Below are 54,406 nucleotides of genomic sequence, written 5' to 3'. Positions count from 1 at the left end.
GCCCGGTTACATTCCGAACCCGGAAGCTAAGCCTTTCAGCGCCGATGGTACTGCAGGGGGGACCCTGTGGGAGAGTAGGACGCCGCCGAACAATCATTGTGGGAAAGCCCCGCACCTTCTGGTGCGGGGCTTTTCTGCGTTCACGGGCCATTTGGGTTGTGGGTTGTCAAGCGCGCATTCCGAAGCGGGCCACGTAGTGCCAGACGCGTTTCAGGGCCTGCTCGTCGTAGCGGCCCGTGCGGGCGGCGTCGCCCAGGATGCGCGGGGTCAGGACGTCGTCGACGGCCAGGGCGGTGCCGAGGTCGACGAAGTCCTGGCCGCGGTAGTCGGGGTGCCGGCGGAGTTCGGCGACCGTCAGGCGGAAGCCCGGATGCCACTCGACGGGGCAGGGGAGCTTCGCGGCGGCGGCCTCCACCTCCGTGTCCCGGTGGCTGGGGTCCAGTACGAGGGCCTCGACGTCGTGGTCCAGCCGTACCGGGGTGTGGACCTGGGCCTCGATGTAGTCGTCCAGGGCGTCCTGGTCGTCGGCCAGGGCCAGGGCGATCAGCGGCATGCGGTCGGCGACCCCGAACGACTCGGGCTCCAGGTAGCTGTCCGGATAGCAGAACGTGGTGCGGGTCAGGGTCTCCGGGCGGAGGCGGAAATGGGCGGAGCCGAAGCGGGGGGCCGCGCCGGCCGGGTTGCGGCGGAAGTTCAGCGCGCCGTACACCGGGCGTTCCTCGGCGGGGGCGTCGTCGTAGGCGCCGCCGAAGATGCGGCTCTCCCACTGCCAGCGGGCGCCGCCGGGGTGGGCGGTGAGGCCGCCGTTGCTGGTGCCGGTGACGAACTGCGACCGGTACACCCCGTCGTCGGCGAGGGCGCTGAGGACGGGGCGTCCGTCGGTGACGCGGTCCGGGTGGAAGTTGAGCGTGATCGGGAGGGCGGGGTCCAGTGGGGGACCGGAGGAGAGGGCGCTGACGTGGGCGAGCGCGCGGGCGTGCGGATGCATGGGTGCAGTGTGCAACAAGTGGCTGGCTAGGATCCCCGTTTATGGATCAGTACGTGGTGCGCGTGGTACGGGCCGACGAGTGGCAGCGGCTCAAGGATTTGCGGCTGGACGCCCTGAGGGATCCGGCGGCGCCGGTCGCCTTCCTGGAGACGCTGGAGCAGGCCGAGGAGCGTCCGGACGAGTTCTGGCAGGACCGGGCCCTGGGTGCCTCGCAGGGGCGGGCCGCACGGCAGTTCGTCGCCGAGGGGCCCGACGGGGAGTGGTACGGCTCCGTGAGCGTGCTGTTCGAGGCGCAGGGGAGCAGTGACTTCTTCGGGCAGCCCGTGGAGCGGACGCAGGCGCACGTGGTCGGCGTGTTCGTCCGCGCCGAGCGGCGTGGCGCGGGGATGGCGGAGGCGTTGTTCACGGCCGCGGTGGGGTGGGCGTGGGGGCTGGAGGCGCCGACGCCGGAGCGCGTACGGCTCTTCGTGCACGAGGAGAACCTGCGGGCGGCCGCCTTCTACCGGCGGTTCGGGTTCGTGGCGAGCGGGCGCACCGTGAAGCTGGAGTCCGGGGCCGAGGAGCACGAGTACGTGCTGGACGGCCGCTAGCCGTCGAAGCGGGACCAGGGAAGGCCGTGCGCGAGCAGCGGCGTCAGGGTGGCGCGGTGGAGGGCGCCGAAGCTCGCCTGTGCTTCGTGCTCGTCAGCGCTGACCTGGGCGATGAGTCCGGGGGCCACGAAGAACGCCGCGGCTTGGTACGTCGGCAGGAACGGGCTCAGCGGCACCGGGCGCAGCACGTCCAGCAGGGGTGTGAGGCGCTCGGCCGGCATGACGTAGGTCGAGGCCTGGTAGGGGGCGGCGAGCAGGGCTGGACGGGGGCTACCTCTCCCTCGGCACCGCCCCCTGCCGTGGCGTCGGCGCCGGCCCCGATCAGGGCCGTGCCCATCGTGTGGCGGCGCAGGCCGGGTCCGGCGTGGGCCAGTGCGGCCGTCTCGGAGACGAGGGGGTGCGGGGTGGGGGTCATGCGGTCGGGTCGAAGCGGGCGTGCGGCCAGCGGGAGCGGGCCTGTTCGCGGCTGCGGCAGAGGGCCAGCAGGGGCAGGGTCTCGTCCTGGAGGAGGTCCGGGAGCTGGGGGACGGGGGCGACGGCCGCCACGTCCTCCAGGACCAGGGTCAGTGGTGGGTCGAGCCGGCCGTGGGATGACCGTGCGGCCATGCGGCGGCCGTGCTCGACCACGTCTGCGGCGAGTGCGGTCAGGAGGGGCATCGCACCCGGGTGGGTACGGGGGTCTTCCAGGGGTTCACCCAGCACGTAGAGGGTGCCCCCTTCGGCGGTGAACGATGCCAGGGTGAGGGAATCCGTACGGTTCGGGTTGCACGCCTCGCGGATGTGGATCGACGTCAGGCAGGACAGGGCCCGGGCCGTCAGCTGCTGGGCCTGGTCGCGGCGTTCGGGGTGGGCCGTGAGGGCGCTTTCGAGTTCGCCGGCGGCGCCGGGGGCGGCCTGGGGATGGGTGCGCAGGGTCCGGACCGGCTCCTGGGCGCCGTTGCCCTGGGCCCAGCGGGCCAGCTGCTTGAAGGGGAGGCCGTCGAGGGCGGCGGCCTGGAGCCAGCTGCGCAGGAGGGTCTCGGCGGTGTCGGCGACGGCGCTGTCGAGACGGGCCTGCGGGCGTACGGGGGCCAGCAGGGCGGTCGCCCGGGCGGCGGCGGTGTCGCGGGCGGCACAGCCGTCGGCGGGGTTCCAGTGCATGCGGGCCGGGGTGTCGCACAGGTGCGAGGGGTCGTAGAGGAGCACCGGCCCGAGTTTCGCCCGGGCGTCCTTGGTTTCCGACCACAGTGCGGGGGACGACGTGACCACCAGCGCGGCGCCCTCGGCCGCGGCGAGGGCCTGCGCGGCGAGGTGGTGGCGTTCGGCCGGGCTGCCGTAGGCCAGGCGGGGGGCCGGGGTGGCGGCGGCGGAACGCGCGGCGCTGGGGGCGTAGCCGAAGCCGTAGCGGTAGGCGTCCTTGGCCGGGGCGGGGGTGTCGCCGGCCAAGGTGTAGCGGGCTGGGCTGGGTCGGCGGGGAGGGGTGCCGGGGGCCGGAGCGGAGACCGGGGCGTGGGCGGCTGCCGGGGCCGCTGCCGCTGTCGGGGCGTGGGGTTCCGGCCGGGCCGGGCCGGGGAGCGTGGCCCGGCCGGCGGCGGGGTTGGCCGGGCGGGGTCGCGCGGAGCCCGGGGCGCTGCCCCACGCCGGCGCCGAGGCGGACTCCGGGTCCGCGGTGGATGCCGGTGCCGGGCCGGGGCCCCGGCCCGGGGTGCGGGCGCGGCCCGCGCGGCGGGTGTCGTCGGGTGCCGGTGCGGGTGCCGGGTCGGGGGTGTCCTGGTGGTTGCCCTGGCCCCGGTCGGTACGGGCCGCGTGGGCGGAGTGGCGGTCGTCCCGGTCCCGGTCGTCCCGGTGCCGGTCGTCCCCGTGGTCCCGGTGCCGGTCGGCGTGCCGGTGGTCCCGGTCGGCGTGGCGTTCGTTCCGGTTGGTGCGGGTCGGGTCGGGGGAGTGGTCGTCCCGGTGGTGGCCGGGTCGGGTGCGGCGGGCCTTGGTGCGGGCCACGACGCCCATGGTGAAGATCGTCAGGACCAGTGCGACCAGCAGCTGGCTGATGAACAGGCCCCAGAACAGGCCCCATCCCGAGAGCGCGCCCGGGTCGGTGTCCGGCCAGGCCGCCGCGATGTCGTGCGGTTGCGTTATCAGGGCGCGGACGGCCCCGGGGGTGCGGGTGAAGGTGACCGTGTCCGGCCAGGCGCCCTTCGTGAAGAGGGCGGCGAAGCCGGTGGCCGACCACACGAGGACGGCGAGGCCGAGGAGGAAGGCCAGGAGGCCGACGAGTACCCCGTCGGGTACGCCGCCGGCTCGCGCGGGGGGCTCCGTACGTCTCGCGTCGGGCATGGTCAGGCCACCGTTGTCGCTGATCCGGGGCCGGAGCCCCGCTGGCGTTCGATGTACAGGGCTCGTTCCTCCGCTTCGAGTTCGGCGGCGAGCAGGTCGTCGGGGAGGTGCTCCGGGCTGGAGGACTCCGTCATCGCGCGGTCGGTGTAGACGAGGGGGCGTTCGGCTTCGGTGATCAGGTGTTTGACGACCTGGACGTTGCCGTTGACGTCCCAGACGGCGATGCCGGGGGTGAGGGTCGGGATGATCTCGACGGCCCAGCGCGGGAGGCCGAGGACGCGGCCGGTGGCGCGGGCCTCGTCGGCCTTCTGGGCGTAGATGGTGCGGGTGGAGGCCATCTTGAGGATGGCGGCGGCCTCGCGCGCGGCGGCGCCGTCGACGACGTCGGAGAGGTGGTGGACGACGGCGACGAAGGACAGGCCGAGGCGGCGGCCGAACTTGAGGAGGCGCTGGAAGAGCTGGGCGACGAAGGGGCTGTTGATGATGTGCCAGGCCTCTTCGACGAGGAAGATGCGCTTCTTGCGGTCCGGCCGGATCCAGGTGTGTTCCAGCCACACGCCGACGATCGCCATGAGGATGGGCATGGCGATGGAGTTGCGGTCGATGTGGGAGAGGTCGAAGACGATCAGCGGGGCGTCGAGGTCGATGCCGACGGTCGTGGGGCCGTCGAACATGCCGCGCAGGTCGCCGTCGACGAGGCGGTCGAGGACGAGGGCGACGTCGAGTCCCCAGGCCCGGACGTCGTCTATGTCGACGTTCATGGCCTGTGCCGATTCGGCTTCGGGGTGGCGCAGTTGTTCCACGATGTCGGTGAGGACGGGCTGGCGGTCCCGGATGGTGTCGACGACGTAGGCGTGGGCGACCTTGAGGGCGAAGCCGGACCGTTCGTCGAGGCCGTGGCCCATGGCGACTTCGATGATGGTGCGGAGCAGCGCGAGCTGTCCGGTCGTGGTGATCGCCGGGTCGAGGGGGTTGAGGCGGATCCCGTCGTCGTTGGCGGCGATGGGGTCCAGGCGGATGGGGGTTATCCCCAGCTGCTGGGCGATGAGGTTCCACTCGCCGACGCCGTCCTCGCCCTGGGCGTCGAGGACGACGACCTGGCGGTCGCGGAAGCGGAGCTGGCGCAGGACGTACGTCTTCTCCAGCGCGGACTTGCCGTTGCCGGATTCGCCGAGGACGAGCCAGTGGGGGGCGGGGAGCTGCTGGCCGTAGAGCTGGAAGGGGTCGTAGATGTAGCCCTTGCCGCTGTAGACCTCGCGTCCGATGATCACGCCGGAGTCGCCGAGGCCGGGGGCGGCGGTGGGCAGGTAGACGGCCTGGGCCTGGCCGGTGGAGGTGCGTACGGGCAGGCGGGTGGTCTCGACCTTGCCGAAGAGGAAGCTGGTGAAGGCGTCCGTCAGCGCGGACATGGGATCTCGCATGGGCGGCACTTCCCTCCAGCTAGCGTCGGATGCCGGTGGCGAACGGCAAGGTGTTGACGAAGGCGCGGTGGTGCTCGCGGTCGCACCATTCGAGCTTCAGGTAGGACTTGCCGGCGGAGGCGCGGATGGTGCGCTTGTCGCGGGCGAGGGCTTCGGGTGAACGAGAGGACACCGTGATGTACCCGACGAGGTTGACTCCGGCAGCGCCGCTGGCGAGATCTTCACCCCTCTGGTCGAGGCGGCCGTGGGCGGCGATGTCGCGGGGGTCGACGGTGCGGTTCATCTTGGCGGCGCGGGAGGCGTCGGCCTCGTCGTTGGTCTTCTCGGTGAGCATGCGCTCGATGGCGATCTCGGTGGGTTCGAGGTCCATGGTGACGGCGACGGTGCGGATGACGTCCGGGGTGTGGACGAGGAGGGGGGCGAGGAAGTTCACGCCGACCGGGGTCATCGGCCATTCCTTCACCCAGGCGGTGGCGTGGCACCAGGGGGCTCGGGTGGAGGATTCGCGGGTCTTGGCCTGGAGGTAGGTGGGCTCCACGGCGTCGAGCTCTGCGGGCCAGGCGTTGCGCTTGGTCATGGCCTGGATGTGGTCGATGGGGTGGTCCGGATCGTACATGGAGTGCACGAGGGAGGACAGACGTCCCTGGCCGAGGGGCTGGCGGACGCGGATGTCGGCTTCGGCGAGGCGGGCGCAGATGTCGGTGAGCTCGCGGGCCATGACGATGGCGAGGCCGGAGTCGCGGTCGAGTTTGCGGCCCTTGTGGCCGCCGGCGCGGGCGATGGTGTTGGCCTCGGCGGCGAGCTCGCGGGTGTAGTGCATGCAGGCGACGAGGTAGGCGCGGTGCTGCTCCGAGGAGGTGGAGACCATCGACTGGAGCTGGTCGTAGGAGTCGCGCAGCCAGCCCGGGGCGGTGGTGTCTCCGCGCTGGGCGACGTCCTTGGCGTGGGCGTCGGGGTCGGCGGGGAGGGTGCGGGCGAGCATCTGGAGGCGGGTGACGAAGCCGTCGCCGTTGGCGACGTGCTTGAGGAGGGTGCCGAAGCGGTCGACGAGGGCTTCCTGGTCCTCGCTGTCGCGCAGGCCGACGCCGGGGCCTTCGATCTCGATGGCGGCCGTGACGGTTCTGCGGTCGGCGTGCAGGAGGACGGCGATCTCGTCGGGGCCGAAGGGGGCGGCGAGCCAGTTGATGCGGCCGATGCCGGGGGGCGGGCCGACTTCGACCTCGCGGCCGTCGGCGGCGCGGGTGCCGGCTTCCACGGCGCCGGAGCGGTACGTCGTGCCGCGCCGCAGGGTGCGCTTGTAGCTGCGGCTGATCTCGAACCACCGGTAGAAGGTGCGGCCCTTGTAGGGGACGTACACGGCGGCGAGGGCGAGCAGCGGGAAGCCGACGAGGCTCACGATGCGCAGGGTGAGGTGCGGGACGAGCAGTCCGCTCATCATGCCGAAGAAGGCGCCGGTGATGATCAGTGCGATTTCGCCGGTTTCGCGGTTCTTGCCGACGATCGCGTTCGGCCGGGCCCGGCCGATGAGATACGTGCGGCGGGGCGCGACCGGGTGGAGCTGGTGGGACTGGGTCGTCAACGCCCGTCACCTCCTGTGTTCCTCGTACTCGAGCCAGTGCGGGGCGGGGGTGCGGCGGAGGGGACATTTCCGCCGCCGGACCCGCTGCCGGAGCGGCGGCTGCTGTGGGCGGCCATGCCTCCGGAGATCTGGTTGGCGTCGCCGCCGCCGGAGCCGCCGCCGGCGCGGTGGGCGCCGCGGCTGCTGTGGGTCTTGATGCCCTGGGAGACGAGGGAGGCCGGGGAGCTGATGACGGCTGCGGCCTGGGCGCCGTCGGTGGCCTTGGAGCGGTTGGTGCGGGCGGCGGCGATCTCGTCGCCGAAGCCGGGGACGAAGCGGTAGATCATCGCGGAGGCGAAGATCGCCAGGAGGATGATGGCGAGGCCGGAGACGACGGCGGAGAAGGCGTCGGGGCCCTTGTCGCCGGAGAGGGCTCCGGCGAGGCCGAGGACGATGACGATGACCGGCTTCACGAGGATGACGGCGATCATGATGCCGGCCCAGCGGCGGACGTGGCCCCACATGTTGCGGTCGACGAGTCCGGCGTAGACGACGGTGCCGAGGAGTGCGCCGACGTAGAGGAGTGCGGCGCGGATGACGAGTTCGAGCCAGAGCACGCCGGCGGCGAGGACGGTGACGAGGGCGACGACGATCAGCATGATCGGGCCGCCGCCGATGTCCTCGCCCTTCTTGAGGGCCTCGGAGAAGGAGCCGAAGAAGACGTCGGTCTGGCTTCCGGTGGCGGAGGCGATGACGTCGGTGATGCCGTCGGTGGCGGAGACGACGGTGTAGAGGATGAGCGGGGTGAAGGCGGAGGCGAGGACGGTCAGCCAGAGGAAGCCGATGGCCTCGGAGAGGGCGGTGCTGAGGGGGACGCCGCGGATGGCGCGCTTGGCGACGGCCAGCAGCCACAGGACGAGGGTCAGGACGGTGGAGGCGGCGAAGACGACGGCGTACTGCTGGAGGAAGGCCGCGTTGGTGAAGTCGACGTTGGCGGTGCTCTTGACCGCTTCGCTGAGCTTTCCGACGATCCAGGCGGCGGCGTCGGCGCAGCCCTTGGCGAGGGAGGCGAGGGGGTTGATGGCGTCCGGGCTGCTCGGGGAGAGGCCGGTGCCGGGGGTGGTGCCGGGGGCGTTGCCGGCCTGGCGTTCGCAGTCCTCCTTGAGGGGGCCGATGACCCCTTCGCACTTGGAGGGTGACGGAGTGCCGGACGGGGTCCCGGACGGTGTGCCCGACGGGGTGCCCGAGGGGGTGGGCACCGGGGTGGGCGCGGCGTAGGCGCGGGCGGAGAGCAGGACGAGCGCCGTCTGTACGGCGGCCAGGGCGGCGGCGGTACGGGCGGCGGTACGGGCGCCGGCGGCGCGCAGGTGCCGGGTGGGGCGCGCCTGCCGGGTGGCGGTGCGGCGGCTACCGGGCATAGGTGAACCCTCCGAACTCCTGGACGGCCTTGCTGATGTCGTCGGACGTGGAGGCGGCGACGTCGCCGGGTACGGGGGCGGGGCCGTCCTGCTGGCTGTCGGAGGCGACCTTCCATGCGTCGCCGGTCCAGGACAGTTCGAAGGTCCAGGTCTTCCAGGTGGTGCGGACCGGGGTGGTGGACTTGGGGCCGGACATGCCGACGAGGCCGGTGTACCAGACCGCGACCTTCGCGGTGGTGGGGCCGTAGTTCTCGACGCGGGTGCCGATGGGGACGGCGCGGGTGACGAAGGTGCTGCCCTGGGGGGCGTTGCCGTTCGCGTCGAGGCCGAGGGTGGCGAGGAAGGCGGGGGAGTAGGCGGTGTCCTGGGTGCCCTTGCGGCGGGCGGCGGCCTCGGGGGTGTAGATGCCGTCCACGAGGGCGTGCCGGACGTCCTTCTTGAGCATGCCGTCGGAGCCGAGCGCGACGGTGAAGTTGGCGGCCGCGGACTGGGCGCCCTGCTCGTCGTGGGCGAAGCCCGTGGGGACGCCGGCGGCCTTGCCGGTGACCGGGGCGGTGCCGGTGGGGGCGGTGGAGTCGGCGGCCGGGGGCTTGTCGGAGGAGGTCTGGGGGGCGTCGGACGCGGAGTCCTTGCCCTGGTTCGCGAAGGCGATGGCGGCGATGAGCAGGACGACCACTCCGACGACGGTGATCAGGCCGCGGGAGGAGCGGGGGGCGCGGCGGGGTCCGCCGTAGGGGTCGGAGGGCAGGTCCGGGAGACGGGTGCGGGTCTGGCCGGTGCCGCCGACCTCGGCGGGGCCGCTGCCCCCGCCGTAGTGGTCGTCGTTGCTCATTGCGTGTCCGCCCCCTCCGCGTCGTACGACGGTAGCGCTCGTTTCCGCTCAGGCGCGGTGTGGTGATTCGTCATCAGGGTGGGGCCGGGCGTGGCGATCCGGCTAGACGGCCATCCCGTAGACGATCGTGAAGAGGGTGCCGAGGGAGCCGATGATGAAGACTCCGGTGAGGCCGGCCACGATCAGGCCCTTGCCCTGTTCCGCGCTGAAGGTGTCGCGCAGGGCGGTCGCGCCGATGCGCTGCTTGGCCGCGCCCCAGATGGCGATGCCGAGGCAGAGGAGGATCGCGACGGCCATGACCACCTCGATCATGACCTTCGCTTCGTTGCCGAGACTGCCGAACGGCCCCCAGTTCGGGGCGATTCCGCCGATGATGGTGGTGATGTCGCCCTTTTCGGCTGCCAGGATCATGTAACTCACCGCCCCTGTATGGGTAGTTCCGGTAGCCCGTGCCCGACGGCAGGGGTCACGCACTATCTTCGCTGATGAAACCGGCGGCGTCGCCGACTTGGCCGGTCTCTTTACCCGTTCTCTCGGCCCGCGCCCCGTATGCGCACCCTGAGCAGGTCACTCTGTGTATCACGGGGGGTGACCCCGGGCAATGATTGTCGGCCTGGCGTGCGCGGGGCCGTGTGAGGGGCGGCCGTTCGGGCTAGTCGGGGGAGGCCGAGGCGGTGGGGGAGCGTACGGAGGCGTCAGGGGCGCACGGGTGCGGTGCGGGCGCCGTTGCCCTGGCCGGGGCGCGCGGGCGGGGGAGGGCCCGGACCGGCCCGGCGCCGGGCCGGGCCGGGCGGCGCGTCAGGCAGGGAGCCAGTGGGCGGGGCGGTCGAGGTGCGGGGGGATGCGGGTGGCGGGGTTGCCTCGGGCGGCGTTCAGCTGGGGCTGCGTCAGGAAGAGGGTGTCGCGCAGGTCGGCGCCGCGCAGGTCGGCGTCGCGGAAGTCCGCGCCGATCAGGTCGGCTCCGCGCAGGTCGGCGCGGCCGAGGTCGGCGGCGATCAGGTAGGCGCCGCGGAGGTTGGCTCCGCGCAGGTCGGCTCCGGAGAGGCGGGCGCCCATCAGGTCGGCGCCGCGGTGGTTCTTCTTGCGGCCGGGGGTCTTGGCGCGGACCAGCTCGCTCGTTTCGAGGAGCAGGGTGTTGATCTCCTGGCGCAGGGCGGGGACGTCGAGGGCGGTGAGGGTGGCGGCGTCGGCGCGGGTGAGGGCCTCGGTCTTGGCGAGGGCGGTGCGCAGGGCGGGGTGGAGGGGGGCCGCGGCGGGGCGGGTGAGGGCTTCGGCGGTGTAGAAGAGCAGCTCGTGCAGCTGTCGCATGACGGGGAAGGCCTCGAACATCTCCGCCCGGGTTCCGGGGTGGGTGCGCCAGTCGCGGCCCTCGAAGGTGACCTGGGAGATCTGCTGTCCCGCGCCGAAGCAGTCGAAGACGGTGCAGCCCTGGAACCCCTTGTCGCGCAGCCGGGTGTGGATGCCGCAGCGGAAGTCCTCGCGGAGGTTCTTGCAGGGGGTGCCGGCGGGCTTGTTCACGGCGAAGTCGGCGGACTTGGCGAAGGGCAGGGCGACGCAGCACAGGGCGAAGCAGTTGGAGCAGTCGGCCTGGAGGAGGGGCAGTGCGGTGGTGGACACCCGTCCATTGTCCCCGGAGTCCCTTGATCCGCGCGGAGGGGGCGGGGAGCATCCGTGCATGACCGAAGTGATCGCAGTTGCCGTCATCACCCTGCTCGCCGTGATCAGTCCGGGGGCGGACTTCGCGATGGTGGTGAGGAACAGTTATTTGTACGGGCGGCCCGTGGGCCTGTTCGCGGCGGCGGGGGTCGCGGCCGGGGTGCTGGTGCACGTGTCGTACACGATGCTCGGGGTGGGTCTGCTGATCGCCTCGTCGACCGCCCTGTTCACGGCCATCAAGCTGGCGGGTGCGGCGTACCTGGTGTGGATCGGGATCCGTACCTTCCGGGCGCGGGCGGAGCTGAAGGTGGACCTGGAGTCGGAGCAGGGGCTGACGCGGTGGGGTGCGCTGCGGTCGGGGTTCCTGACGAACGTGCTGAATCCGAAGACGACGCTGTTCGTGGTGTCCACGTTCACGCAGGTGGTCGGGCCGGAGACGTCGGCGTGGCAGCAGGTGGGGTACGGGCTGTTCATGTCGGCGGCGCACCTGGTGTGGTTCGGGGCGGTGGCGCTGTTCTTCTCGAACGTGCGGCTGCGGGACCGGATGCTGCGGGCGCAGAAGGCGCTGAACCGGGCGATCGGGTCGGTGCTCGTGGGGCTGGGGGTCGGGCTCGGGTTCGCGCGCTGAGCCGGGTGGAGGGTCTGGCGCCGGTGGTTACCTGTGGGTAACGTGCGGCGGCATGGATGCTGAAGACGGGTTCTACGAGCGGCTCGGCGAGGGCCGCTTCCTGGCCACCGAGGCGACGCGCGGGCCGTGGGACGCGGGCTCCCAGCACGCCGGACCGCCCGCCGCCCTGATGGGCCGGGCCGTCGAGGAGCGGCCGGGGGCGCGGGCGGACATGCGGATCGCCCGCATCACGTACGAGATCCTGCGCCCGGTGCCGATCGGGGAGCTGGAGGTCACCACCTCGGTGCTGCGGTCCGGGCGCGGTACGGAGGTGGTCGAGGCGGCCCTGGCCCCGGCGGGCGGCGCCCCGGTGATGCTGGCGCGGGCGCTGCGGATCCGGGTGGCGGACGAGCCGGTGCCGGCGGTGGTCCCGGCGGCGGTGCTTCCGCCGCCGGGGGAGGTGGGCGTGACGCCGTTCTTCCCCGTGCCGTGGGAGACGGGGTACCACTCCTCGATGGAGACCCGCTTCACGGAGGGCGCCTTCGTCGAACCGGGGCCGGGGACCTGCTGGATGCGGATGCGGGTGCCGCTGGTGGCGGGGGAGGAGGTCCGGCCGCTGGACCGGGTGCTGGTGGCCGCGGACTCGGGCAACGGCATCGGCGCGGTGATGGACTTCGGCCGCTTCGTCTTCGTCAACGGCGACCTCACCGTCCACCTGCACCGCCACCCGGTCGGCGAGTGGGTGTGCGTGCAGGCCCGTACGAGCGTGGACGCGGCCGGCATCGGCCTCGCGGACTCCCGCCTGCACGACGAGAAGGGGCCGATCGGACGCGGAGCGCAGAGCCTGTTCGTGGCTCCGCGCTGAGACCAACCCCCCTGTCCCGTCAGGGGAGTCGGTATGACACCCTCGTCCGGATGGAGGCCCTGAGAGAGACCGACCCCGCCCACATCGGGGCGCAGACCCTGCTGGCCCGGCTGGGGGCCGGGGGCATGGGGCAGGTGTACCTCGGGCGGTCGCCGGGCGGTCGCCTGGTGGCCATCAAGGTGATCAAGGAGGAGATCACCGGGCATCCGGAGGCCCTCGCGCGCTTCCGCCGGGAGGCCGAGACCGTCCGCGCGGTGCGCTCCGCCTACACCGCGAACCTCATCGACGCCTCGCTGGCGGCCCCGCCGTACTGGCTGGCCACCGAGTACGTGGCCGGGCCGACGCTCGGCCACGCGGTGGGCCGCTTCGGGGCGCTGCCCGCCGACTCCTGCCGCAGGCTGTTCGCCGCGCTGGCGGAGGGCCTGGCGAGCGTCCACGCGTACGGGGTCACCCACCGGGACCTCAAGCCGCAGAACGTGATCCTGGGCGCGCAGGGGCCGCAGCTCATCGACTTCGGCATAGCCAAGGGCGTGGCCGAGACGGCCCTGACGCAGGCCGGCACCGCCCCGGGCACCCCCGGCTACACGGCCCCGGAGGTGCTGCTGCGCGGCGAGGTCGCGGCGGCGGCGGACGTCTTCGCGCTGGGCGCGACGATCGCGTACGCGGCCACGGGCCGCGCCCCGTACGGGACCGGGGAGCCGACGGCGGTCAACTTCCGCGCGGTGCACGGCGAGATCGACGTCGAGGGCGTGGAACCGGAGCTCGCCGCGCTGATCAGGGGCTGTGTGGGGGCCGATCCGGGCGGGCGGCCCGCCCCCGCCGAGATCATCCGGCGGTGCGCGGTGGACGCGGCGCTCGTCGACGACCCCGTGTACGCGGCGCTCACGGCGGCCGGCGGCGGCGCGGCGCAGGTGCCGGGGCTCCCGTCGACCATCGGCCCGGGGCTCGGCGCGGTCCCGGCGGGCTACGTCCCGACGTACGTACCGCCGCGCGCCGCCGCCCCGGGCGCGGCCCCGGGAGCGGGTACGGCTCCGGCCGCCGCGGCCACGGCCGCCACGGGTGTCCGCGGTGCCTCGCGCTGGGCGGTGGCCGCGGTCGCCGGTCTGGTGGCGGGGGGCCTGCTCACCGGCGGGTACCTGGTGCTGGAGTCCCGCGGCGGCGAGGACGACGGGGGCCGGCGGGCGGCCGCACCGCCGAGCGGGAACGGCGGCGCCTCCCCGGCGGCTCCGTCCGCGCCGGGGCAGCCGGCGGCGAGCCCGTCCTCCTCCGGCGGCGGCACCGGTTCGGGGGCGGTGCCCGACCACGTCGAGCAGAGCAAGGTGTCGCGGGACCTGTGGAGCAGCGGCACGGGTGCCTGCAACCTGCCCAACGAGGAGCGGGCGGAGTTCCTGCTGGCCTCCGTCGTCGACTCCGACGATCCCAACGCCAAGACGGTCACGGGCAAGGTGCGGATCCGCGTCTTCCTGAAGGGGCACAACACGGAGAAGGCCCCGTACGCCGTCACCGTCGGCGTGAAGCCGCCGCACGAGATCGACGAGAGCACCCAGCGGCCCTTCGAAGCCGTCAAGGACTACAACCACGGCATGGGCTACGCGAGCAAGCCGGTCGACCTGCTGGACCCGGCCACCGGCGGCACCGTGGAGCTCACCTACCCGGACGACTTCTCCACGCGGCTCGTGGACAACCAGGGGACGGCCAAGAGGTTCCCGGGCATCCCCACCGCCAACGACCCCGGTGACTGGACGGTGCTCGTCTACCGGGTCCGTGGGGTCACGGAGTACAGCAGTGTCTACTGCACCGGCTTTCCGGTGAAATAGTGCCGGGACAGACCGGCGAATGCGCTGTCAGGCGGCCCGGCATGAGGCAGTGTTGACGGGTGCGCAAGTTCTGGGTGGCAAGCGGGATCGGGATCGGCGTGTGCCTGACCTTCGTCGCGCTGCTGGTCGTCGGCACCTATTCGGCGGCGGCGGGCATCGCGAGCGGCGCCAGACAGGGCGCGGTCGGGCTGGTGAAGGGTGCGGTGCCCGCGGCGTACCAGGCGTTGGTGGAGCGGTGGGGAAACCTTTGCCCCGCGCTCAACCCGGCGCTGCTGGCGGCGCAGTTGTATACCGAGAGCAACTGGAAGACGGACGCGCTGAGCCATGCCGACGCGCGGGGCATCGCCCAGTTCATCCCGGAGACGTGGGCCACGTACGGGGTCGACGGCGACGGTGACGGCGACCGGGACATCTGGGACCCGCAGGACGCGATCCCCTCGGCGGCCACGTACGACTGCCAACTCGCCAAGGACGTGGCGAAGGTTCCCGGCGACCGGTCCGACAACATGCTCGCGGCCTACAACGCCGGGCCCTACCGGGTCATCAAGGCCGGCGGCGTGCCGCCGATCAGCGAGACCCAGGGCTACGTGAAGGCCATCCGCAGCCTGGAGAAGAGCTTCGCGCGGCCCGTCGGCCGGCTCGCTCCCACCCAGCAGGCCAGCGGGGCCATGTACTTCGCGCAGAAGCAGCTCGGGACCCCGTACCTGTGGGGCGGCAACGGGACGCCCGATCAGGACGGGCGGTTCGACTGCTCCGGGCTGACGAAGGCGGCGTACGAGAGCGTGGGGATCGAGCTGCCGCGCGTGGCGAACGACCAGTACAACGCCGGTTCGCACCCCTCGCGCGAGGAACTGCTCCCCGGTGATCTGGTCTTCTTCTCCGACGATCTGACGAACTCGCGGGAGATCCGGCACGTCGGGATGTACGTGGGCGGCGGCTACATGATCAACGCCCCGTTCACCGGCGCCGTCATCCGTTTTGACAAGATCGACACCCCTGACTACTTCGGAGCCACCCGCGTGACCAAGGATGGGGCCGAAGCCCTTCCGGAGCGGACGCCGTCGTCAACTCCCAAGCCTTAGCGACTCTCCGTGAAGCGAAGGCCCTGAGCTGCGACGATGAGTCACTCTTGGATAACGTTGGAGTGATCATTCGGTGGAGAGTGGAACGTCCCAGGCAGAACGGGCGTTCCATGGACACGGGGGTTGATCGGCTGGGGGGCTGAAGGGGCGCACACCGTCGTGCGTCCGCAGGGGACCTAGGCAGGCAAGGGGCCGCGGCGCATGGCTGGACTCACGACCGGTGGGCCGAACGTGGATGTCAGCCTGCTGTACGGAATCAACTCCCTCTCCCGGCACGCCCCGGACTGGTTCGACCGCGGCGTGACCTTCGCCGGCTCGTACGGCCTGCCGCTCGCCATGGTCCTGCTCGTCCTCTGGTGCTGGCGCGGCGCCAGGCGGCAGGACGAGCACACCGCCGTCGAATCCTTCGCCGCGCTCGTCTGGGCCCCCCTCGCCGCCGCCGTCGCGCTCCTCGTGAACCTGCCGCTGCGCGGATTCGTCGCCCGGCCCCGGCCGTTCCTCCAGCACGACGGCCTGGAGGTGCTCGGCGGAGCGGGCGCGCCGGGCTCCGGATTCTCCTTCGTCAGCGACCACGCCACCCTCGGCATGGCGCTCGCCGTCGGGGTGTTCCTCGTCAACCGCCGGCTCGGACTCCTCGGGATCGGCCTGGCGCTCGCCGAGGGGCTGTGCCGCGTGTACCTCGGGGTGCACTACCCGACCGACGTCATCGGCGGGTTCGCGCTCGGCACCGCCGTCGTCCTGCTGCTCGCCCCGCTCGCCATGGCGGCGCTCACCCCGCTGGCCGGGGCCGTCGCCCGGTCGCCCCGCTTCGGCGTGCTCGTACGGGCCCGGGAGCGCGTGGTGTCCCGCCCCGTCGAGCTGGCCCAGCGGCCGGCCGAGAGCGACCTCGCGGCGTAGCCCGCTCCGCTACGGGTTCCACAGCGCCAGCAGCAGCGCCACCAGCAGGCACAGCCCCGCCGCGCCGAAGCACAGCCGCACCGCCGTCGGGCGGGGGCGCGGGGTCACCGGTCGCCGCCCTCGCCGCCCCGGCCCGGATGCTCCGGCCCCGTACCGTCGCGGCGGTAGCGGGAGCGCAGCCACAGCCCGGTCGCCACGGCGGCGGCGGTGGTCAGCCCGATGGCCAGCGCCACGTCGGCCGGCCCGTCCGCCGAGCCCACGGGACGCGCCCAGGCGGCCGCGGCCGGGGTGAGCGCGATCAGCAGGGCCCAGAGGAGGGCAGCGAGGGAGCGTGCGGTACCTGGCATGCAACCAGGGCAACCGCTCCCGGCGGACCCGGCCAGCCGGGGCGGCCGAACGGAGGAGCGGGACTATCCCGCGGTGTGCCGGGTGGCGTCCCTACGGGCGAGGTCACGGGAGCGGCGGGCCGGTCCCGTCCAGCCGCAGCTGCACACGGCGAGGCAGAACGAACCCCGCTCGGCGGTACTGGTGGAGTGGCCGGCCGGCGGCTGCGCGGGTTCCGCGCGGTCCCGGGGCAGGGGCACATCGGTAAGCGGAGCGACCGGAGTCGCCTGGGTGTGCTGATCCACGCCTCCACGGTACCCGGGTCCGCGCCCGTCCGGTACGGCCCCCGGAAGTCGGCCGCCCGTTACGGGAAACCCCTGACCTCGTTAACCGGAGCGGGTGGGGGCCTCGGGCAAACAGCGGTCACGCGTTGGGGGTTGGCAGGCGATGGTGGTGCACCAGCACAGGCGACGGAGAAGGCGCGCGGGCGAGGCGGTGCTCGCGGTCTGTGCGGCGGTGGCCGTGGCGGCGCTGAGCGCGTGCGGAGCGGCGAGCGGCACGGGAACCGACGGCGGCGGCCGCTCCGGGAGCGGCTCCGGCAGCCGCCCCGGCGGCGACGACCGGCCCCCCGGCGACCCGGCCGCGGCGGTGCGCGGCGCCGCCGACGCGATGACCGCCGCCGGGAGCGCGCAGACCCGTACGGCGATGGAGATGGCGACCGGCGGGACCCGGGTGACCATCCGCGGCGAGGGTGGGGTCGACTTCCGCAAGCGGATGGGCCAGCTGGTGGTGATGCTCCCCGCCGACGTGAAGGGGCAGCCCGGGCACCGGCCCATCACCGAGCTGCTCGTCCCCGGCGCCCTCTACATGAAGAACCGGGGCGCCGGCGTCCCCGACGACAAGTGGGTCCGCCTCGACACCACCACCCTCTCCGACGGGAACCTCGTCACCGGCGGCGCCACCGACCCGGTGACCGCCGTCGAGCTGCTGCGGGGCGCGCAGGAGGTGACGTACGTCGGCGTCACCGACCTGGCCGGCACCAAGGTGCGGCACTACCGGGGTACGACGGACATCGCGCGGGCCGCGCGGAGCGCCTCACCGGGGATCAAGGGATCCCTGGAGGCCGCGGCGAAAGGGTTCAGCAAGGACAGCGTCCCGTTCGACGCCTACCTCGACGAGGAGGGCCGGCTGCGCAAGGTCCAGCACCGGTTCACCTACGTCAAGAATGGCGTGATCGATGTCTCCTCGACCACGCTGCTCTACGGGTTCGGGGCTCCGGTGACCGTCGTATTGCCCGCAAGCGGGGACATTTTCGCCGGGAAGATCGCCGAATAGCCGACCGGGCGGGCTGAAGCGGTGCCTCCGGGCCATGGCCCCGCTATCCGGAAATGGTCCATCCGTGTCATGCGCGGTGCGAGGCGCGATCCCTACGCTGGGGAGCCGAGCGCCGACGGGCGAGGACGGCAGAGAGAGGTGACACGCGTGACTCCCGCAGGCGGCATGACGGTGCAGGACCACGTGGCGCTCGCCGAGATCGAGCTGTGCGGTGAGCTGATCATCGCGGCCTCGGCCGCGGCCGAGGACCGGCTGAGCCAGGACCGGATCGACGAAGTGCTGATGGGCATCTGCCTCTGAGCCCCGGCCGGGCGGTCGCGGGGCGGGCGGAAGGTCGCGGGACGGGCGGGAACGGGGCGGGCGGGAGCGGCCCACCCCGGCCTCAGCTGCGCAGCAGGCGGGCGATGGCCTTCGTGGCCTCCTCCACCTTCGCGTCGATCTCGGTGCCCCCCTTGACCGCGGCGTCCGCGACGCAGTGGCGCAGGTGCTCCTCCAGCAGCTGGAGGGCGAAGGACTGGAGGGCCTTCGTGCTCGCCGAAACCTGCGTGAGTATGTCGATGCAGTAGACGTCCTCGTCGACCAGCCGCTGGAGTCCGCGGATCTGGCCCTCGATCCGGCGCAGCCGCTTGAGGTGCTCGTCCTTCTGGTGGTGGTAGCCGTGGACGGCTCCGGAGCCCTCCGCCTCGATGGTGGTCATCGGTCCTCCCGCTGGTCCGGAAAGAGGGGTTATACCCCTCATGGGTATAGGTTACTTCGCCCGGGCCGAGGGGACAGGGGTCCGTGATGCCCACTCTGCCTGATGGAGGACACTGGGGGACGGCCGGTTAGCCGTGGCCGGGGGATACGCCTAGCATCAGCCTGACCGAATCCAATGCACCCCGAGGACCTCACGTGCGATTTCGTCTGACCCCCAGGGAGACGAGCTTCTACGACATGTTCGCCGCATCCGCGGACAACATCGTCACGGGCTCCAAGCTCCTGATGGAACTGCTCGGAGCGGATCCCTCCGCCCGGGCCGAGATCGCGGAGCGGATGCGGGCGGCGGAGCACGCGGGGGACGACGCCACCCATGCGATCTTCCACCAGCTGAACTCCTCCTTCATCACGCCGTTCGACCGTGAGGACATCTACAGCCTCGCCTCGTCGCTCGACGACATCATGGACTTCATGGAGGAGGCGGTCGACCTCGTCGTCCTCTACAACGTGGAGCAGCTCCCCAAGGGCGTCGAGCAGCAGATCGAGGTCCTGGCGCGGGCGGCCGAGCTGACCGCCGAGGCCATGCCGCACCTGCGGACGATGGACAACCTCACCGAGTACTGGATCGAGGTCAACCGCCTTGAGAACCAGGCCGACCAGATCCACCGCAAGCTGCTCGCGCAGCTCTTCAACGGCAAGTACGACGCCATCGAGGTGCTGAAGCTCAAGCAGATCGTCGACGTCCTCGAGGAGGCCGCCGACGCGTTCGAGCACGTCGCGAACACGGTGGAGACCATCGCCGTCAAGGAGTCCTGAACCCCGTGGACACCTTTGCGCTGGTCGTGACCATCGGTGTCGCGCTCGGCTTCACGTATACGAACGGCTTCCACGACTCCGCGAACGCCATCGCGACCTCCGTCTCGACGCGGGCCCTGACGCCGCGCGCGGCGCTGGCGATGGCCGCGGTGATGAACCTGGCCGGTGCCTTCCTCGGCAGCGGGGTGGCCAAGACGGTCAGCGAGGGGCTCATCGAGACCCCGCACGGCAACAAGGGCATGTGGATCCTGTTCGCTGCCTTGATCGGCGCGATCGTCTGGAACCTGATCACCTGGTACTTCGGTCTGCCCTCGTCCTCCTCGCACGCCCTGTTCGGCGGCATGGTGGGCGCGGCCCTGGCCGGCGGCACCGACGTGATCTGGTCCGGCGTGGTCGAGAAGGTCGTCATCCCGATGTTCGTGTCGCCGGTCGTCGGTCTGGTGGCCGGCTACCTGGTGATGGTCGTCATCCTGTGGATGTTCCGGCGGGCCAACCCGCACAAGGCCAAGCGCGGCTTCCGGATCGCGCAGACGGTCTCGGCGGCGGGCATGGCGCTCGGCCACGGTCTCCAGGACGCGCAGAAGACGATGGGCATCGTGGTGATGGCCCTGGTCATCGCCGACGTGGAGGCGGCGGGCGACCCGATCCCGGTCTGGGTGAAGATCGCCTGCGCCGTGATGCTGTCGCTGGGCACGTACGCGGGCGGCTGGCGCATCATGCGCACGCTCGGCCGCAAGATCATCGAGCTGGACCCGCCGCAGGGCTTCGCGGCGGAGACCACCGGTGCGTCGATCATGTTCGGCTCGGCGTTCCTCTTCCACGCGCCGATCTCCACCACCCATGTGATCACCTCGGCGATCATGGGCGTGGGCGCCACCAAGCGGGTCAACGCGGTCCGCTGGGGCGTCGCGAAGAACATCATCCTCGGCTGGTTCATCACGATGCCGGCGGCCGCGCTCGTCGCCGCGGTGTGCTTCTGGATCGTGAACCTGGCGTTCGTCTAGGCGGAGCCGCGTTCGTCGCCGCGGTGTGCTCCTGGATCGTGAACCCGGCGTTCGTCCGGCCGCGGTACGAAAGCGGGCCGGCTCCCCCCACCCAGGGGGAGCCGGCCCTTTTCTTTCGCCCTGCGGCGGCACCGCCATGCAGCGCCGCAGGACGTCCAGGCGGGGTTCGGCGTCTAGCCGAAGCGGCCCGAGATGTAGTCCTCGGTCGCCTGGACGGACGGGTTGGAGAAGATCCGGTCCGTGTCGTCGATCTCGACCAGCTTGCCCGGCTGGCCGACGGCGGCGAGGTTGAAGAAGGCGGTGCGGTCGGAGACGCGGGCCGCCTGCTGCATGTTGTGCGTCACGATGACGATCGTGAAGCGCTCCTTCAGCTCCCCGATCAGGTCCTCGATGGCGAGGGTGGAGATCGGGTCGAGGGCGGAGCAGGGCTCGTCCATCAGCAGGACCTGCGGCTCGACCGCGATGGCGCGGGCGATGCACAGACGCTGCTGCTGGCCGCCGGAGAGGCCGGAGCCGGGCTTGTTCAGGCGGTCCTTGACCTCGTTCCAGAGGTTGGCGCCCTTGAGGGACCGCTCCACGATGTCCGAGAGCTCGGCCTTCTTGTAGCTGCCGTTCAGGCGCAGGCCCGCCGCCACGTTGTCGAAGATCGACATGGTGGGGAAGGGGTTCGGACGCTGGAAGACCATGCCGACCGTGCGGCGGACCGCGACCGGGTCCACGCCGGGGCCGTACAGGTTCTCGTCGTCCAGCAGCACCTTGCCCTCGACGCGGCCGCCGGGGGTGACCTCGTGCATGCGGTTCAGGGTGCGCAGGAAGGTGGACTTACCGCAGCCGGAGGGGCCGATGAAGGCCGTCACGGAGCGGGGTTCCACGGTCATCGAGATGTCGTCGATGGCCTTGTGGCTGCCGTAGAAGGCGGAAAGGCCGCTGACGTCGATTCGCTTGGCCATGAGGGGTCACTTCGCTTTCATACGGTCGCGTCAGCGACCGGTCTTCGGGGCCTTCCAGCGGGCTATGCCGCGGGCCACCAGATTGAGGATCATGACGAAGGCGATCAGGACGAGCGCTGCGGCCCATGCCCGGTCGTAGGAGGCTTCACTGCCGACCTTGTACTGCTCCCAGATGTAGAGGGGGAGCGAGGACTGGGCGCCTTCGAAGGGGTTGCCGTTGATGAGCTGGGAGCCGAAGACCAGCAGCATGATGGGCGCGGTCTCACCGGCGATGCGGGCCACCGCCAGCATGACGCCGGTGGAGATGCCGCCGATGGCGGTGGGGAGCACGACCTTGAGGATCACGCGCCACTTCGGCACGCCGAGGGCCAGGGCGGCCTCGCGCAGCTCGTTCGGGACGAGCTTGAGCATCTCCTCGGTGGAGCGGACCACGACCGGCATCATCAGGATCGACAGGGCCATCGCGCCGGCGAAGCCGGAGGGGCCGAAGCCGAGCATCAGGTTCCAGGTCGTCAGGATGAACAGGCCCGCGACGATGGAGGGGATGCCGGTCATCACGTCGACGAAGAAGGTGACGGCCTTGGCGAGCTTGCCCTTGCCGTACTCGACCAGGTAGACGGCGGTCAGCAGGCCGATGGGCGCCGCGATCAGGGTGGCCAGGCCGACCTGCTCCAGGGTGCCGAGGAGGGCGTGGTAGACGCCGCCGCCCGCCTCGAAGCTGGTCACGCCGTTCATCGAGTGGGTCAGGAAGTCGCCGTCGAGGACCTTGATGCCCCGGCTGATCGTGGTGATCATCAGCGAGAGCAGCGGGACGACCGCGAGGACGAAGCAGACCCACACGACGGAGGTCGCGACGCGGTCCTTGGCCTGGCGGCGGTTCTCGACGACCGCGCTGGAGACGTAGGTGATCGCGACGAACAGCAGGGCCGCGATCAGGCCCCACTGGACCTTGCTGTGCAGGTCGAAGACGAGGCCGATGACGCTGCCGAGCACGGCGGAGACGACGGCGGTGCCGGCCGGGGCCCAGCGGGGCAGGCCCCCGCGGGTCAGGCCGGCGGGCGCGGAGGACTTGCGGGCCCGGACGGGGCGCTGGTCCTGGAGTGCGTGGCTCATCAGGCGTTCGCCCCCGAGAAGTCCTTGCGACGGGCGATGATCAGGCGGGCCGCGCCGTTGACCAGCAGGGTGAGGAGGAAGAGGACCAGGCCGGAGGCGATCAGCGCGTCGCGTCCGAACTCGTTGGCCTCGTCGAACTTCGCGGCGATGTTCTGCGCGAAGGTGCCGCCACCCGGGTTCAGGACGTGGAGCGAGATCAGGAAGCTCGGGGAGAGGACGGTGGCCACGGCCATGGTCTCGCCAAGCGCGCGGCCGAGGCCGAGCATCGAGGCGGAGATGACACCGGAGCGGCCGAAGGGCAGCACCGACATCCGGATGACCTCCCAGCGGGTCGCGCCGAGGGCCAGGGCGGCCTCCTCGTTCATGCGCGGGACCTGGAGGAAGACCTCGCGGCTGACGCTGGTCACGATCGGCAGGATCATGATCGCGAGCAGGATGCCGACGGTGAAGAGCGAGCGGGCGACGCCGACCTGGGTCTTCTCGAAGACGTAGGTCCAGCCGAGGAACTCGTCGAGCCAGAGGTTCAGCCCGTTCAGCTGCGGCACCAGGAAGAGGGCGCCCCAGATGCCGTAGATGATCGACGGCACGGCGGCCAGCAGGTCGACCACGTACGCCAGGGGCGCGGCCAGCTTGCGCGGCGCGTAGTGCGAGATGAACAGGGCGATGCCGACGGCGATCGGAACCGCGATGGCCATCGCGATGATCGAGCTGACGACGGTGCCGAAGAGGAGGACGGCGATGCCGAAGACGGGGGGGTTGGCCGACGCGTTCCAGTCGAAGGTGGTGAGGAAGTTCCCCTCGTTCTTCGACAGGGCGATGGTGGCCCGGTAGGTGAGGAAGGCGGCGATCGACGCCATGATCACCAGGAGCAGGATGCCGGAGCCCTTGGAGAGCCCCGCGAAGATCTTGTCACCGGCGCGGCCGGTGGACCTTCCGCTCTTGGAGACCGGCGGAGCCGCGTCTATGTGGGTGGGTGTGGTGGAAGCCATGGTCTTTCCGGTCTGTGTGGGGGGCGGGCCCCCTGGCGGCGGTGCACCGGATGTCCCCCGGGTGGAGGGGGAGGGTGCCGGGCCCCGGGCCGATCAGCGGAGGATCGGCCCGGGCCGGGCGGGTGGTACTAGGCGAGCGACTTGATGACTTCGCGGACCTTGGTGTTGATCTCGGCCGGGATCGGCGCGTAGCCGTTCTCGGTCAGGACCTTCTGGCCCGCGTCCGAGGCGGTGTACTCGAGGAAGGACTTCACGGTGCCGAGGGTCTCGGCCTTGTTGCCCTTGTCGCAGACGACCTCGTAGGTGACCAGGACGATCGGGTACGCGCCCTCGGCCTTGGTGGCGTAGTCGAGCTTCAGGGCCAGGTCGGAGCCGGTGCCGGCGATCTTGGCGGCGGCGATGGCCTTGGAGGCGTTCTCGGGGGTGGCCTTGACCGGGGCGCCGGCGCCCGTGTTGATGTCGACGGTCTTGATGCTCTGCGAGGTGGCGTACGAGAGCTCGAAGTAGCCGATCGCGCCGTCGACGGCCTTGACCTGGGAGGCGACACCGGCGGAGCCGGAGGCGGCCTGGCCACCGGGGGCCGGCCACTTCTTCGCGGCCTCGTAGGACCAGGCGTCAGGGGCGGCGGCCTTGAGGTACTTGCCCAGGTTCTCGGTGGTGCCCGAGTCCTCGGAGCGGTGGAAGGCCTGGATGGCGGTGGGGGGCAGCGAGACGCCGGGGTTCAGCTTCTTGATCGCCTCGTCGTCCCACTTCTTGATCTTGTCGTTGAAGATGTTGGCGAGGGTGGCGGCGTCCAGGTTCAGCTTCTCCACGCCGGAGACGTTGAAGCCGATGGCGATCGGGCCGCCGACCATCGGCAGGTTGATGCCCTGGCCGCCGGTGCAGATCTTCTTCGAGTCCTCGACCTGCTCGGGCTTCAGCGCGGAGTCCGAGCCGGCGAAGCCGACGGTGCCCTGGTTGAAGGCGACGATGCCCTCACCGGAGGAGGAGGACTTGTAGTTCACCTCGACGCCGGAGCAGGCGGCCATGTAGTTCTTCACCCACAGGTCGACCGCGTTCTTCTGCGCGGAGGAGCCGGAGGCCAGCAGCTTGCCCTTGGCACCGTCGCACTTGACGTCGCCGGGCGCCGGTGCCGAGGCCTTCGGGGTGCCGTCGGCACCGGTCTTCGTGTTGTCGTCCGAGCCGCACGCCGTGAGGACCAGGGCGCCGGACACGACGAGAGCCCCGAGGGCGGAGGCACGAAGCCGGTTCTTGCGCTGAAGCTTCACTTTCGGGTGTTCCTTCCGAGGAGCCGCCGGCCGCTTTCTGTTTCGGGGCGGCGTGCGAAGAGGACTACGGGGCTGTGGTGGTGCGGCGCCGCGTTTTCCCGATCGGCTCGCACCGTGCGCTACCGAAATTAGGCAGAACAGGTGAAGCGGTCGACCGCGCTTGGTGAACGGGGGGTGAACCATGGCGGACGGCCCGGTGCGGATGGGGTGGTTTGTGCCCGGGCGTAATCGGGCGTTATCCGCCCGTTATGGCGCCGTTACCAGCGCGGAGCCGTTGCCCTGGCCGGGCGCGGTGGCCGGATTTCGGCGGTGGCCCCGGCCGGGGCGGGGTGCCGCTGCGCGGGCCGCTCCCCGCCCCCCTTCGCCCGTTCCCCGGGGCCGCGTCCCGAACCCCCCTCCTGGGGGCTCCGCCCCCAGACCCCCGCGCCTCAAACGCCGGCGGGGCTGGAATTCGCTGCGCGAATCCAGCCCGCGCGGCGTTTGAGGGCACGGGGCGCGCAGCGCCCGGAACGGGGTGCGGGGCGGAGCCCCGGGGAACGGTGGAAGGGCGGGTAGGGGACGGCCCCGCGCAGCGGTGGCGCCCTACGGGCGCGGGGCGGTTTCGGCCGTGAGGCGGGCCGGGCCGTCCGCGGCCGGAAGACGCGGGGCCACCGCCATGGCGGCCGGGTGCCAGATGTGGTGGAACGAGAGGCGGGCCGCCTCCACGGCGTGCCGCTGGTCGGCGTGCAGCACGCCCAGCGCGTACGCCGTCGCCGGCGCGATGCGCGGAGTACGCGCGGCCGTCGCCGACGCCGCCGCGGCCTCCGACGCGTCCCGGTGGAGGTCCAGCGCCTCACCCGCCGCCGCGAGCCGGGCCACGTCCCCGCCCAGCGCCTCCCGCGCGTACCGGTGCACCCGCAGCAGGCGCCGTACCTCGTGCCAGGCGGCGTCCTCGTGCTCCGCGTACGGGGTGCCCTGCGCGGCGGGGAGCGCGGAGACGGCCCCCGCGAGGCGGGTCCCGGTGAGCTCCGCCAGCGGTTCGAGTACGTCCCCGACCCGCCCCCGGGCCGCCACCGGGTCCAGCGGCACCTCCGAGGCCAGCACCGCCACCGCGTCCGCCACCGCGTGGAACCGCGCCGACCCCAGGGCCTGGAGGGTGGCCGAGTGCGCCCGGGTCCGGGCGAGCGTGAGCTGGCGTTCCAGCAGCGCCCCCGCCCGCGCCGAGCCCACCGTGAGCGCCCCCGACGAGCCCGTGCCGCCGCGCGGCGACGGCACCTCGGGGGAGGCCGTCAGCCGCTGCAGGGCCTCCATCAGCCGCGACAGCCGCGCCGCGTGACCGTGCTCGTCGGCCAGGGTGGACGACAGCCAGACCAGCTCCGTGCGCAGCGAGTCCGCCCAGCGCGACTCGGTGACCGTCCGGAACGTGCTCAGCGACCCGGCGATCCGCCGCGCCGCACCCCGCAGCCCGTACGCCGCTTCGCTGCTCTCCGCCGAGTCGGCGGCGGAGCCCCCCGCCGCGCCCGCGTCGTGCAGGCGCAACGCGCGCAGGAAAGCGGTGGCCTGGGAGCGCAGGTACACGCCGAGCACGTCACCTGCGGTCAGGTCGTCATGGTTTGGCAGAGCCACGCCGGCGCCTCCGGGCGTCTATGAGCATCTCCTGTACGTGCCGCAGCGGCTGGCCTTCGGCGTCGGTGCTGTGCCGGGTCCATTCGCCGTCCGGGCCCAGGTGCCAGGAGGAGGTGGCGTCGGACATGCCGGTCTCCAGCATCCGGTCCAGTGCCGCGCGGTGGGCCGGGTCGGTGACCCTGACCAGCGCCTCGATGCGGCGGTCGAGGTTGCGGTGCATCATGTCGGCGCTGCCGATCCACACCTCGGGCTCGCCGCCGTTGCCGAAGGCGAAGACCCGGGAGTGCTCCAGGAAGCGGCCGAGGATCGAACGGACCCGGATGTTGTCCGACAGCCCGGGGACGCCGGGGCGCACGGCGCAGATGCCGCGCACCCAGATGTCGATGGGCACGCCCACCCGGGAGGCCCGGTAGAGGGAGTCGATGAGGGCCTCGTCGACGATCGAGTTCATCTTCAGCCGGACCGACGCCGGGCGGCCGGCCCGGTGGTGGTCGGCCTCCTTGTCGATGCGCGAGATCAGCCCGTCGCGCAGCGACTTGGGGGCGGTCAGCAGCCGGCGGTACGTCTCCCGGCGCGAGTAGCCGGACAGCCGGTTGAAGAGGTCGGAGAGGTCCGCGCCGACCTGCGGGTCGGCGGTGAGCAGGCCGAGGTCCTCGTACAGGCGGGCGGTCTTGGGGTGGTAGTTGCCCGTGCCGACGTGGCTGTACCGGCGCAGGGTGTCGCCCTCCTGGCGGACGACGAGGGAGAGCTTGCAGTGGGTCTTCAGCCCGACCAGGCCGTAGACGACGTGGCAGCCGGACTCCTCCAGCTTGCGCGCCCACTTGATGTTGGCCTGCTCGTCGAAGCGGGCCTTGATCTCGACGAGTACGAGGACCTGCTTGCCGGACTCGGCGGCGTCGATCAGCGCGTCGACTATGGGGGAGTCGCCGGAGGTCCGGTACAGGGTCTGCTTGATCGCGAGGACGTCCGGGTCGGCGGCGGCCTGCTCCAGGAAGGCCTGCACGGAGGTCGAGAAGGAGTCGTAGGGGTGGTGCAGGAGCACGTCGCGCTCGCGCAGCGCCGCGAAGATGTCGGGCGCGGACGCGGACTCCACCTCGGCGAGGTCGCGGTGCGTGCCGGCGATGAACTTCGGGTACTTCAGCTCGGGCCGGTCCAGGGAGGCGATCCCGAAGAGGGCGGTCAGGTCGAGGGGGCCGGGCAGCGGGTACACCTCGGCGGCGCTGACCTTCAGCTCCTGGACGAGGAGGTCCAGGACGCCCGGGTCGATGGACTCCTCGACCTCCAGGCGCACGGGCGGGCCGAAGCGGCGCCGCATGAGCTCCTTCTCCAGGGCCTGGAGGAGGTTCTCGGCGTCGTCCTCCTCCACTTCGAGGTCCTCGTTGCGCGTCACGCGGAACATGTGGTGCGCGAGCACCTCCATGCCGGGGAACAGCTCCTCCAGGTGCGCGGCGATGACGTCCTCCAGCGGGACGTAGCGCTGCGGGGAGGCCTCCAGGAACCGGGAGAGGATCGGCGGGACCTTGACCCGGGCGAAGTGGCGGTGACCGCTGACGGGGTTGCGTACGACGACGGCCAGGTTGAGGGAGAGGCCGGAGATGTACGGGAACGGGTGCGCGGGGTCCACGGCCAGCGGGGTGAGCACCGGGAAGATCTGGTTGCGGAACAGGGTGAAGAGCCGGGCCTGCTCCTTCTCGGTGAGGTCGGGCCACCGGATCAGGTGGATGCCCTCCTCCGAGAGCTGGGGGGCGATGTCGTGCTGGAAGCAGGCGGCGTGCCGGGCCATGAGCTCGCGCGACCGGGTCCAGATCAGGTCCAGCACCTCACGCGGCTGGAGGCCGGAGGCCGAACGGGTGGCGACGCCGGTCGCGATGCGGCGCTTGAGGCCGGCGACGCGGACCATGAAGAACTCGTCGAGGTTGCTCGCGAAGATCGCCAGGAAGTTGGCGCGCTCCAGCAGCGGGGTCGCCGGGTCCTCGGCCAGTTCGAGCACCCGCTCGTTGAAGGCCAGCCAGCTGCGCTCCCGGTCGAGGAACCGGTTCGCGGGGAGCTCGCCGGTGTCGTCCTTGTCCTCGTAGGCGTCCAGGTCGGCGTCGAGGTCGGGATCGAGGTCGACGTGGCCGGTCACGCGGGCGGCGTGGGGGCGGTGGGCGGCTATGGAGCCGAGACGGGGCTTGGCGCCGCCGGTGGGGGTGCCGGTGCCGCTTCCGGTGCCAGTGCCGGTGCCGGGCTTGTCGGTGCCGCCGTTTCCGGCCGAGGGGGAGTGAGACGGGTGCTGGGCGGGGACCTCGGTGGGGCCTGCGCTGGGCTGGTGGCTCATGACTCCATTCTTCCGCGCACGCGGCAGGACAGGCGCGTCGGAAGTGTCTGCCGTCAGACGGAGTCGGGGCTGCATGTCGTGAGGCTCGCAAGCGCGTCTGAATGCCCGGTTAATGGCGTATGGCTTCCTGGCGCGGCCTGGTGCACGGGGCGGGGGGTGGGGGGTACGCCGTGTGCGGCGCGGGGCGGCCGTCTCCCCCGCGAGGGGGTGGGGGCGGGGCGGGGGTGCGGGGGGCGGTAGCCCCTCGGGCGGGGTCGGGGAGGTGCTGGGGGTTTCCCGTCAGTCCCATCGTCGTTCCGTGTCGGGACGGGCTGTAAAGGGCGCTCCCTTCGGTCGCGTCACTGCGTGATCGCCTTCGGCGACCCTTGACAGCCCGACCCGCCCCGGAAAGCCGAAAGACTGCCGGGAAACCCCCAAAAGAACGGTCACGGGGCAGAAGAGGGAGGGACGGGCGCCTCAGGGATCAGGCGAGGGGCCGGGGGCCGGTCGGCCGGGCATCCGGGCCCTCAGAGGCCATGATCCGGGTCCGCAGGGCCTCTACCTGCACGGAAGGACGACAGGAGCATCCTGCGGACCACCCAGGCGCGAAAGATCGCTACGCGCTCCTCCTGGCTTGGCGTCCGACGTCCGTCTAGGGCTGATACCTGCACCAGAGGTCGATCAGAGCGGCGGATGACGTGTTCAGGCGCACGAGATCGCTACGTGCTCCTCGGATCTCGGCGTCCGGCGACCGTCCGGGGCTGATACCTGCACTGGAGGTTGAATCGGAGCAGTGGGGAAGCAGTATCGGCTTCAGTCGAGTTCCGTGAGCATGTCCACCAGGGTCCGGCCTTCGCGGGTGCCCCGCCTCAGGAGGAGGGCTCCCACCCGGTGCAGCTCGGCCCACGCATGCGGTCGGCCGATCTCCGAGGCATCGCTGATCACGCCGACTGCCGTGGTCAGGGCGGCCTCGGCCTCTCCGGCACCCGCGTACGCGTGGGCCAGGCAGGACCCGTACCAGGCCCGGTCCCGGCGGTAGGCCGGGGCGAAGCCGGTCAGTCCAGACGTGAGGTGCCGGACCGAGCTGTCCCAGTCCTTCAGGTGCAGGTCGGCCATGCCACGCTGCGCCGCGAACCAGGACTCTCCGTAGAAGTACAGCCAGGGAGGTGCGTCGGTGGCGTTCGCGATGGTCAGTTGGGCCTCGTCCAGCCTGGTGTACGCCTTGGTGTGCTCGCCTTCCAGGGCGTGGCCCCGTCCGGCCATCTGCACCGCCATGGCCCTGGTGGCCTCGCTCGCCCCCGGTGTCGATGCGGCGGCCTCACCCAGCCGGACACACCGTCGGCCGCTGCCCTGCGACCACGCCAGATGCGCCTTCATGCTCATGGTGGTGGCGGCCATGTCGCCGTACCCGGACTCCAGCGCCCAGTCGTAGGACCGGTCGAACCACCCCAGCGCGACCGGGGCGTTGTCCTGGTCCTGGGCCATCCACGCCAGGAACTGGGCGTACTCGGCCAACAGCCGCACGACCCGGTCGGCCAATGCCCCCCGGGCCTGCCCGTACAGTGCCGCGACCTCCCGGAACTGGGCGGTGACCAGCGGTGCGACCGTGCGCGAGCCGACCGTGTCCTCCGCCCGTCGGTGCGCTGCCAGCAAGGCGTCCAGCGCATCGACCGAGGCGGCGTCCAGCCGCAGACCACCCCTGCGCACCCCGGCCAAACGCTCGCTGTCGGCCTCCGACACCACCCCGGGCAGCATGAGGGAGGGGAGAGGGAGACCTTCGTGCTGGACGCCAAGGAGTTCCAGGGGAACGCCAAGGCCGTCGATGATGCGCTGCCGGACCTCGACCGAGGTCACCTCGCGGTGCCGATTCTCGATGGCGGAGACATCCGGCTGCGCCAGGCCGACGAGGGCACCCAGCCTGCTCTGGCTGCTCCGATCAGCCTCCGCCACGTCACCAAGAGGGCGGCCCAGTCCTCAGCCGCTGCGGCCGCCCGCAGTTCTGGGTGTACCCATGCGTCCAACTCGGGCTCCATGCCCGAAATATAGGGCGGCCCTATAGGACGCGGCAGTGGTTTCGTCCGGGAGGCACCCGACATGGTGGTCCTCGTCGGGGCGCTCGCTGGGGAATGCCGCCACAAGCCCCGCTCCACCACTTGGACGACGGCAGGGAGTAACCCCGTGAACAGCCGCACCGTGCGCGCCCGAGACGCGCTCGGCATCGACAGGCCGGCCGACTGCTCGGTGAGGGCAGCCGTATTGGCAGAGCCGAATGCTGATCTCCTGGACCGGGCATTCGCCGGTTGGGAGCGCTTCCTCGCCACCTTTGAGGAGGTGCCGGATGAGTGAGTGCTACGAGTACGTTCCGCACCGTCTGCTCCGCCAGCGCGTCCGCGACATCGCCTCGGGTGCCGAGGGTGTGCTCATGGCCGTGATCAACGAGAACGTCTCCGATACCGACGTCGAGCACTGGACGGAACTCGCCTACATCCGAGGCGCTTCAGGCCGCGAGTTCACCACCGCCGCCACCAACGTCGAACCCGCCTGCGACCAGCCCCGGACGACCGTCGGACGCCGTGATCCGAGGAGCGCGTAGCGATCTGCCGCGCCTGCCGGCTCCCAGGTCGATCTGTTCGTCCTCTACCGCAGGTATCAGCCCAAGGCGGTCGCCGGACGCCAAGGAGAGGGGAGCGCGTAGCGATCTGTCGCGTCTGGGTGGTCCGCAGGGTGGTTATGTCGGCCTTCCGTGCAGGTAGAGCCCCGGCGGCCCCCGGATCTCGGCTCCTGAGGGCCCGCCTGCCCGGCCGACCGGCCCCCGGCCCCTCGCCTGATCCCTGAGGCGCCCGTCCCTCCCTCTTCTGCCCCGTGACCGTTCTTCTGGGGGTTTCCCGGCAGTCTTTCGGCTTTCCGGGGCGGGACGGGCTGTCAAGGGTCGCCGAAGGCGATCACGAAGTGACGCGAACGCAGTGAGCGCCCTTTACAGACCGGCACGACACGGAACGACGATGGGACTGACGGGAAACCCCCAGCCCCTCCCCGACCCCGCCCGAGGGGCTACCGCCCCCGGCCCACCGGCCCGCAGACGAGGGGGCGGGTGGGCAGCCGCCGACCCGCCCCGCCCCCTCGCGGGGGAGATAGCGGGCCCGCGCCGCAAGCCCCGTACCCGCTAGCTCTCCGTCCGGTACATCAGGTCGATCTCGTGCGTCGTGAAGCCCAGGCCCTCGTACACCGCCAGGGCCGCCGGGTTGTCGGCGTCGACGTACAGCATCGCCGTCGGGAGGCCCGATTCCGCCAGGTGCTTGAGGCCGATCGCCGTGAGGGCCTTGCCCAGGCCGCCGCCCTGGGCGCCGGGGCGGACGCCGACCACGTAGACCTCGCCCAGCTGCTCCTCGGCGTGGACCTTCGTCCAGTGGAAGCCGACCAGTTCGCCCTCCCGCTCCGCCAGGAAGAAGCCCTTCGCGTCGAACCACGGCTGCGCGATCCGGTCGTTCAGGTCCCGCTGCGTCAGCGAGCCCTGCTCCGGGTGGTGGGCGAAGGCGGCGGCGTTGGCGGCCAGCCAGGCGGTGTCGTCCTGGCCGGGTACGAAGGTGCGGATGGTCACGCCGGCCGGGAGCACCGGCTCGGGCAGGGGGGCGGCGTCGGGGCCCAGGGGGCGGCGCAGCTGCCGGAGTTCCCGGAAGAGGGTCAGCCCGAGTACCTGGGCGAGGTGCCGTGCGGCGGACTTGCCGCCGTGCGCCCACACCCGGATCCGCTTGCCGGAGGCGTGCAGCAGGGCGGTGCCGAGGGCCCGGCCGTGGCCGCGGCCGCGCAGGGCGGGGTGGACGACGAGTTCGGCGGCGGGGGCCTCCACCGGGTCGGTGTCCTCCAGCTGGCCGTAGCCGCACAGCCGGCCGCCGTCGGTGAGGAGGAAGTGGCGGATCCCCTCGCGCGGGCCGCCGCGCAGCTGGAGGCGGCCCTGTTCGGAGACGGCGGTGGTGCCGTCGGTGCGGGCGGCCTCTCCGATCAGTTCCAGTACGGAGGCGGCCTGCTCCTCCGTCAGTTCGTCGAGGATCTCAATCTGCCGTCCGGGCTCCAGGGCCGCTGCTGCGTCAGTCATGTTCCGAGCGTACGGCGCGCGTGCCCGACGGCCGTGCGTAACCAGCTCGCAACCCGCTACCCCCTGTCGTGCTACGCGCGTTGACCATAGGCTGCGAGGCACCTCCCAAGTTGTCTCGCTGTCCACAAAGGGGACTAAATGTCAGCGAAGCCACAACGGCCCCGCACGGCCCGCCGGTTGACCTTCGGCGCTCTCGCCCTCACGGCGGGTGCCGGCGCGCTGGTCGCCGCCGCACTGCCGGCCGGTGCCGCGAGTGGTGTCGGTACGCCTCCCAAGGGGCGGACCGTCGATGTTCAGATGCTTTCTTTCAATGACTTCCACGGCACGCTGGAGCCCCCGCAGGGCTCTTCCGGCACCGTGAGCGAGCGTCAGGCAGACGGCACCACCAAGGCCATACCCGCAGGTGGGGTCGAGTACCTCGCCACCAGCCTGCGCGAGGCCCGCAAGGGTCACGAGTACTCCGTCACGGCCGCGGCCGGCGACATGATCGGCGGCAGCCCGATGCTGTCCGGTCTCTTCCACGACGAGCCCACCGTCGAGGCGCTCAACAAGCTCAAGCTCGACGTGTCGAGCGTCGGCAACCACGAGTTCGACGAGGGCCGGACCGAGCTGCGCCGGATGGCGTACGGCGGCTGTCACCCGGTCGAAGGCTGTTTCGAGTACGGCAAGACCTTCACCGGAGCGCAGTTCCAGTACCTCGCCGCGAACGTGACGGACGAGAAGACCAAGCGTCCGATGATGTCGCCCACCTTCATCTGGAAGAAGGGGGACGTGAAGATCGGTTTCATCGGCGTCACCCTGGAGGGCACTCCGGACGTCGTCACCGCCGAGGGGGTCAAGGGCCTGAAGTTCGGCGACGAGGTCGAGACGATCAACAAGTACGCGGCCGAGCTGAACAAGCAGGGCGTGAAGTCGATCGTGGCGCTGATCCACGAGGGCGGTCTGCCGGCGAGCGGCGCGTACAACTACGACTGCGACGTGCCGGGTGCCGGCGCGGGCATCTCGGGTGCGATCGTCGACATCGCCAAGAACGTGGACGCGAAGGTCGACGCGCTGGTGACCGGTCACACGCACCAGGCGTACAGCTGCAACATCCCCGACCCGGCGGGCAACCCGCGTACGGTCACCTCGGCCGCCTCGCTGGGCCGGCTGTACACGGACACCACGCTGACGTACGACCGCGCCACGAAGGACATCGTCCGTACGCCGGTCATGGCGCCGAAGCCGGTGAACAAGGTCGTCACCCGGGACGTGCCGAAGGCCCCGGACATGACCGAGCTGATCGACCGCTGGAAGACGCTGGCCGCTCCGGTCGCGAACCGTCCGATGGGCTACATCTCGGCGGACATCCCGGGCCGCGGTCTGGACGCGCCGGAGAAGCCGCTCGGTGACCTGATCGCGGACGCGCAGCTGGAGGCCACGGCCCCGGCGGACAAGGGCGGCGCCCAGCTGGCCCTGATGAACCCGGGCGGCATCCGCTCCGACCTGGCCTACAAGGCCTCGGGCGAAGAGGGCGACGGGGTCGTGACGTACGGCGAGTCGTACACGGTCCAGCCGTTCAACAACCTGATGAACATCGTGGACCTGACCGGCGCGCAGCTGGTCACCGCGCTCCAGCAGCAGGTGACCGGGCCGGTCAACGGCGTGAACCCGAAGATCCTCCAGGTCTCGAAGGGCTTCACGTACACCCTCGACATGACGAAGACGGGCGCGGACCGGATCGTCGTGGACTCGGTGAAGCTGAACGGCGCGGCGATCGACCCCGCCAAGACCTACCGGGTCGTGATGAACGAATTCCTCGCGGGCGGCGGTGACGGCTTCACCGTCCTGAAGGAGCACAAGAACAAGCTGGTGGGCGCGTCCGACCTGGACGCCTTCAACGCCTACCTGGCGAAGTCGACGGCGGCGAGCCCGATCGCCCCGCCGGCGGCGGACCGGATCACGGTCGTCAAGTAGGACGTGCGGTACGTCCCCGGAGGGGCGGTGGGCCGGTGGCCCGCCGCCCCTCCGGGCTTTTCGCGTCCGGGAGCGGTCAGAGCGTGGCCAGGAACTTCCCGACGGCCGCGTGGAAGCCCTCCGGGTCGGTGAAGGGCAGGAAGTGGTCCCCTTCGAGGCCGGTGTACGAGGTCCCCGGGCGCCGGCTGACCATGGCGTCGGCGGTGGCCTGCGGGAGCGGCTGGCTGTCGCGGCCGTGGATCAGCAGGGCGGGGCAGGTGCTCGCGAGCCAGGTGTCCCAGTGGTCGCCCTCGCAGCCGCGGATGGAGGCGAGCATGTCCTGGCCGTTGAACGCGAGCCGCCAGCCGCTGCCGTCGGCGAGGGGGCGTACGCCGTCGGCGACGAAGGGCAGGGCGGCCGGGTCGACGGCGGCGAGGAGCTCCTCGCGGGTGGGCGCGGTGTAGGGGAGGGCGCCGAGGAAGTCGAACCAGTACGGCCCGGCGGGGAAGTGGATCTCGATGGTGGCGTCGACGCCGATCAGGGCGTTCACCCGGTCGGGGTGGGCGGCGGCCAGGTGGTAGGCGTTGAGTCCGCCGAGGGAGTAGCCGAGGACGGTGACGGGCTCGGTGATGCCGAGGTGGTCGAGGACGGCGACGGCGTCGGCGACGTAGCCCTCGCGGAGGTAGTCGGGGGCGCGGTCGGAGTCGCCGTGGCCGCGCTGGTCGGGGGCGATGACGCGCCATTCGTCGCCGAGGGCGGCGGCGAGACCGGTGAAGGCGGCTCCTTCGGACATCCCTCCGTGCAGGGCGAGCAGCGGGCGGCCGGTGCCGCCGAAGTCCAGGTACGACAGAGCGCGGCCGTCGATGGTCAGCGTGTGGCGCATGGTTCGTCTCTCCCCGTTCGGTGCCTGCGGTGGTTACGGGCATCACTCTGCCAGTGCTTGGGCAAGCGCGCAATACGTTCGTCTTGCGCGCTTGCCCTAGTTCTCGTCGGGGGGCCGCGGATACCATCCGGGGCATGGGAAATCGCGAGGACCTGCTGGCCGGAGCGCGGCGCTGCCTTCAGGAGAAGGGGTATTCGCGCACGACCGTGCGTGACATCGCCTCGGCGGCGCAGGTCAGCATGGCCGCGATCGGCTACCACTTCGGATCCCGCGAGGCGCTGCTCAACCAGGCGCTCTTCGCCGCGATGGACGACTGGGCCGCGGGCTCCGGCCGGCTCGCCGGGGAGGGGGACACCGCGGCGGAACGGTACGCCGACACCTGGGACCGCAAGATCCGCGACTTCCTCGACATGCGCTGGCTGTGGACCGCCAACATCGAGGCCTTCGTCCACGCCCAGTCCTCGCCCGAGCTCCTCGCGGTCCTCGCCGAGGGCCAGCGCCGCTCCCGGCGGATGGTGGCCGCGCACCTGGCCGGGGTGCCCGAGGAGGAGGTGACGGACGAGGACGTGCGCGCCCTCGGGTCGGTGCACCTCGCACTGCTGAGCGGGGTGATGGTGCAGGCCCTGACCGACCCCGGACAGGCCCCGACGGGGCGGGAGCTCGCCCAAGGGGTGCGCAGGATGGCCGAGTTGCTGGAGGAGCCCGCGGCTACCGACGGGTAGCAAACCCCGGTCCCGCACGCCATAATCCGGTCCCATCACCGGGTCGGCGAAGGGGCGGGGCATGGGCATGGGCATGGGCGCAGGTACGGGCGCGGGTACGGGTACGAGGGCGTCGGGCGCGGGCGCGGGCGCGGCCACGGGCAGGGGCGGGGCCCTGGGCCGACGGGCCTTCCTGGCCGGGACGACGGCGGCGGGCGCGGCCGCGCTCCTGGGCCTCGGCGCCGCGGCCCCCGCGTACGCCGCCCCCACCGGGGCGAGAACCCTCGGCACCCAGGACTGGATGTCCGGCCTCGCCGACTCCACGGCCCTCCAGCGGATGACCATCCCCGGCACCCACGACTCCGGCGCCACCAGGGGCGGGCTCTACGTCGCCTGCCAGAACACCTCGATCGCCCAGCAGCTCGACTCCGGGATCCGCTTCCTCGACGTCCGCTGCCGGGTCACGGGGGGCTCGTTCGCCATCCACCACGGCTCGTTCTTCCAGGACCTGATGTTCGGCGACGTCCTCGCCGCCTGCCGGAACTTCCTCGCCGCACACCCCTCCGAGACCGTGCTGATGCGGGTCAAGCAGGAGTACTCGTCCGAGAGCGACGCCGCCTTCCGCGCCGTCTTCGACGACTACCTCGACAACCGCGGCTGGCGCCCGCTCTTCCGCATCGACGGCGCGCTGCCCGCGCTCGGACAGGCCCGCGGCAAGGTCGTCCTGCTCGCCGACAACGCCGGCCTGCCCGGCCTGCGCTACGGCGACGGCGGCGTCTTCGACATCCAGGACGACTACAACACCGAGCCCTTCGCGAAGCGCGGCCGCATCGAGAACCACTTCCGCAAGGCCGTCCAGCAGCCCGGCAAGCTCTTCGTCAACTACGTGAGCACCGCCGCGTACCTGCCCCCGCGCTGGAACTCCGACCGGCTCAACCCGCAGGCGCACGCCTTCGTAGACGGCGCCGAGATGGCCGGCCGCACGGGCCTCGGCGTCGTCCCGATGGACTTCCCGAACACCCGCTCCGGCCTGGTCGCCTCACTGATCCGGCACAACTGACGGCTGCGGCAGCGGCTGCGGCTACGGCGACGGCTGCGCGGGCTGCGACGAGGGCGGCGGCGTCGGGGCTCCGGGGATGCGCAGCACCGCCTCCGTGCCGCCCGCCCCGTCCGCCGCGGCACGCAGCTCGGCCGTGCCGCCCGTACGGGCCGCCGTACGGGCCACGATGGACAGGCCCAGCCCGCTGCCGGGCAGGGCGCGGGCCGACTCGGAGCGCCAGAACCGCTCGAAGACGTGCGGGAGGTCCTCCGCCGGGATGCCCGGCCCGTGGTCGCGCACGGTCAGCTCGCCCGCGCGCAGCGAGACCTGGACCGCCCCGCCCGGCGGGCTGAACTTCACGGCGTTGTCCAGGATGTTGACCACCGCCCGCTCCAGCGCCGCCGCCTCGCCCCGCACGTACCAGGGCTCCAGGGCCGAGCCGAACCGCAGCTCGGGGCCGCGCAGCCGGGCCCGCGACAGCGCGGAGGCGGCGATCTCGTGCAGGGCCACCACCCCGAGCGGGGCGTGCGGGGCCGCGTCCGGCCGGGACAGCTCCTGGAGGTCCCCGATCAGCGCGGCCAGCTCCGTCATCTGCGCCTTGACCGAGGCCAGCAGCTCCCTGCGGTCCTCGGGCGGGAGGGCCCGGCCGGTCTCCTCGCTGCGCGCGAGCAGCTCGATGTTGGTGCGGAGCGAGGTGAGCGGCGTACGCAGCTCGTGGCCGGCGTCGGCGATGAGCTGGGCCTGCCGCTCCTGGGAGGAGGCCAGGGCGGCGGTCATGGAGTTGAAGGACCGCGACAGGCGGGCGATCTCGTCGTCGCCCTCCTCGGGGATCCGTACGGTCAGGTCCTCGGTGCGGGCGATGTGCTCGACGACCCCGGTGAGTTCGTCGACGGGCCGCAGGCCGGTACGGGCCACCCACAGCCCGGCCGCGCCCGCGCCGACGACGCCGATGCCGGATACCAGCAGCAGCACCCAGGCCAGGGTGGACAGGGGCTTGTCGATGTCGGCGAGGGGCTTGGCGATGGAGATCGCGAAGCGCTGTCCGCCGGGCAGGCTGGCGGAGCGGGTGTAGACGCGCATGCCGGTGCCGTCGTCGGTGGTGACGTCGTGCAGCCTGCTGGTGTTGGCGCTCGCCGCGACCTCCGTGTCGGCCATGGTGACCGGCAGGTCCCGCCGGCCGTCGACCAGGCAGCGGCCGCCGTCGGCGGTGACGATCTGGACGGTGGCGTTCAGTTCCTGGGCGAAGTCGGGCGAGGTCTCGGCCGTCCGGGTCGCGCAGCCCTCGCGCAGGGTGCGGAGCACCTGCTCGTTGGGGTTCGTGGCCCGCAGCGACTGGTTCAGCTGGTCGTTCAGCTGCGCCCGCACCATCACCCAGGACACCCCCGCCACCGCCGCCACGGCCACCGCCACCGCGACGGTCACCAGCAGCGCCAGCCGGGAGCGCAGCGGCAGGGCGCGGAAGCGGTCGGCCGGTCCCGTCATTCGGGCCCGCCCTCGCCCGCGCGCAGGACGTACCCCACCCCGCGCACGGTGTGGACCAGGCGCGGCTCGCCGGCCGCCTCGGTCTTGCGGCGCAGGTACATGACGTACACGTCGAGGGAGTTGGAGCTGGGCTCGAAGTCGAAGCCCCACACGGTCTTGAGGATCTGCTCGCGGGTCAGCACCTGGCGCGGGTGCGCCAGGAACATCTCCAGCAGCGTGAACTCCGTACGGGTCAGCTCCACCGGGCGTCCGCCCCGGGTGACCTCGCGGGTGGCGAGGTCCATGCGCAGGTCGCCGAAGGTGAGGGCGTCCCCGTCCGGCCCGGGGCCGGCGGCGGGGGCGGCGTAGGAGCTGCGGCGCAGCAGGGCGCGGACGCGGGCGAAGAGCTCGTCGAGCTCGAAGGGCTTCACGAGGTAGTCGTCGGCGCCCGCGTCGAGGCCGGTGACGCGGTCGCCGACGGTGTCGCGGGCGGTCAGCATCAGGATCGGGGTGACGCTGCCGGAGGCGCGCAGCCGGCGGGCGGCCGTCAGCCCGTCCATCCGGGGCATCTGGATGTCGAGGACGATCAGGCCGGGGGCGTAGGTGGCCGCCTGGTCGAGGGCGTCGAGCCCGTCGACGGCGGTCGCCACGGCGTACCCCTCGAAGGCGAGGCTGCGGCGCAGGGCCTCGCGGACGGCCGGCTCGTCGTCGACGACGAGGATCCGCTGCGGGTCGCCTTCGGCGGCGTTCATGGTCGGTGTCCCCCAGGGGTGGTGGTCGGTGCGCGCGGCACGTTCCAGGGTGTCAGAAGGAGATGCCGAAGCCGTTGCCGCCGCTGTCGGAGCCCCCGCCGGTGCCGTTTCCGGTGCCGTTTCCGGTGCCGCCCTTGCGGAGGGAGTCGAGGTCGGCCTTGATCGTGTTCACCGGGATGGCGAAGCCGAGGCCGACGCTGCCGGCGGTGGACCCGTCGCTGGAGGGCGAGTAGATCGCGGAGGGCATTCCGACGATCTCGCCGTTCATGTTGACGAGGGCGCCGCCGGAGTTGCCGGGGTTGAGGGAGGCGTCGGTCTGGATGGCCTTGTAGGAGGTGGTGTCGGAGCCGGTGTCGCCGTTGAACTGCCGGCCGTCGTACGAGAACGGCCAGCCGCCGCGCTGCCGCTGCGGGGACTGCTGCCGGCCGCCCTCGGACTTCGGGACGTTCACCTCGCGGTTCAGTGCCGAGACGATGCCGCTGGTGACGGTGCCGGTGAGGCGGTCGGGGGAGCCGATGGCGACGACCTGCTCGCCGACCTTGAGCTGGTCGGAGTTGCCGAGCTTGACGGGCTTGAGGCCGCTCGCGCCCTGGAGCTTGATCAGGGCGAGGTCCTTGTCGGGGTCGGTGCCGACGACCTTGGCGGCGTACTTCTTCCCGTCGCTCATCGTCACCTGGATCTCGGAGGCGCCGTCGATGACGTGGTTGTTGGTGGCGATCTCGCCGTCGGCGGTGAGCACGAACCCGGAGCCGGTGCCCTGGCCGGAGCCGGTGCGGGTGTCGATGCGGACGACGGACGGGCTGACCTGCTCGGAGACGCCGGAGACGGTGCCGTTGCCGGTGCCGGACTGCGAGACGTTGGTGCCGTTGACGCCGCCGCCGACGGCGCCGCCCTGCCCGAGGAACTGCTGCACGGCGACGGCCGTCCCGCCGCCGACCAGGGCCGCCGCGAGGGCCACGGCGGCCAGCAGCGCGACGGGCCGGCGGGCGCGGGCGGCGTGCGCCGGCCCGGCGGGGGCGGCCGGGGCGGCGGCCCCCCAGGCGTCCCACCCGCCGCTGCCGCTGCCGCCCCCGCTGCTGCCGCCGGCCGGGACGGTCTCGCCCTGGATGACCGTCGCCGGGGGCTGGTGCGCCTCGTGCCAGCCGGGCGCCGGGGCCGCCGGGGGGTAGGCGGGCGGCGGCGGATAGCCGGCGGCCCCGGTGTCCCGCGCGAGCCGCTCGCGCCCCCGCTGCCAGTCGTCGCCGAAGGGCGCGCCGTGGCGGTCCGGGCCGTTCTCCTGGTTCTGCTGGGGGTACTCGCCTTCGCGGCGGAAGCTCTCGGTCATGTCTGTGACTCTGTCCGCGGATCATGAGAGCTTTCTGAGTCCCGGCTGAGAAGCCCGACAGAACCGCGTATGCCCGACATAAGGCCCGGGCCCGCCGCAGCGGTTCCGCCGGTGGGCGCCTGCCGGTGGTGGGCCGCTGCGCGGGCTGCTCCCCGCCCCGCCCTTCGCCCGTTCCCCGGGGCGGTGCCCCGGCCCCCTGCCCGGGGTTCCGCCCCCAGACCCCCGCGCCTCAATCGCCGGCGGGGCCTCAAGAGGAGAGGCCCGCCGGGCCGAGCCGCGCCGACGGCGCGTCAAGGAGGCGGTGGCGCGTTACGAGGGGCGGCAGCCGCAGCTGCGGCGGATCACCAGGGCCGACGGGAACTGCTTCAGGCGCTCCCGCCGGGAGCCGGCCACGCGCAGCGCGTCGTCCAGGACGAGGTCCACCGCCGCGCGGGCCATCGCCGGACGGTCCGAGGCGATCGTCGTCAGCGGCGGGTCCGTCAGCGCGGCTTCCTTGACGTCGTCGAAGCCGGCCACCGCGAGTTCGCCGGGCACGTCGATGCGCAGCTCGCGGGCGGCCCGCAGTACGCCGATGGCCTGGTCGTCCGTCGCGCAGAAGATCGCCGTCGGCCGGTCCGGCCGGGCCAGGACCTCCAGGGCGACCCGGTACGCGTCGTAGCGGTTGTACGGGGCCTCGATGAGCCGGCCCTCGACCGAGCGCCCGGCCTCCAGCATGGCCCGGCGCCAGCCCTCGACGTGGTCCGCGACCGGGTCGCCGACGGACGGGGTGTTCTCGATGCCGCCGATGCAGGCCACGTACGCGTGCCCGTGCTCCAGCAGGTGCCGCGTCGCGAGCTGCGCGCCGCCGATGTCGTCCGTGACGACCGCCACGTCGTCGATGGCCTCCGGACGCTCGTGCAGCAGCACCACCCGCGCGTCCCACGCGTCGATCTCCGAGGCGGCGCGCTCGCTCATGCCCTGGCTGACCAGGATCAGGCCCGACACCCGCATGCCGAGGAAGGCCCGCAGGTAGTGGACCTCGCGCTCGTCCCGGTAGTCGGAGTTGCCGACGAGGACCATCTTCCCGCGCTCGGCGGCGGCCTGCTCGACCGCGTGCGCCATCTCCGCGAAGAACGGCTGACGGGCGTCCGGGACGATCATGCCTATGAGGTCGGTGCGCCGGGACGCCATGGCCTGGGCCACGCGGTCGGGCCGGTAGCCCAGATCCTTGATGGCTGCGAGTACACGCTCGCGCGTGGCCGGGGCGACCGGCCGGGGTCCGTTGTTGATGACGTAGCTCACGACGGCGGTAGAAGTACCCGCAAGTCGCGCTACGTCATCCCGCGTCACCTTGGCCACGCGCGGAAGTCTACGCGGGGTGACCTACCTCTGGGCAGGGTGTTTGGCCGACTGGATGGTCACAGGAGCTTCCTCCGAACGGGCGACGGGTCCGCTCGTCCGGTCCGGGGCCGGTGCCGCGGCCTGCGCCGGGGCCTTCGCCGCGCCCTGTCCCGGGGTCTGCTTGGCGGCGGCCTCGGCGGCTGCCCGCTCGACCTTCTCCGGGGTGACGAAGCGGTAGCCGACGTTGCGCACCGTACCGATCAGCGACTCGTGCTCGGGGCCGAGCTTGGCGCGCAGCCGCCGTACGTGGACGTCCACCGTCCGGGTGCCGCCGAAGTAGTCGTAGCCCCAGACCTCCTGGAGGAGCTGGGCGCGGGTGAAGACCCGGCCGGGGTGCTGCGCGAGGTACTTGAGCAGCTCGAACTCCTTGAAGGTGAGGTCCAGGACCCGGCCCTTCAGCTTCGCGGAGTACGTCGCCTCGTCGACCGACAGGTCGCCGTTGCGGATCTCCATCGGGGAGTCGTCCGAGCCGAGCTGCTGGCGGCCGGTGGCCAGCCGCAGCCGGGCCTCGACCTCGGCGGGGCCGGCGGTGTCGAGGAGCACGTCGTCGATGCCCCAGTCGGCGGTGACGGCGGCGAGGCCGCCCTCCGTCACGACGAGGATGAGGGGGCAGCCCGGTCCCGTGGACCGCAGCAGCTGGCACAGCGACCGCACCTGCGGGAGGTCGCGGCGGCCGTCGACGAGGATCACGTCCGCGCCGGGGGTGTCCACCAGGGCCGGGCCCTCGGCGGGGGCCACCCGTACGTTGTGCAGCAGCAGGCCGAGTGCGGGCAGCACCTCGGTCGACGGCTGCAGGGCATTGGTCAGCAGGAGAAGAGAACTCATGCCCGGCCACCTGCCCGGTTCGGGCGGCCGTGCTCCTGTTTGCTTCGCTGGTCCATCACGTCGGTTCCTCCTCGGTCCCGTCGAGGACGTGCGTGGTACTGCTTCGTACGCCTTGCCTGGCATCCGCCGGGGACCCCGCGCCCTGAGGTCCGGACGGACACCGCTGTTCTCGGTCCGTTCAACGTGCTGAAAGCACAAAAGGACCCGGGGGCTACGTTGCCCGGATCCTCTACGCCGCCAGAATAGCCCACCGCCCCTTTCGGGGCCGAGGGCTGCCGTGCACCGCATTCTGTGGTTCGCGCCACGCCTTCCTCCTGCGTATGCCCTGGTTTCGCCGGATCGAGCGGTCCGTCGACCGGTCGTGCGGGCCTTCCGGGCGCACGGACGGCGCGCGGAGGCACGCCGTGGTGACGGGCCAGAGGGGTCATCATGGAGGCCGACGGTAGAGAGCCGACGGAGCCGACCACGGGACCGACCGGTCGGCCGAGCGATAGGAGCTGCAGTGGCAACCGGAACCATCCGCTACTGGGCGGCGGCGAAAGCCGCGGCCGAGACGGCGGAGGAGCCGTACTCGGCGCACACACTGGCCGAGGCGCTCGACGCCGTGCGGGACCGCCATCCGGGGGAGCTGACCCGGGTCCTGCAGCGCTGCTCCTTCCTCGTGAACGACGAGCCCGTGGGCAAGCGCCCGCACGATGCCGTCCTGCTGACCGAGGGGGGCACCGTCGAGGTGCTCCCGCCGTTCGCGGGCGGGTGAGCGGAAACCGATGAGCACTCCCGAAGAGCAGCAGCGGCAGCAGCGGCAGCACGCCGCGGAGCAGGACCCGTACTCGACCCAGACCTGGCAGGCCGACACCTGGGAGACCGGGTACCAGCCGGTGCAGGCGCCGCTGGGCTCGGTCCCCGGGCAGCCGGCCGCCCCTGCGACGCAGGTCCCGCAGTCGCCGCAGTCGCCGCAGGTCCCGCAGGGGCAGTGGGGGCAGACCGGCGGCGGTGCCGTGCCGTGGCCGGACGCCACCGGAGGCGGTGCGGGCTCCGCGGCCGCCGCCGAGACGGCGTACCTGCCGCCGGTGCCGGCCCAGCCGCTGCACCAGCAGCCCGCGGCACCGGAGGGCTGGTTCCGCGACGAGCCGGCGCAGCCCCAGCACCACCAGCAGCACCAGCCCCAGCCCCAGCACCACCAGCCGCAGGCGCCCGCGGCCGCCTGGTCCGCCGACGCCGCCGCGCAGACGGCGTACCTGCCGCCCGTCCCCGCGCAGCAGCAGGCCCCGCAGCCGCAGCAGCCGGCGGTGCCCGACGGCTGGTTCCGCGACGAGCCGGCGCAGCCCGCGCAGCAGCAGCCCCAGGCCCCGGCTCCGGGCGTGCCGTGGCCGGACGCCACCGGGGGCGGGGCCCCCGCGGCCTCCGCCGCCGCCGAGACGGCGTACCTGCCGCCCGTGCGGGAGGCCGCCGGGGCCGCCGAGCAGACCGCGTACCTGCCGCCGGTGCAGCCGCAGGCCCCCGCGCCCGACGCCTGGTTCCGCGACGAGGCCCAGGCCCAGGCCCAGGCTTCGGCCGCCGCCGAGACCGCGTACCTGCCGCCCGTGCGGGAGCCGGCGGGGGCTGCCGAGCAGACGGCGTACCTGCCGCCGGTGCAGCCGCAGGCCCCCGCGCCCGACGCCTGGGGCACGGACGCCTCCGCCGCCGCGCAGACGGCGTACCTCCCGCCGGTCCCGTCGGAGCCGCAGCAGCGGCGGCCGGAGCCGCAGGAGCAGCCCGGGCCGTCCGCCGAGTACTCCCCGCCGACCCTCGGCGGGAACACCCTGCGCGCCGTCGACCCCGCCCAGGCCCGTGCCGAGGGCCGGTCGCCGATCATCGACCCGGGTCCGCAGTCGGCCATACTGACCGCCGCCCTCGGCCTGCTGATGGCCGGAGCCGCCGCCTTCGGCCAGTGGGCGCTGCTCGTGCCGCTGATCGCCCTCCAGGGGCTCACCGCGGCCGGCTGGTTCCGCCTGAACGGCATGTGGCCGGCCCGCCAGGGCATCGTCCTCGCCTTCGCCGGAGCCCTCGTCGCGGACGGGGCGGTGCTCGCGGTGGACGGTACGTACGCCCCCGGCGCGATCATCGGCACCCTCGGGGCCTGGGTGCTGCTGACGCTGGTGCTCCAGCTGCGCAGCCAGGCGGACCCCGACGAGCGGATGTACGGGCTGATGGCCTCGGTGGCCTCCGCCGCGCTGGCCATCGTCTGCACGGGCTTCCTCGCCGCGGACGGGGAGGCGGTGACCACCGGTGCAGCCGCCGTCGCGGTCGCCGTGTTCACGCGGGCCCTGCCGCTGCCGACCGTGCCGTCCGTCGGCGTCTCGCTGGCCGCCGCGGCCGGTGCGGGCATCGCGGTCGGCGGGCTGACCGGGCTGGGCGCGGGCGGGGCGCTGGTGGGCCTCGCGGCGGGCGTGTGCGCGCTGATCGGGCTGCGCGTGGCCGCGTACGACTACCCGTCCAAGTTCGTCCACATGACGGCCGGTGTGGCGCTGCCGCTGGCCGCCGCGGCCCCCGCCGTCTACCTGATGGGCCGGGTGGTCGGCTGACGCCGGCGGGGGAGCCGGACCGCTGACACCGCCCTCACGGCCGGTCATGGTCCACTAGAACGCACGTACCGACTAATTGGGGGAGGGGCACGTGCGTTTCATACGTGTCGTGGTGATCATCGGCGTGGTGCTGGGCGCGCTGTTCGTGGGCGCGGACCGCTGGGCGGTCGGCTACGCCGAGGACCGGCTGGCCGACCGCGTCCAGTCGTCCCGGCAGGGCCTGGTGGCCGGTGCCGAGGTGGAGATCCACGGGTTCCCCTTCCTGACCCAGGCGCTCACCCACGACCTGGAGCAGGTCGACCTGAGGCTGAAGGGCGTCGAGGTCACCGCCGACGGCCGCAAGACGCGGCTCTCCGAGCTCAACTCCTCGTTCCACGAGGTGAAGCTGAACGACAGCTACAGCGGCGGCACCGCCAAGCGCGCCGAGGGCACCGCGCTGATCTCGTACGAGGACCTGACCAAGGCCTCCCAGAACGGCGTGGTGCTCACCTACGGCGGGGCGCCGAACAAGGTGAAGGTCACCGCGACCGTGGACTTCCTCGGCAGGTCGATCACGCGCAGCGTGGTGTCCACCGTCGCCCTCGTCGAGTCGGGCGGTTCCAAGGTCGTCCGGGTGCGCGCGGACGCCGTGCCGGGTGAGGGCATCCCGGGGATCGAGACCGCGGTGCGCAAGCGGACCGACTTCGACCGCCGCCTCGACGGCGGGCTGCCGGCGGGGCTGGAACTCTCGTCGCTGACCTCGGACGAGTCCGGTGTGCACCTCACGCTGAGCGGTACGGACGTGTCCCTGGCCGGATCGTGAGACGACGCGGTCCGATCCGCAGATGGACGGGCCGCGCGAACAGCCCCGGAAGGCCGTGGGACGGCCGTCTGGGGCTTTCTCATCCCGCCATCCGGACGATCCTGTCTCGGTATATGACACGCCGGTGACAGGGCGGCCGGTTCGTCCCTACGATCCATGGCTATGAAGCATCAGCAGGCGGACCTCACGAAGCGGCGGGCAGTGGACCTGTGTCGCGTCGCCGCCATGCTCTGTCGCTCCATGTAGAGGTGTGAGCCTTCCGCTCCACCGGCCGGACCGACGGCCCTTCAGCCGCGTGACCGCACCGCCGCGCACGAGCCTCCCGACCCCCTGACGCCTCCCCGCGCAGGGTCCGAGAGCCGCACCCGCAGCGGCCGCACGCACCCGCACAGCCCGCTTCGCAGCAGCCCCAGCACAGCCCCGCCGCAACTGCCCCGGAGGAGAACACCATGAGCCGCAGCGACGTCCTCGTAGACGCCGACTGGGTCGAGGCCCACCTGAACGACGCCGACGTCGTGATCGTCGAGGTGGACGAGGACACGTCCGCGTACGACAAGAACCACATCAAGAACGCCGTCCGGATCGACTGGAAGCAGGACCTCCAGGACCCGGTCCGCCGCGACTTCGTGGACCAGGAGGGCTTCGAGAAGCTCCTCTCCGCCAAGGGCATCTCCAACGACGACACCGTCGTCCTCTACGGCGGCAACAACAACTGGTTCGCGTCCTACGCCTACTGGTACTTCAAGCTCTACGGCCACCAGGACGTCAAGCTCCTCGACGGCGGCCGCAAGAAGTGGGAGCTCGACTCCCGCGACCTGGTCGACGGCAAGGACGTCCCGAACCGCCCGGCCACCGAGTACAAGGCCAAGGCCCAGGACACGTCGATCCGCGCCTTCCGCGACGACGTCGTGGCCGCGATCGGCTCCCTGAACCTGGTCGACGTCCGCTCGCCCGACGAGTTCTCCGGCAAGCTGCTCGCCCCGGCGCACCTGCCGCAGGAGCAGTCGCAGCGCCCCGGCCACGTGCCGAGCGCCCGCAACATCCCGTGGTCGAAGAACGCCAACGACGACGGCACCTTCAAGTCCGACGAGGAGCTGACCGCCCTCTACGAGTCCGAGCAGGTGGACCTGGCGAAGGACACCATCGCCTACTGCCGCATCGGTGAGCGCTCCGCGCTCACGTGGTTCGTGCTGCACGAGCTCCTGGGCCAGGAGAACGTCAAGAACTACGACGGCTCCTGGACCGAGTACGGCTCGCTCGTCGGCGTGCCGATCGAGCTCGGCCCGAACAAGTAATCCCGGCCGGGCACGCGACGCCCGCCCTCGTAGCAGCAGAACCTCTCCAGGACAGGACAGAGAACATGTGTGGAGCACAGATCGGCGGGCCCGACCTCGCGACGCTGAAGCCCGGTGAGACCGCGATCCAGGGCCAGGTGACCAAGGACGGCGAGCCCGTCAGCGGATACGTCCGCCTGCTGGACTCGACCGGCGAGTTCACCGCCGAGGTCCCGACCTCCGCGACCGGCCAGTTCCGCTTCTACGCGGCCACCGGCTCCTGGACGCTGCGCGCGCTCGTCCCGGGCGGCCAGGCCGACCGCGCCGTCGTGGTCGCCGAGGCCGGCGGCGTGACGGACGTCGCCATCGCGGTCTAGCACCGCCGCGGTCTGCTGCTGCGGACCGACAGCAACCGGCCGAAGGGCCGCACCCCCGGGGGTTGGACGCCACTGGAACGGGGTGCGGCCCTTCGCGCCGTCCGCCGCCCTTGTCTTCGCGGGGGCCCGCCCTACGCTGGAGGCATGTACGCGCGGCGCCGGCGCGCCTACTTCTGGCTGATGGGCGGATGCCTCTTCCTCTTCGTCTCCGCCTGGTCCTTCGTGCGCCTGCTCTCGGTGGAGGCGGCGGTCGCACTGTGCGTGGTCGCCATGGTCATCCCGCCGGTCGCCGCGGTGGTCGCGAACCGGCGAGGGCCGGAGGACCGCTGGTGGGACGACCCGTCGGGCGATCCCACATCGGACGAATGGTGGGACGAACTGGACGGAAAGCGGCGGCCGGAAGACTGAAAGTCCGCCTATACAAAAGCGTAATAACGATGCGTAGCCCCGGTCCCGGTCCCGAAGGACCGCCGCAGGCTGCGCGCCGTCCTGCGCTGGACCACCGCCGTCCTCGTCTTCGGCGCCGCCGGCGCGGGGACCGCGTACGGGATCACGCAGGCCGAGCGCACCGACATCCCCGGCCTGTCCACCGAGGACGACGGCCGCTGGATCTATCCGGACACCGGCCTGAAGCTGGAGAATGACTCCGCGGTGAGCGCGGACACCTTCACCGGCTGCGGTCCCGACATGAACCTGAACGGCGTCGACCGCATCCAGACCGACGACGCCTGGGGCAGGGCCCGGGCCGCCCAGGCGGCCCCCGACGCCACGGGCGTCACCGTCCTGGAGGAGTCCGCTCCGTCCGGCGACGAACAGATCAGGGCCGGGTGCGTCCAGTCGGGTGACATCCAGGCCGTGATCCTCCAGTCCCGCAAGGGCACGGCCGGAGCCGTGCCGCTCCACCAGGCGGTGATCCTCCAGCAGCAGCTGCTGGGCTGACCGGCCGGGGCCGTTACGGCCTACCTCACACCGTGCGCCGGGCCCCGGGCCAGTAGGCTTGGGGACCGGCCCGTCCACCCGCACCGAATCCTCCGAGGAGCACCCCGTGCTTGAGGCAGTCTTCACCTCCCTGCTGGTCCTGGTCTGCGTCGGCGTCCTCGCCTTCACCGGCCTGGCCGTCAAGAAGCTGTACCAGGGTCAGCGCTGAGCATCCGCCCAGCCGACCGCCCCGGAACCCCTCCCACAGATCGCCTGAGCAGCCAACCATGATCCAGATCCCGTCCGACCTGAACCCGGGCCTCGTCCCCCTCGCCTTCCTCCTCGGCACCTGGGAAGGCGCCGGCGTGTTCGACTTCCCCGGCGAGGAGAAGTGCAACTTCGGCCAGGAAGTCGTCTTCAGCCACGACGGCCGGGACTTCCTGGAGTACACCTCCCACACCTGGGCGCTCGACGCCGAGGGCAACAAGGTGCGGCCGCTGGAGTCCGAGTCGGGCTACTGGCGCATCGACAAGGACCGCAAGGTCGAGATCGTCATGGTGCGCGACCAGGGCGTCGTCGAGGTCTGGTACGGCGAGCTCGCCGACCAGAAGCCCCAGATCGACCTCGTCACGGACGCCGTGGCCCGTACGGCCGCCTCCGGCCCGTACAGCGGCGGGAAGCGCCTCTACGGCTACGTGAAGAGCGACCTCATGTGGGTCGGCGAGAAGGCCACCCCCGACGTCGAGCTGCGCCCCTACATGTCGGCCCAGCTCAAGAAGGTCGTCACCCCGGAGGAGATCGCCGACATGGCGCGCAACCTCCCGGAGCTCCCGGAAGACGGCATCGCCTTCTTCCGCTGAGCCGGCCGGGCCGGCGTCCGGGCCCGCAGGGCCACGGGCACGGACACAGGCACAGGCACAGGCACCCGGAAAGGGGACCGCGGACTGACCGCGGTCCCCTTTCCGCGCTTACACTGGCCGGGTGGTGACCACCGACTGGAAGAGCGACCTGCGGCAGCGCGGCTACCGGCTGACACCGCAGCGCCAGCTCGTGCTCGAAGCGGTAGACGCCCTGGAGCACGCCAGCCCCGACGAGATCCTCGCGGAGGTCCGCAAGACCGCCTCCGGGGTGAACATCTCCACCGTCTACCGGACCCTGGAGCTCCTGGAGGAGCTCGGCCTGGTCTCCCACGCCCACCTCGGGCACGGAGCCCCCACCTACCACCTCGCCGACCGGCACCACCACATCCACCTCGTCTGCCGCGAATGCACCGGCGTCATCGAGGCCGACGTGGACATCGCCGACGAGTTCACGGCGAAGCTGCGCTCCACCTTCGGCTTCGAGACCGACATGAAGCACTTCGCGATCTTCGGACTGTGCGAGAAGTGCGCGGCGGCCAAGCGCCAGGCGGGCTCCGCGTAGCGGGGTCGTAGGCTGGTGGCATGACCAGCAGCCCCTTGCTCCATCTCCCCGGCGCCGTAGAGGCCGAAGGCCGTGACGAGGGCGTCGCCGCCCACTACGGAGAGCTCTACGGCGAACAGCGCGCCCTGGCCGACGGCCGCGGCTTCGTCGACCTGTCCCACCGCGGCGTCGTCACCGTCACCGGCGCGGACCGGCTGAGCTGGCTGCACCTGCTGATCACCCAGCACGTCAGCGACCTCCCCGCCGGGCAGGCCACCGAGGCGCTGATCCTCTCCGCCAACGGGCACATCGAGCACGCCCTCTACCTCGTCGACGACGGCGAGACGGTCTGGGCGCACGTCGAACCGGGCACCCAGGAGGCGCTCCTCGGCTACCTGGAGTCGATGAAGTTCTTCTACCGCGTCGAAGTCGCCGACCGCACCGCCGACTTCGCCGTCGTCCACCTCCCGGCCGGCTCGATCGCCGAGGTCGCCAAGGAGCACGTCGTACGCGAGACCGCGCACGGCCGGGACGTCTTCCTGCCCCGCGCCGACCTGGAGGCCTTCGCCGCCGCCCACGGCCCCGCCGCCGGACTCCTCGCCTACGAGGCCCTGCGCGTCGAGGCCCACCGGCCGCGCGTCGGCCTGGAGACCGACCACCGCACCATCCCGCACGAGCTGGGCTGGATCGGCACCGCCGTGCACCTCCAGAAGGGGTGCTACCGCGGCCAGGAGACCGTCGCCCGCGTCCACAACCTGGGGAAGCCCCCGCGCCGCCTGGTCTTCCTGCACCTGGACGGCTCCGAGGTGCTGCTCCCGGCGCACGGAACGCCCGTACGGCTCGCGGCGGACGGGGAGGACGGCCGCCAGCTCGGCTTCGTCACCACCGCCGTGCGCCACCACGAGCTCGGCCCGATCGCACTCGCCCTGGTGAAGCGGAACGTCCCGGTCGACGCCCCGCTGCTGGCCGGGAACACGGCCGCCGCGCAGGAGGTCGTCGTAGCGCCCTGACCGCCGCGCGGCCATCCGGCCGCGCGGCCATCCGGCTACACGTCGATGACGATGGTGAACGGGCCGTGGTTCGTCAGCGAGACCCGCATGTCCGCGCCGAACCGGCCCGTCGCCACCGTCGCGCCCAGCGCCCGCAGCTGCGCCACGACCTCGTCGACCAGCGGCTCCGCCACCGGCCCGGGCGCGGCCGCGTTCCAGGTGGGGCGGCGGCCCTTGCGGGCGTCCCCGTACAGCGTGAACTGGGAGATCACCAGCAGCGGCGCGTCCACGTCGCTGCACGACTTCTCCGCCTCCAGGATCCGCACGGACCACAGCTTGCGGGCCAGTACCGCCGCCTTCTCCGGGGTGTCGTCGTGGGTCACCCCCACCAGCACGCACAGCCCCTCGCCGACGATCTCGCCGACCGTCTCGCCCGCCACGACGACGCTCGCGCCGTCCACCCTCTGCACCACTGCTCGCATACCACCTGTGTACCAGGAGTGCACCCGTCCGGGGCCGATCGGGTGGAGTGGGACTGCGTCCGCACCACGGAGAGTGGCACCATGCACGCAGGCGGTGCCCCCAGCACCGGTCGAGGGGACGGATACGAACGTCATGAACACTTCTGGTACCTCCGCACCTGCACCCGCGTCACCCGCGTCACCCGCCCCGGGCACTCCGGCCCCGGCCGGGGGCACGGCCGGGCGGCCCCCCGCGCAGCGCACCGGCGAGCCGCTGGGGCCGACCACCCCCGCCACCGCCCTCGGCCTGCCCGAGCTGCGCGCGATGCGGCGCGACGCGCAGCGCGACGAGGCCGACCTGAGCTACGTACGCAGGCTCCTCCAGGGCCGCATCGACATCCTGCGCGCCGAACTGGCCCGGCGTACGGACCCCGAGGCGCCGGTGGTGGACCGGCTCTCGGAGATCCTCGCCGACGCCCCGTCGAGCCGCAGCGCCTCCGCCCGGCACGTCACCCTGGGCACCCCGCACAACGAGGAGTACCGGCTGCTGGCCGCCGAGATGCTCTCCGACGTGGAGCTGTCGGACCTGGAGGCGCGCACGGACGGCGAACTGCACGACGCGATGGGCCGGCTGGTCCGGTACGAGCAGCAGGTCTCGCGGCGCCGCCAGCAGCTCCAGCGGATGGCCGACGACTCCAGCGCGGAGATCACCCGCCGCTACCGCGAGGGCGAGGCGCAGGTGGACGACCTGCTGGCGTAGCCGGTCCGGCGCGGACCGGCTCGCCGGCCCGTGCCGGGGCGGCGGAAATTGGGGCGACCGGTCCCGGACCCGGCGGTTAGCGTGGCCGGTCATGAGCGCTGACGTGCGGCCGATCGCCGCCTCCGAACTCCCCGCCTGGCTCACCACGTTGAACACGGGCTTCCTGACTCCGGGCGCGCCGACCGAATCCGATGTCGCCCAGCGCGCCGCCCACATCGACCTCGCGCGCGTACAAGGGGCCTTCGACAAGGAGACGGGGCGGTGCGTCGCCACCTTCCGCTCCTTCGCCCAGGAACTGACGGTGCCCGGCGGCGCCACCGTCGGGGCCAGCGCGATCTCGAACGTGGCCGTGCTGCCCACCCACCGCCGCCAGGGCCTGCTGACCCGCATGATGGAGGCCGAACTGGCCGCCTCCCACGCGCGCGGCGACGTCCTGTCCACCCTGATCGCCGCCGAGTACCCGATCTACGGCCGCTACGGCTACGGCGCCGCGACCGTCCACGCCGAATGGGAGGTCGACGTCGCCCGCACCGGTCTCGACCGCGGCCGCCCGGCGCCGGTCGGCGGCGGCCGGATCGACCTGGTCGACGCCGCCGGGGCGCGGCGCGTCGGGCCCGCCCTGCACGAGCGGCTGCGGGCCTCCCGGCACGGCATGGTCGACCGCGACGAGCGCTGGTGGAGCCTGAAGACCGGCCTGGAGCAGATGTCGCACCGCCCCTACCGGGAGCAGATGTACGCGGTGTACCGGGACGCGGCCGGCGAGGTGGCGGGGCTGGCGGCCTACCGGGCCGACGACCACTGGACGGACGCGAAGACCCCGCTGAACACCGTGCAGGTCGGTGACTTCCTCGCGCTGACCCCGCAGGCCGAGAAGGCGCTGTGGCACTTCCTGTGCTCCATCGACTGGGTGCTGAAGGTCCGCAGCGGCAACCGTGCCCCGGACGACCTGCTGCCGGAGCTGCTGCCCGACGCGCGGGCGGCCCGGCCGGTGTCGGCCGCCGACTTCCTGTGGGTGCGCGTGCTGGACGTCGTACGGGCGCTCGGCGCGCGGACGTACGCCGTGCCCGGGGTGCTCGTGCTGGAGGTCGACGACCCCAGCGGCCCGGCGGGCGGCCGCTACCGGCTGGACGCGGGCGCCGGCCGTTGCGTCCGTACCGAGGAGGAGGCCGGGCTGCGCCTCGACGTGTCCGCGTTGGGCTCCCTGTACCTGGGTGACGCGTCGGCGGTGCGGCTGGCCGCGCTGGGCCGGGCGGAGGAGCTGCGGCCGGGGGCCGTGGACCTCGCCGACGCGGTGTTCCGCACCGCGCGCCGGCCGTGGTGCCCGGACGTCTTCTGAGCCTTCGGAGCGGGGGACGTGACGGACGCGGCCTCCCGGCCGGGACCGTTGCCCGGCAGGGGCCTATCGTCGCCACCGGTGTCCGCGGACGCCGGCGTGGCGCAGAACCAAGAGGATTGAGTACGTGACATCGATTGTGGAACGGCTGCGCGCGGCCGGCTGCGTCTTCGCGGAGGAGGAGGCCGGCCTGCTGGCCGCGGCCGCCACCGACGAGGGACACCTGGCGGGCATGGTCGCCCGCCGGGTGGACGGCGAACCGCTGGAGCACGTCGTCGGCTGGGCGGAGTTCTGCGGGCTGCGCGTGGAGGTGGGCGCGGGGGCGTTCGTACCGCGCCGGCGCACCGAGTTCCTGGTGCAGGAGGCGGTGGAGCTGGCCCGGCCCGGTGCGGTGGTGCTGGACCTGTGCTGCGGGGTCGGTGCCCTCGGTGCGGCGGTGGCGGCCCAGGTCCCGGGCGGGGTCGAGCTGCACGTGGCCGACATCGACCCGGCGGCGCTGGCGTACGCGCGGCGCAACGTGGCCCCGTACGGGGGCGCGGTGTGGGAGGGCGACCTGTACGCGGCGCTCCCGGAGGAGCTGCGGGGGCGGGTGGACGTGCTGGTGGTCAACGCCCCGTACGTGCCGACGGGGGAGATCGGGCTGATGCCGTCCGAGGCGCGGGACCACGAGCCGCTGGTCTCCCTCGACGGCGGTTCG

At 72.3% G+C, this 54,406-nt stretch carries 56 protein-coding genes and 1 rRNA gene (1 of these 57 running past the window's edge); 30 read left to right on the top strand and 27 right to left on the bottom strand.

Features of this window, described 5'->3' with window-relative positions; genetic code table 11:
- Positions 1-91 (top strand): 5S ribosomal RNA (gene rrf, locus AC069X_RS32185); the annotation flags it as partial.
- 75 nt (positions 92-166) lie between these two features.
- Here the strand turns inward: rrf and AC069X_RS32180 are convergent.
- Positions 167-988 carry a DUF3626 domain-containing protein gene (locus AC069X_RS32180; protein WP_478734156.1) on the bottom strand — a complete coding sequence of 274 codons (822 nt, stop codon included), beginning with the start codon at positions 986-988 and terminating at the stop codon, positions 167-169.
- A gap of 41 nt (positions 989-1,029) precedes the next feature.
- Here AC069X_RS32180 and AC069X_RS32175 point away from each other — a divergent pair, with 41 nt between their 5' ends.
- Positions 1,030-1,578, top strand: a complete 549-nt coding sequence (locus AC069X_RS32175; RefSeq protein WP_478734154.1) for a GNAT family N-acetyltransferase — start codon at positions 1,030-1,032, stop codon at positions 1,576-1,578.
- Here AC069X_RS32175 and AC069X_RS32170 read toward each other — a convergent pair.
- The 8 genes from AC069X_RS32170 to AC069X_RS32135 all read right to left on the bottom strand — a co-directional run bounded on the left by AC069X_RS32170 (position 1,575) and on the right by AC069X_RS32135 (position 10,734).
- Positions 1,575-1,799 carry a hypothetical protein gene (locus AC069X_RS32170; RefSeq protein ID WP_478734152.1) on the bottom strand — a complete coding sequence of 75 codons (225 nt, stop codon included), beginning with the start codon at positions 1,797-1,799 and terminating at the stop codon, positions 1,575-1,577. The genes AC069X_RS32175 and AC069X_RS32170 overlap by 4 nt on opposite strands.
- A 190-nt stretch (positions 1,800-1,989) precedes the next feature.
- Positions 1,990-3,888 (bottom strand): hypothetical protein, encoded by a 1,899-nt coding sequence (locus AC069X_RS32165; protein ID WP_478734150.1) that lies wholly within the window; start codon positions 3,886-3,888, stop codon positions 1,990-1,992.
- A gap of 2 nt (positions 3,889-3,890) precedes the next feature.
- Positions 3,891-5,309, bottom strand: coding sequence for an ATP-binding protein (locus AC069X_RS32160; RefSeq protein ID WP_478734148.1), 1,419 nt, complete (start codon positions 5,307-5,309; stop codon positions 3,891-3,893).
- Between the two features lie 19 nt (positions 5,310-5,328).
- Positions 5,329-6,888 carry an SCO6880 family protein gene (locus AC069X_RS32155; protein ID WP_478734146.1) on the bottom strand — a complete coding sequence of 520 codons (1,560 nt, stop codon included), beginning with the start codon at positions 6,886-6,888 and terminating at the stop codon, positions 5,329-5,331.
- Entirely contained in the window at positions 6,885-8,285 is a 1,401-nt protein-coding gene (locus AC069X_RS32150) for a hypothetical protein (protein WP_478734144.1), read from the bottom strand. Before AC069X_RS32150 ends, AC069X_RS32155 begins: the two co-directional genes overlap by 4 nt.
- Positions 8,275-9,117 carry a DUF8175 domain-containg protein gene (locus tag AC069X_RS32145; protein ID WP_478734142.1) on the bottom strand — a complete coding sequence of 281 codons (843 nt, stop codon included), beginning with the start codon at positions 9,115-9,117 and terminating at the stop codon, positions 8,275-8,277. The genes AC069X_RS32150 and AC069X_RS32145 overlap by 11 nt, the downstream gene beginning before the upstream one ends.
- A 102-nt stretch (positions 9,118-9,219) precedes the next feature.
- Positions 9,220-9,528 (bottom strand): hypothetical protein, encoded by a 309-nt coding sequence (locus AC069X_RS32140; protein WP_008742356.1) that lies wholly within the window; start codon positions 9,526-9,528, stop codon positions 9,220-9,222.
- Positions 9,529-9,915: 387 nt separating this feature from the next.
- Positions 9,916-10,734: a pentapeptide repeat-containing protein gene (locus AC069X_RS32135; protein WP_478734140.1), complete on the bottom strand. Its 819-nt coding sequence runs from the start codon at positions 10,732-10,734 to the stop codon at positions 9,916-9,918.
- 58 nt (positions 10,735-10,792) lie between these two features.
- Between AC069X_RS32135 and AC069X_RS32130 the strand changes: the two genes are divergently transcribed.
- The 5 genes from AC069X_RS32130 (at position 10,793) to AC069X_RS32110 (ending at position 16,041) form a co-directional block, all read left to right on the top strand.
- Positions 10,793-11,401 (top strand): LysE family translocator, encoded by a 609-nt coding sequence (locus AC069X_RS32130; RefSeq protein WP_478734138.1) that lies wholly within the window; start codon positions 10,793-10,795, stop codon positions 11,399-11,401.
- 52 nt (positions 11,402-11,453) lie between these two features.
- The gene (locus tag AC069X_RS32125) at positions 11,454-12,245 is read left to right on the top strand and encodes a thioesterase family protein (protein WP_478734136.1); all 792 of its coding nucleotides are present in this window, start codon (positions 11,454-11,456) and stop codon (positions 12,243-12,245) included.
- A 50-nt stretch (positions 12,246-12,295) separates the two neighbouring features.
- Positions 12,296-14,062 carry a serine/threonine-protein kinase gene (locus AC069X_RS32120; RefSeq protein ID WP_478734135.1) on the top strand — a complete coding sequence of 589 codons (1,767 nt, stop codon included), beginning with the start codon at positions 12,296-12,298 and terminating at the stop codon, positions 14,060-14,062.
- Positions 14,063-14,121: 59 nt separating this feature from the next.
- On the top strand, positions 14,122-15,144 hold the full coding sequence (locus AC069X_RS32115) for a C40 family peptidase (protein WP_478734133.1): 1,023 nt from the start codon (positions 14,122-14,124) through the stop codon (positions 15,142-15,144).
- 201 nt (positions 15,145-15,345) lie between these two features.
- Entirely contained in the window at positions 15,346-16,041 is a 696-nt protein-coding gene (locus tag AC069X_RS32110) for a phosphatase PAP2 family protein (RefSeq protein ID WP_478734132.1), read from the top strand.
- Positions 16,042-16,145: 104 nt separating this feature from the next.
- Here AC069X_RS32110 and AC069X_RS32105 read toward each other — a convergent pair whose 3' ends face one another.
- Both AC069X_RS32105 and AC069X_RS32100 read right to left on the bottom strand, forming a co-directional pair.
- Complete coding sequence (locus tag AC069X_RS32105) at positions 16,146-16,388, bottom strand: hypothetical protein (RefSeq protein WP_478734130.1); 243 nt, start codon at positions 16,386-16,388, stop codon at positions 16,146-16,148.
- Positions 16,389-16,451: 63 nt separating this feature from the next.
- Positions 16,452-16,670 (bottom strand): hypothetical protein, encoded by a 219-nt coding sequence (locus AC069X_RS32100; RefSeq protein ID WP_478734128.1) that lies wholly within the window; start codon positions 16,668-16,670, stop codon positions 16,452-16,454.
- Between the two features lie 142 nt (positions 16,671-16,812).
- Between AC069X_RS32100 and AC069X_RS32095 the strand changes: the two genes are divergently transcribed.
- Complete coding sequence (locus AC069X_RS32095) at positions 16,813-17,700, top strand: SCO4651 family lipoprotein (RefSeq protein ID WP_478734126.1); 888 nt, start codon at positions 16,813-16,815, stop codon at positions 17,698-17,700.
- Positions 17,701-17,847: 147 nt separating this feature from the next.
- Positions 17,848-18,000 carry a hypothetical protein gene (locus tag AC069X_RS32090; protein ID WP_478734174.1) on the top strand — a complete coding sequence of 51 codons (153 nt, stop codon included), beginning with the start codon at positions 17,848-17,850 and terminating at the stop codon, positions 17,998-18,000.
- A gap of 82 nt (positions 18,001-18,082) precedes the next feature.
- Here AC069X_RS32090 and AC069X_RS32085 read toward each other — a convergent pair whose 3' ends face one another.
- On the bottom strand, positions 18,083-18,397 hold the full coding sequence (locus AC069X_RS32085; RefSeq protein WP_042801353.1) for a metal-sensitive transcriptional regulator: 315 nt from the start codon (positions 18,395-18,397) through the stop codon (positions 18,083-18,085).
- Between the two features lie 194 nt (positions 18,398-18,591).
- On the opposite strand from AC069X_RS32085, the gene AC069X_RS32080 reads away from it, so the two are divergent.
- On the top strand, positions 18,592-19,212 hold the full coding sequence (locus AC069X_RS32080; RefSeq protein WP_478734124.1) for a DUF47 domain-containing protein: 621 nt from the start codon (positions 18,592-18,594) through the stop codon (positions 19,210-19,212).
- Between the two features lie 5 nt (positions 19,213-19,217).
- Positions 19,218-20,216 (top strand): inorganic phosphate transporter, encoded by a 999-nt coding sequence (locus tag AC069X_RS32075; protein WP_478734122.1) that lies wholly within the window; start codon positions 19,218-19,220, stop codon positions 20,214-20,216.
- 173 nt (positions 20,217-20,389) lie between these two features.
- Here the strand turns inward: AC069X_RS32075 and pstB are convergent, their stop codons facing one another.
- The 7 genes from pstB to AC069X_RS32040 form a co-directional block, all read right to left on the bottom strand.
- Positions 20,390-21,166 (bottom strand): phosphate ABC transporter ATP-binding protein PstB, encoded by a 777-nt coding sequence (gene pstB, locus AC069X_RS32070; protein ID WP_478734120.1) that lies wholly within the window; start codon positions 21,164-21,166, stop codon positions 20,390-20,392.
- A gap of 30 nt (positions 21,167-21,196) precedes the next feature.
- Positions 21,197-22,279 carry a phosphate ABC transporter permease PstA gene (pstA, locus tag AC069X_RS32065; RefSeq protein ID WP_478734118.1) on the bottom strand — a complete coding sequence of 361 codons (1,083 nt, stop codon included), beginning with the start codon at positions 22,277-22,279 and terminating at the stop codon, positions 21,197-21,199.
- Complete coding sequence (gene pstC / locus AC069X_RS32060; protein WP_478734116.1) at positions 22,279-23,268, bottom strand: phosphate ABC transporter permease subunit PstC; 990 nt, start codon at positions 23,266-23,268, stop codon at positions 22,279-22,281. Before pstC ends, pstA begins: the two co-directional genes overlap by 1 nt.
- 128 nt (positions 23,269-23,396) lie before the next feature.
- On the bottom strand, positions 23,397-24,536 hold the full coding sequence (gene pstS, locus AC069X_RS32055) for a phosphate ABC transporter substrate-binding protein PstS (RefSeq protein WP_478734114.1): 1,140 nt from the start codon (positions 24,534-24,536) through the stop codon (positions 23,397-23,399).
- A 582-nt stretch (positions 24,537-25,118) separates the two neighbouring features.
- Positions 25,119-26,141, bottom strand: coding sequence for a CHAD domain-containing protein (locus AC069X_RS32050; protein ID WP_478734112.1), 1,023 nt, complete (start codon positions 26,139-26,141; stop codon positions 25,119-25,121).
- Entirely contained in the window at positions 26,122-28,458 is a 2,337-nt protein-coding gene (locus AC069X_RS32045) for an RNA degradosome polyphosphate kinase (protein ID WP_478734110.1), read from the bottom strand. Before AC069X_RS32045 ends, AC069X_RS32050 begins: the two co-directional genes overlap by 20 nt.
- A gap of 792 nt (positions 28,459-29,250) precedes the next feature.
- A complete protein-coding gene (locus AC069X_RS32040) occupies positions 29,251-30,387 on the bottom strand; it encodes a helix-turn-helix domain-containing protein (protein ID WP_478734108.1) in 1,137 nt (378 codons plus the stop codon).
- A gap of 228 nt (positions 30,388-30,615) precedes the next feature.
- Between AC069X_RS32040 and AC069X_RS32035 the strand changes: the two genes are divergently transcribed.
- Entirely contained in the window at positions 30,616-30,783 is a 168-nt protein-coding gene (locus AC069X_RS32035) for a hypothetical protein (protein ID WP_478734106.1), read from the top strand.
- Complete coding sequence (locus tag AC069X_RS32030; protein WP_478734105.1) at positions 30,776-31,030, top strand: hypothetical protein; 255 nt, start codon at positions 30,776-30,778, stop codon at positions 31,028-31,030. The genes AC069X_RS32035 and AC069X_RS32030 overlap by 8 nt, the downstream gene beginning before the upstream one ends.
- 570 nt (positions 31,031-31,600) lie before the next feature.
- On the opposite strand, the gene mshD is transcribed toward AC069X_RS32030, so the two are convergent.
- On the bottom strand, positions 31,601-32,530 hold the full coding sequence (gene mshD, locus AC069X_RS32025; RefSeq protein ID WP_478734103.1) for a mycothiol synthase: 930 nt from the start codon (positions 32,528-32,530) through the stop codon (positions 31,601-31,603).
- A 138-nt stretch (positions 32,531-32,668) separates the two neighbouring features.
- Between mshD and AC069X_RS32020 the strand changes: the two genes are divergently transcribed.
- A complete protein-coding gene (locus AC069X_RS32020; protein WP_478734101.1) occupies positions 32,669-34,486 on the top strand; it encodes a bifunctional metallophosphatase/5'-nucleotidase in 1,818 nt (605 codons plus the stop codon).
- 76 nt (positions 34,487-34,562) lie between these two features.
- Here AC069X_RS32020 and AC069X_RS32015 read toward each other — a convergent pair whose 3' ends face one another.
- Positions 34,563-35,348: an alpha/beta fold hydrolase gene (locus tag AC069X_RS32015; RefSeq protein ID WP_478734099.1), complete on the bottom strand. Its 786-nt coding sequence runs from the start codon at positions 35,346-35,348 to the stop codon at positions 34,563-34,565.
- 134 nt (positions 35,349-35,482) lie between these two features.
- On the opposite strand from AC069X_RS32015, the gene AC069X_RS32010 reads away from it, so the two are divergent.
- Both AC069X_RS32010 and AC069X_RS32005 read left to right on the top strand, forming a co-directional pair.
- Positions 35,483-36,070: a TetR/AcrR family transcriptional regulator gene (locus AC069X_RS32010; protein ID WP_478734097.1), complete on the top strand. Its 588-nt coding sequence runs from the start codon at positions 35,483-35,485 to the stop codon at positions 36,068-36,070.
- 154 nt (positions 36,071-36,224) lie between these two features.
- A complete protein-coding gene (locus AC069X_RS32005) occupies positions 36,225-37,109 on the top strand; it encodes a phosphatidylinositol-specific phospholipase C (protein WP_478734171.1) in 885 nt (294 codons plus the stop codon).
- A gap of 21 nt (positions 37,110-37,130) precedes the next feature.
- Here the strand turns inward: AC069X_RS32005 and AC069X_RS32000 are convergent, their stop codons facing one another.
- The 5 genes from AC069X_RS32000 to AC069X_RS31980 form a co-directional block, all read right to left on the bottom strand.
- Complete coding sequence (locus AC069X_RS32000) at positions 37,131-38,570, bottom strand: sensor histidine kinase (RefSeq protein ID WP_478734095.1); 1,440 nt, start codon at positions 38,568-38,570, stop codon at positions 37,131-37,133.
- Positions 38,567-39,301, bottom strand: a complete 735-nt coding sequence (locus AC069X_RS31995) for a response regulator transcription factor (RefSeq protein WP_478734093.1) — start codon at positions 39,299-39,301, stop codon at positions 38,567-38,569. Before AC069X_RS31995 ends, AC069X_RS32000 begins: the two co-directional genes overlap by 4 nt.
- A gap of 52 nt (positions 39,302-39,353) precedes the next feature.
- Positions 39,354-40,625, bottom strand: coding sequence for a S1C family serine protease (locus AC069X_RS31990; RefSeq protein ID WP_478734092.1), 1,272 nt, complete (start codon positions 40,623-40,625; stop codon positions 39,354-39,356).
- Positions 40,626-40,934: 309 nt separating this feature from the next.
- Positions 40,935-41,963, bottom strand: coding sequence for a LacI family DNA-binding transcriptional regulator (locus tag AC069X_RS31985; RefSeq protein ID WP_478734090.1), 1,029 nt, complete (start codon positions 41,961-41,963; stop codon positions 40,935-40,937).
- A 24-nt stretch (positions 41,964-41,987) separates the two neighbouring features.
- Positions 41,988-42,830 carry a response regulator transcription factor gene (locus tag AC069X_RS31980; protein WP_478734088.1) on the bottom strand — a complete coding sequence of 281 codons (843 nt, stop codon included), beginning with the start codon at positions 42,828-42,830 and terminating at the stop codon, positions 41,988-41,990.
- A 502-nt stretch (positions 42,831-43,332) separates the two neighbouring features.
- Between AC069X_RS31980 and AC069X_RS31975 the strand changes: the two genes are divergently transcribed.
- From AC069X_RS31975 to ygfZ, 11 genes are all read left to right on the top strand, one after another.
- Complete coding sequence (locus tag AC069X_RS31975; RefSeq protein WP_361608620.1) at positions 43,333-43,587, top strand: MoaD/ThiS family protein; 255 nt, start codon at positions 43,333-43,335, stop codon at positions 43,585-43,587.
- Between the two features lie 604 nt (positions 43,588-44,191).
- On the top strand, positions 44,192-45,394 hold the full coding sequence (locus AC069X_RS31970) for a hypothetical protein (protein WP_478734170.1): 1,203 nt from the start codon (positions 44,192-44,194) through the stop codon (positions 45,392-45,394).
- Positions 45,395-45,485: 91 nt separating this feature from the next.
- Positions 45,486-46,196 (top strand): LmeA family phospholipid-binding protein, encoded by a 711-nt coding sequence (locus AC069X_RS31965; RefSeq protein WP_478734085.1) that lies wholly within the window; start codon positions 45,486-45,488, stop codon positions 46,194-46,196.
- A 156-nt stretch (positions 46,197-46,352) separates the two neighbouring features.
- The gene (locus AC069X_RS31960) at positions 46,353-46,442 is read left to right on the top strand and encodes an Ms5788A family Cys-rich leader peptide (RefSeq protein ID WP_350875872.1); all 90 of its coding nucleotides are present in this window, start codon (positions 46,353-46,355) and stop codon (positions 46,440-46,442) included.
- 203 nt (positions 46,443-46,645) lie between these two features.
- Entirely contained in the window at positions 46,646-47,491 is an 846-nt protein-coding gene (locus tag AC069X_RS31955) for a sulfurtransferase (RefSeq protein ID WP_478734083.1), read from the top strand.
- Between the two features lie 65 nt (positions 47,492-47,556).
- Positions 47,557-47,847: a DUF1416 domain-containing protein gene (locus AC069X_RS31950; protein WP_045950396.1), complete on the top strand. Its 291-nt coding sequence runs from the start codon at positions 47,557-47,559 to the stop codon at positions 47,845-47,847.
- 72 nt (positions 47,848-47,919) lie between these two features.
- Complete coding sequence (locus tag AC069X_RS31945; RefSeq protein ID WP_478734168.1) at positions 47,920-48,255, top strand: DUF3099 domain-containing protein; 336 nt, start codon at positions 47,920-47,922, stop codon at positions 48,253-48,255.
- Positions 48,256-48,498: 243 nt separating this feature from the next.
- Positions 48,499-48,786: a hypothetical protein gene (locus tag AC069X_RS31940; RefSeq protein ID WP_478734081.1), complete on the top strand. Its 288-nt coding sequence runs from the start codon at positions 48,499-48,501 to the stop codon at positions 48,784-48,786.
- A gap of 266 nt (positions 48,787-49,052) precedes the next feature.
- The gene (locus AC069X_RS31935) at positions 49,053-49,625 is read left to right on the top strand and encodes a heme-binding beta-barrel domain-containing protein (RefSeq protein WP_478734080.1); all 573 of its coding nucleotides are present in this window, start codon (positions 49,053-49,055) and stop codon (positions 49,623-49,625) included.
- Positions 49,626-49,746: 121 nt separating this feature from the next.
- The gene (locus AC069X_RS31930; RefSeq protein WP_478734079.1) at positions 49,747-50,187 is read left to right on the top strand and encodes a Fur family transcriptional regulator; all 441 of its coding nucleotides are present in this window, start codon (positions 49,747-49,749) and stop codon (positions 50,185-50,187) included.
- Positions 50,188-50,207: 20 nt separating this feature from the next.
- Entirely contained in the window at positions 50,208-51,176 is a 969-nt protein-coding gene (gene ygfZ, locus AC069X_RS31925) for a CAF17-like 4Fe-4S cluster assembly/insertion protein YgfZ (RefSeq protein WP_478734077.1), read from the top strand.
- A gap of 35 nt (positions 51,177-51,211) precedes the next feature.
- Here the strand turns inward: ygfZ and dtd are convergent, their stop codons facing one another.
- A complete protein-coding gene (dtd, locus tag AC069X_RS31920) occupies positions 51,212-51,637 on the bottom strand; it encodes a D-aminoacyl-tRNA deacylase (RefSeq protein WP_042801357.1) in 426 nt (141 codons plus the stop codon).
- Between the two features lie 133 nt (positions 51,638-51,770).
- On the opposite strand from dtd, the gene AC069X_RS31915 reads away from it, so the two are divergent.
- The 3 genes from AC069X_RS31915 to AC069X_RS31905 form a co-directional block, all read left to right on the top strand.
- A complete protein-coding gene (locus AC069X_RS31915; protein ID WP_478734075.1) occupies positions 51,771-52,376 on the top strand; it encodes an RsiG family protein in 606 nt (201 codons plus the stop codon).
- 91 nt (positions 52,377-52,467) lie between these two features.
- Positions 52,468-53,712 (top strand): GNAT family N-acetyltransferase, encoded by a 1,245-nt coding sequence (locus AC069X_RS31910; RefSeq protein ID WP_478734073.1) that lies wholly within the window; start codon positions 52,468-52,470, stop codon positions 53,710-53,712.
- A gap of 115 nt (positions 53,713-53,827) precedes the next feature.
- A protein-coding gene (locus AC069X_RS31905; RefSeq protein WP_478734166.1) for a putative protein N(5)-glutamine methyltransferase crosses the window boundary here: on the top strand, positions 53,828-54,406 show its 5' portion. 207 nt of this gene lie beyond the right edge of the window; the window shows 579 of its 786 coding nt (coding positions 1-579); the start codon lies at positions 53,828-53,830; the stop codon falls past the right edge of the window.

This window comes from Streptomyces sp. NPDC043896, assembly GCF_056435605.1.
The sequence above is the reverse complement of the archived record's forward strand: the minus strand, read 5'-3'. Positions and strand labels throughout refer to the sequence as shown.

Coding starts and splice junctions, on each gene's coding strand:
- AC069X_RS32010 (WP_478734097.1), top strand. CDS start 35,483: ATGGGAAATCGCGAGGACCTGCTGGCCGGAGCGCGGCGCTGCCTTCAG.
- AC069X_RS32095 (WP_478734126.1), top strand. CDS start 16,813: ATGGTGGTGCACCAGCACAGGCGACGGAGAAGGCGCGCGGGCGAGGCG.
- AC069X_RS32165 (WP_478734150.1), bottom strand. CDS start 3,888: ATGCCCGACGCGAGACGTACGGAGCCCCCCGCGCGAGCCGGCGGCGTA.
- AC069X_RS32160 (WP_478734148.1), bottom strand. CDS start 5,309: ATGCGAGATCCCATGTCCGCGCTGACGGACGCCTTCACCAGCTTCCTC.
- AC069X_RS32175 (WP_478734154.1), top strand. CDS start 1,030: ATGGATCAGTACGTGGTGCGCGTGGTACGGGCCGACGAGTGGCAGCGG.
- AC069X_RS31990 (WP_478734092.1), bottom strand. CDS start 40,625: ATGACCGAGAGCTTCCGCCGCGAAGGCGAGTACCCCCAGCAGAACCAG.
- pstB (WP_478734120.1), bottom strand. CDS start 21,166: ATGGCCAAGCGAATCGACGTCAGCGGCCTTTCCGCCTTCTACGGCAGC.
- AC069X_RS31915 (WP_478734075.1), top strand. CDS start 51,771: ATGAACACTTCTGGTACCTCCGCACCTGCACCCGCGTCACCCGCGTCA.
- mshD (WP_478734103.1), bottom strand. CDS start 32,530: ATGACTGACGCAGCAGCGGCCCTGGAGCCCGGACGGCAGATTGAGATC.
- AC069X_RS31910 (WP_478734073.1), top strand. CDS start 52,468: ATGAGCGCTGACGTGCGGCCGATCGCCGCCTCCGAACTCCCCGCCTGG.
- AC069X_RS32145 (WP_478734142.1), bottom strand. CDS start 9,117: ATGAGCAACGACGACCACTACGGCGGGGGCAGCGGCCCCGCCGAGGTC.
- AC069X_RS32030 (WP_478734105.1), top strand. CDS start 30,776: ATGAGTGAGTGCTACGAGTACGTTCCGCACCGTCTGCTCCGCCAGCGC.
- AC069X_RS31935 (WP_478734080.1), top strand. CDS start 49,053: ATGATCCAGATCCCGTCCGACCTGAACCCGGGCCTCGTCCCCCTCGCC.
- dtd (WP_042801357.1), bottom strand. CDS start 51,637: ATGCGAGCAGTGGTGCAGAGGGTGGACGGCGCGAGCGTCGTCGTGGCG.
- pstA (WP_478734118.1), bottom strand. CDS start 22,279: ATGAGCCACGCACTCCAGGACCAGCGCCCCGTCCGGGCCCGCAAGTCC.
- AC069X_RS32105 (WP_478734130.1), bottom strand. CDS start 16,388: ATGCCAGGTACCGCACGCTCCCTCGCTGCCCTCCTCTGGGCCCTGCTG.
- AC069X_RS31960 (WP_350875872.1), top strand. CDS start 46,353: ATGGCTATGAAGCATCAGCAGGCGGACCTCACGAAGCGGCGGGCAGTG.
- AC069X_RS32085 (WP_042801353.1), bottom strand. CDS start 18,397: ATGACCACCATCGAGGCGGAGGGCTCCGGAGCCGTCCACGGCTACCAC.
- ygfZ (WP_478734077.1), top strand. CDS start 50,208: ATGACCAGCAGCCCCTTGCTCCATCTCCCCGGCGCCGTAGAGGCCGAA.
- AC069X_RS32140 (WP_008742356.1), bottom strand. CDS start 9,528: ATGATCCTGGCAGCCGAAAAGGGCGACATCACCACCATCATCGGCGGA.
- AC069X_RS31950 (WP_045950396.1), top strand. CDS start 47,557: ATGTGTGGAGCACAGATCGGCGGGCCCGACCTCGCGACGCTGAAGCCC.
- AC069X_RS32180 (WP_478734156.1), bottom strand. CDS start 988: ATGCATCCGCACGCCCGCGCGCTCGCCCACGTCAGCGCCCTCTCCTCC.
- AC069X_RS32110 (WP_478734132.1), top strand. CDS start 15,346: ATGGCTGGACTCACGACCGGTGGGCCGAACGTGGATGTCAGCCTGCTG.
- AC069X_RS32120 (WP_478734135.1), top strand. CDS start 12,296: ATGGAGGCCCTGAGAGAGACCGACCCCGCCCACATCGGGGCGCAGACC.
- AC069X_RS32170 (WP_478734152.1), bottom strand. CDS start 1,799: ATGCCGGCCGAGCGCCTCACACCCCTGCTGGACGTGCTGCGCCCGGTG.
- pstC (WP_478734116.1), bottom strand. CDS start 23,268: ATGGCTTCCACCACACCCACCCACATAGACGCGGCTCCGCCGGTCTCC.
- AC069X_RS32125 (WP_478734136.1), top strand. CDS start 11,454: ATGGATGCTGAAGACGGGTTCTACGAGCGGCTCGGCGAGGGCCGCTTC.
- AC069X_RS32015 (WP_478734099.1), bottom strand. CDS start 35,348: ATGCGCCACACGCTGACCATCGACGGCCGCGCTCTGTCGTACCTGGAC.
- AC069X_RS31980 (WP_478734088.1), bottom strand. CDS start 42,830: ATGAGTTCTCTTCTCCTGCTGACCAATGCCCTGCAGCCGTCGACCGAG.
- AC069X_RS32130 (WP_478734138.1), top strand. CDS start 10,793: ATGACCGAAGTGATCGCAGTTGCCGTCATCACCCTGCTCGCCGTGATC.
- AC069X_RS32045 (WP_478734110.1), bottom strand. CDS start 28,458: ATGAGCCACCAGCCCAGCGCAGGCCCCACCGAGGTCCCCGCCCAGCAC.
- AC069X_RS31955 (WP_478734083.1), top strand. CDS start 46,646: ATGAGCCGCAGCGACGTCCTCGTAGACGCCGACTGGGTCGAGGCCCAC.
- AC069X_RS31995 (WP_478734093.1), bottom strand. CDS start 39,301: ATGAACGCCGCCGAAGGCGACCCGCAGCGGATCCTCGTCGTCGACGAC.
- AC069X_RS32000 (WP_478734095.1), bottom strand. CDS start 38,570: ATGACGGGACCGGCCGACCGCTTCCGCGCCCTGCCGCTGCGCTCCCGG.
- AC069X_RS32020 (WP_478734101.1), top strand. CDS start 32,669: ATGTCAGCGAAGCCACAACGGCCCCGCACGGCCCGCCGGTTGACCTTC.
- AC069X_RS32150 (WP_478734144.1), bottom strand. CDS start 8,285: ATGCCCGGTAGCCGCCGCACCGCCACCCGGCAGGCGCGCCCCACCCGG.